Origin of the sequence: Vibrio sp. M260112 (assembly GCF_036533775.1) — a bacterium.
Classification (GTDB): domain Bacteria; phylum Pseudomonadota; class Gammaproteobacteria; order Enterobacterales; family Vibrionaceae; genus Vibrio.
The window spans coordinates 173,015-230,685 of record NZ_JATABH010000001.1 but is presented as its reverse complement, the minus strand read 5'-3'; the positions used below and the strand labels follow the sequence as shown (position 1 = coordinate 230,685).

Genomic DNA, 57,671 nt, shown 5'->3' with positions numbered 1-57,671 from the left:
GCTAATACAGTTTCTCACCGTCAGCTTGAGCGCAGAGACGATAGAAATCGTCATCATCACAAAGATCGCAACCATGATCATTAACTGATATTTAATGGCGATAATAGGACTTGCGCCGCCTAAAATTTGCCCAGTCATCATTCCCGGTAGGGTAACCAAACCTGTCGTAGCCATTGTGGCAATGGTCGGAGCGAGTGAACGACGAATCGCATCACGCACAAAGGGTTGAGTGGCGTAATATGGGGATGCACCTAAAGACAACGCGGCTTCGTATTCACTGCGACGAGTTTCGAGCCCTGAGAAAAAGGTCTGCATAGAGACGATATTACCACTCATAGAGTTACCCAAAAGCATACCTGCAAGGGGAATTAAATATTGAGCATTAAACAGCGGGATGGGTTTGATGACCAATAACGTGATAATTGAAAGTATCGGCAAAAGCCCCACAACCAAACCTGTTGTGATGGGCAGCATGAGCTTAGAGGCGGGCAATTTGGCTTTGCTAATGATGGCACTGGAACCAATGAGCAACATGAGTATCAGCCAAAGTAAATTTACAATTAAGCTATTGATAGTAAATAAGTATTCTAGATAGATGCCGACCAGTATAAGCTGCAATGTCATACGTGCCACACTGATGAAAATATCCTTTCCTAGATCAAGCTGGTAGTAGCGATCGCAAACTAGTGGGACAGCTAGCAAGCTGAAGAATATCGCCAAAACCAGCCAATCTATGTCTATAACACTGTCCATAATTTTCCCTCAATTAGTCCGTCGCTAGTTTATCAGACTACAGAACAACCTCACCTTGTCTTGAATTCGGTAAACATAAGAAAAAGCACTCATTTTAGCTACATCACCGTTACAAATGGGCTAAAATTGGCACGATAGATGTGTGCCTCTAAAGTGGTATATGTTAATAAATGTTATCTAAATGATGCGCATAATAGGATGATTTAACAGTTTGTTTACTATTAACAATTCTTCATATTTAGGCGTATATTGACACATCAGAATGCAATTAAACACAACTCTGGATGAGCTCAAAAAAGTGTTGGATAACAAGGGCAGAACGTCCGGAATTGATTGAACCCTACTTATAGTATGGTCTAACATTTCTGCTTAGAGATAGAAGAAATTTAGCTCAATCATAAGAGCTATCCAAATAACACTAGATACAAAATAGGCAAATGTATGAGTGATGTTAATAAAATCGAGAGTGGTGAAAAACGCTCTTTGGAGTGGAAGTCATTCCTCTTCATCGCGGTCGTTCTCTTCCCTGTGTTGAGTGTGGCATTTGTTGGTGGTTACGGATTCCTTGTATGGGCAATGCAAGTGTTCTTCTTCGGACCTCCAGGTGCACACGGCATGTAAGCCGTGAGCTCATTTCCACATTTTTGAACAGATTTTAAGAGAGCAAACTATGAAATCATTTATCATCAAGCTGTGGCGTACAATGACGCGCCCTGCAGTTCATATCAGCCTTGGTGTGCTGACTATGGGCGGCTTTATTGCTGGTGTTATTTTCTGGGGTGGCTTTAACACAGCACTGGAAGCGACCAACACAGAAGAGTTCTGTATCAGTTGTCACACAATGCGTGACAACGTATACGTTGAGCTACAAGAAACCGTTCACTGGAAAAACAACTCTGGTGTTCGTGCGACATGTCCTGACTGTCACGTACCACATAACTGGACTGACAAAATTGCACGTAAAATGCAGGCATCTAAAGAAGTATTCGCTCAAGTATTTGGTAATTACGATGAACCAGGTGCGTTTGAAGAGCGTCGTATCGAACTTGCTAAACACGAATGGGATCGTTTCTCTGCAAACAAATCTCTAGAGTGTAAAAACTGTCACAACTACGAATCGATGGATTTCGAGCAAATGTCTCCTACTGCTCGCATCCAAATGAAGCAAGCGGCTGAGAAAGATCAAAGCTGTGTTGACTGTCATAAAGGTATTGCACACAAACTTCCAGCTGGCATGGACAGCATCGGCGGTATCGTTGGCGATTTAGAAGCATTGGCATCAAATACCAACTATGGTGTTGGTCAGTCATTAGTGAGTGTTCGTCACTTGCCAGTGTACTTCGATGCTGAAGGTACTCAAGAAGCGGGTCTACTAAACCCTGCATCTACGGTAAAAGTGATTGCAGACAAAGGTGACTTTGCTGAAATCGAAATCGATGGCTGGCGCAAAGCGAAAGGCTTTGGTCGCGTGATTCAAGAAGATTTCGGCAAAAACATTGCGGTGGCTTCACTTCTTAAAGAAGCATCAACTGACAGCAACGTGGTGACAACAGGTGAGAAGCGAGTAGACGAGCTAACGGGTCTTCCTTGGGAGAAAGTGGCTGCGAAAGTATGGATCAAGAAAGAATCTATGCTGAACGATATCACTCCAGTGTGGGAAAAATCGAAGGAAGCGTACAAGACAAACTGTTCAGTCTGTCATACACAGCCAGCTGAAGCGCACTTTGATGCCAACACATGGCCTGGTATGTTCGACGGTATGCTTGCGTTCGTTAACTTGGATACAGATAGCGAAGCACTTATCCTGAAATATCTACAGAAGCACTCTTCAGATTATGCTGAAGGTCACCACTAATAAGCGTCGGATGGAGTAATTTAAATGGCTATTACACGAAGAAGTTTTCTTAAAGGCGTTGCAACGACAAGTGCGGCGTCAGTAATCGGTCCGAGCTTATTAGCGTCTGCTTCTGCAAACGCAGCTGAGACCGTAGGTACTTGGAAAGTAACAGGTTCACACTGGGGCGCGTTCCGCGCCCACATCTACGCGGGTAAAGTTCAAGAGATCAAGCCGCTAGAGTTAGATAAGAACCCAACAGAGATGCTTAACGGTATCAAAGGCATTATCTACAGCCCATCACGTGTGCGTTACCCAATGGTACGTCTAGATTGGTTGAAGAAGCACAAATACAGTGCGGAGACACGCGGTAACAACCGTTTTATCCGAGTGACTTGGGACGAAGCGTTAGACTTGTTCTACCGTGAGCTAGAGCGCGTACAGAAAGACTACGGTCCATGGGCTTTACACGCGGGTCAAACGGGTTGGAACCAAACTGGTTCGTTCAACAACTGTACAGCACACATGCAACGTGCGGTTGGCATGCATGGTAACTTCATCACTAAAGTGGGTGACTACTCTACAGGTGCAGGTCAAACCATTCTGCCATACGTTCTAGGTTCTACCGAGGTATACGCGCAAGGTACATCTTGGTCAGAGATTTTAGATAACTCTGACAACATCATCTTGTGGGCAAATGACCCAGTGAAAAACCTCCAAGTAGGTTGGAACTGTGAGACTCACGAGTCATACAAGTACCTCGCTCAATTGAAAGAAAAAGTCGCTAAAGGTGAGATCAACGTTCTGTCTGTTGACCCAGTTAAGAACAAGACTCAACGTTACCTAGAAAACGACCACCTGTACATCAACCCGATGACAGACGTTGCATTCATGCTGGCTGTAGCGCACGTGCTTTACAACGAAAACCTTTATGACAAGAAGTTCATTGAGACTTACTGTCTAGGTTTCAACGAGTTTATTCAGTACGTTCAGGGTGAGACAAAAGATAAAGTTGTTAAGACGCCTGAATGGGCAGCGGAAATCTGTGGCGTTAAAGCAGACAAGATTCGCGAATTTGCTCGTATGCTGGTTAATGGTCGTACTCAGATCCTTATGGGTTGGTGTATTCAACGTCAACAACACGGTGAGCAGCCATACTGGGCAGCGGCTGTTGTTGCCGCTATGGTCGGTCAAATCGGTCTACCTGGCGGCGGTATCTCTTACGGTCACCACTACTCAAGTATCGGTGTACCTTCGACTGGTTTTGCTGGCCCTGGTGGTTTCCCACGTAACCTTGACCAAGGTATGAAACCGAAATGGGACAACAACGACTTCAATGGTTACAGCCGTACTATTCCGGTTGCGCGTTGGATCGACTGTCTACTAGAACCAGGTAAAGAGATCAATTACAACGGCGGTAAAGTTAAGCTACCAGACTTCAAGATGATGGTGATTTCGGGTAACAACCCTTGGCACCACCACCAAGATCGCAACCGCATGAAGAAAGCATTCAAAAAGCTTCAAACTGTGGTAACGATTGAGTTTGCTTGGACAGCAACGTGTCGTTTCTCAGATATCGTGCTACCTGCTTGTACGCAGTGGGAACGTAACGACATCGACGTGTACGGTTCATACTCAAGCAAAGGTCTGATTGCGATGCACCGCTTAGTGGATCCTCTGTTCCAATCTAAGCCTGACTTCCAAATCATGAGTGAGCTGACTCAACGTTTTGGTCGCCGTGAGGAGTACACTCGTGGCATGAGCGAAATGGAGTGGATTGAGAGCCTTTACAACGATTGTCGTGATGCCAATAAAGGTAAGTTCGAAATGCCAGAATTTGCAGAGTTCTGGGAGAAGAGCGTACTAGACTTTGGTGAAGGTCAGCCTTGGGTTCGTCACGCAGATTTCCGTAAAGATCCGGAGCTCAACCCTCTAGGTACTCCTTCAGGTTTCCTAGAGATTACTTCTCGTAAGATCGGTCGTTACGGTTATGAACATTGTCAAGAGCACCCAATGTGGTTCGAGAAGACAGAGCGTTCTCACGGCGGTCCAGGTTCAGACAAACACCCGTACTGGCTGCAATCGTGTCACCCAGATAAGCGTCTTCACTCTCAGATGTGTGAATCGGAAGAGTTCCGTGCGACTTACGCGGTTCAAGGCCGTGAACCTATCTACATCAATCCTGCCGATGCGAAAGCAAAAGGCATTAAAGATGGCGATTTAGTTCGTGTATTCAACGACCGTGGCCAACTTTTAGCGGGTGCGGTTGTTACAGATAGCTACCCTCGTGGTGTTGTTCGTATCGAAGAAGGTGCTTGGTATGGTCCTCTGAACGAGAAAGAGGGCGCAATCTGTACTTACGGCGATCCAAACACATTGACCATGGACATCGGCTCATCTGAGCTTGCTCAGGCAACATCTGCGAACACATGTATCGTAGACTTTGAGAAGTTCACAGGCAAAGTACCGCCAGTCACCTCATTCGGTGGTCCAATCGAAGTGGCTTAATCGCGTCGAAGAGATAAAAAATACCAGCCAAAAGGCTGGTATTTTTTTGCTCGTTTTTTGACATTTAGCGCTTACTGTTTAGTCCGTAGCGCGTTTTTAGTCTCTGCAATTCTTGTGCGGCTTGTTGGTCGAAGTATTTGTTCAGTACCTCGACAATTTGTTCTGCTTGTGGGTGGCTCTTGCGCACCGCAGCGTACAAGGGCGTCGAGTCGAGGTAGACGTCGCTAAAAGCGAGTTGCCCTCTATCAATCCCCATTTCTTTAATCGTCCATTCTCCTACCACTTCATCGGTAACCAAAGCATCGGCTCTTTCTGTCAGGACAAGGCGAATGCTGTTCGGAAGGTCGATCGATATAACTGGCTTCATTTGGTCATACTCAAGTAGGCTTCCCGCATAGGCGTAGCCGTTAATCAGAGCAACGCGCTTATCTTTAAAGCTCTCTAAGGACTTGAACTTGAAGTTGCTCTTTCGTAACGAAACAACGGCCATTTGGTTATACATGTAAGGTTGCGTAAACAGAAAGGTCTTTTCTCGCTCTTCCGTTTTCCATATTGCGATAATGACGTCGTTTTTGCCTTTGATTGTCTCTTTGAGAATTCTTGCCCAAGGTTTCTCGGTAAATTGGACTGTGTAACCTGAAGAGGTGAGCGCATTAACGACCATGTCATGGGCGATGCCTTTGCCAATGGGAGAATCCATGATAAATGGAGGCCAAGCTGTTTGGGCTGCATGCAAGGTCTCTGCAGCAGTGGAGCTTGCCCATAGACTCAATGTGATGCAAACGGTGATCTTAAGACGGCTTGTAAACAAAAGGGTTACTCTTTATTGACTGTACTTTGAGTTTAGTCGACGCGTGTCAAACGAAAGAGTTTTTCTTGATTGTCTCATTGGCTGAGAAAATGAATTAATTAATTTTGAACTTTACCAACCCATTGGTTTTTTAAATGTTTAGATAAAAACTTACAATTATTGTGATCTTTATCTAAATTTATTGCCATTAATGGCGAAAAGGTGAGCTATTTTTAGCTTTTGTTAGGTTTTTATCGATTGTTTTATTTGTTAATTATCAGCAAGCGGCACGTGACATCACTTTAACTGCGGATCAACCTGTCTATTGGTACGACTACTGGAGCGGAGAGAAGCTGGTGGCAGAGGCAACCCCTGTTATTGAAGTGAGTCTTGAGTCTGGCTTATCAAGCCGAGCGATAATTACCTCGATATAGCACAAAGAGTGCTTTAACATGTGTCACTGAACAAAAAAACATATCGATTAGGTATCAATGTCAGTAATACTTGGTATTGACCCTGGCTCTCGAATCACGGGATACGGGGTCATACGTCAAAATGGTCGTCATCTCCAGTACCTTGGTAGTGGATGTATACGCACCTCAGAAAAAGAGCTCTCTGGGCGATTGAAGCAGATTTACGCCGGAGTTTCAGAAATCATCACTCAGTTTCAACCGGACGTTTTTGCCATAGAACAAGTCTTTATGGCACGAAACGCGGATTCAGCATTAAAGCTTGGTCAAGCTCGTGGTAGCGCTATTGTCGCTGCGGTTAATGCTGAACTGCCCGTTTACGAATACGCGGCAAGATTGATCAAACAAGCGGTGACAGGAACGGGCGGGGCAGACAAAGAGCAGGTTCAGCACATGGTACAACAGATGCTGAAGTTACCTGGTCGTCCGCAAGCTGATGCTGCCGATGCACTGGGTGTGGCAATTTGTCATGCCAATACCAATAAAACCCTGATTGCAATGGCAGGAAAGGCAAGCAGTGCCCGTCGAGGTCGTTATCGATAGACCTACCAATGGTGCCGAGCTCAACATACAGGTCGATGCAGCCCGCACACTGACCTCTCAACTTGATCAAGTTGTCTCAAAAATCTAGTCAATAATGATAAAGAACTGGATGTCTATCCAGTTCTTTATTATCCTGTCGCAAATTCATTTCTAAGAGTATCCACTGTGATTGGACGTCTGCGCGGCATTCTAATTGAAAAACAACCACCTGAATTATTGATTGAAGTTAACGGCATTGGCTACGAAGTTCAGATGCCGATGAGCTGTTTCTATGAGCTACCAAATGTTGGTGAAGAAGCAATCATCTATACTCACTTAGTGGTACGTGAAGATGCGCAGCTACTCTACGGTTTTAATACAGTCAAAGAACGTGCGTTGTTTAGAGAAGTGATTAAAGCAAATGGCGTTGGTCCTAAACTGGGTCTGGGCATATTATCGGGCATGACGGCGAGCCAGTTTGTTGCCAGCGTCGAAAGAGAAGATATCTCGACACTGGTTAAGCTACCAGGGGTGGGTAAAAAGACGGCAGAGCGACTTGTGGTTGAGATGAAAGACCGTCTCAAAAGTTGGAGTGCTGGTGATCTCTTTACACCTTACACTGATGCCGCACCAATTGACTCAGTGCCAGAAGCTGCTCAGTCGAGCGCAGAAGAAGAAGCGATCAGTGCACTGCTCGCGTTGGGTTACAAACCCGTCCAAGCCTCAAAAGTGGTTTCTCAGGTAATGAAACCAGAGATGAGTAGCGAGCAATTGATTCGTGAAGCCCTGAAGTCGATGGTTTAAAAGGTATCAGTCATGATTGAAGCGGATCGCTTAATAGCACCAGACAATACGATCTACAAAGAAGAAGATGTTATCGATCGTGCGATACGCCCTAAGAAGTTAGAGGACTACAAAGGGCAAGATCACGTCCGTAACCAGATGGAAATCTTCATTAAAGCAGCTCAGTTGAGAAATGAAGCACTGGATCATCTGCTGATATTTGGTCCTCCAGGTTTAGGTAAGACGACCTTGGCCAACATTGTCGCGAATGAAATGAACGTAAATATCCGTACAACTTCCGGCCCTGTGTTGGAGAAAGCGGGCGATTTAGCCGCCTTATTGACCAACCTTGAAGAGAACGATGTGCTCTTCATCGATGAAATTCACCGCTTGAGCCCAATGGTTGAAGAGGTGCTCTACCCAGCGATGGAAGACTATCAGTTAGACATCATGATTGGTGAAGGCCCAGCGGCTCGCTCCATTAAAATCGACTTACCACCGTTCACGTTAATCGGTGCGACGACGCGAGCTGGCTCTCTGACCTCTCCTCTGCGAGATCGTTTTGGTATTACGCAGCGTCTCGAGTATTACAAGATCCCAGATCTACAAAACATTGTTCAACGCAGTGCGGATTGTCTCGGTCTTTCGATGGAAGCCGAAGGTGCTCTAGAGGTTGCGCGTCGCGCACGTGGGACACCGCGTATTGCTAACCGCTTGCTTAGACGTGTACGTGACTACGCGGAAGTGAAGGGGGACGGTCACATTTGTGCTGAAGTGGCAGACAAAGCGCTCAACATGCTTGACGTGGATGCTCAAGGATTCGACTACATGGACAGGAAACTGCTATTAGCCATTATGGAAAAATTTGGCGGTGGTCCCGTTGGGCTCGATAACATAGCGGCCGCGATTGGCGAAGAGAAAGACACCATAGAAGATGTTCTTGAACCTTATCTTATTCAACAAGGTTATTTGCAACGAACACCGCGAGGCAGGATTGCCACCGATAGAGCGTATCTTCATTTCGGAATTGAAAAATAAGTTTTCACGGCCAGCAAATTCTTGCTGGCTTTTTATTATTAGTGATCGAAATCACATTAAACCAAATTGCCTACCACTAGATAGGTAATGTAAATGAGTGAGTTGTTAACCACTTGTTTTGCATAAAAGTAATTTACCAGCCATAAGCAACCCTCCTTTAACAAATAAGTTTCAAAATGTTTGATTTAGATCAAAGTGACGCTTTTTTAATCACAAATGCCGTGCAAAAGTTGATGTAAATCAAAGCGAACTCTGTCTATAAACCTTTTGAAACAACCTGTTTTTAGCAGTAATATTAGCCCTAGCTATATTAGCTGATGCTTAACAATTAACTAACCATTACGGTACATTTTTGCAACACATTGCCTATAGCTGGTAACACGAGTTAAGTTCGTTCAACGATTAATAACAATGCATTAATGGAAAGAGTGTCTTCAGCCGACACATAGGAGTAAACATGATTGACGTAGTTGATCTGTCGCGATTGCAATTTGCACTGACAGCGATGTATCACTTCCTCTTCGTACCACTGACTCTAGGTATGGCCTTCCTATTAGCCATCATGGAATCTCTGTACGTAATGACGGACAAGCAAATCTACAAGGACATGACAAAGTTCTGGGGTAAGCTTTTCGGTATTAACTTCGCTCTAGGCGTGGCTACCGGCCTAACCATGGAGTTCCAGTTTGGTACCAACTGGTCTTACTATTCACATTACGTAGGTGATATTTTCGGTGCACCTTTGGCGATCGAAGCACTAGTAGCCTTTTTCCTAGAATCGACATTTGTTGGTCTGTTCTTTTTTGGCTGGGATCGCTTATCAAAACGTCAACACTTAGCCGTAACTTGGCTTGTGGCGCTTGGGTCTAACTTTTCAGCACTTTGGATTCTCGTGGCAAACGGCTGGATGCAAAACCCAGTTGGCGCGGAATTTAACTTCGAAACCATGCGTATGGAGATGGTGAGCTTTGCTGAGGTTGTTCTAAACCCAGTTGCTCAGGTTAAATTCGTTCATACGGTTGCTTCTGGTTACACGACTGGCGCAATGTTTATTCTAGGCATCAGCTCATACTACCTATTAAAAGGTCGTGACATCGCGTTCGCTCGTCGTTCATTTGCTATCGCTGCCTCTTTCGGTATGGCTGCGATCCTATCAGTTATCGTCCTAGGTGATGAATCTGGTTACGAGCTTGGTGAAGTTCAGAAAGTGAAACTTGCTGCGGTAGAAGCAGAGTGGCACACAGAACCTGCTCCAGCAGCATTCACTCTGTTTGGTCTGCCAAATCAAGAGACAATGCACACCGATTACGCCATTAAGATCCCTTACGTGATGGGTATCATTGCGACTCGTTCATTCGACGAGCAAGTAACCGGTCTACGTGATTTACGTGACCAGCACGTTGAGCGTATCCGAACGGGTATGTACGCGTACGAGTTGCTAGAGAAACTGCGTGCTGGCGACAAGACTCCAGAAAACATGGCAGCGTTTGATGAAGTGAAAGGTGACCTTGGTTACGGTCTACTTCTGAAACGTTACACCGACGAAGTTGTTGATGCGACAGAAGAACAAATCCAAGCGGCAGCGGATGATTCTATCCCTAAAGTTTGGCCACTATTCTGGTCATTCCGCATCATGGTCGCGTGTGGCTTCATCATGCTGTTCGTATTCGGCGCGGCGTTTATTCAAACATGTCGTCAGAAGATCGAACAAAAGCCTTGGATTCTTAAAGCGGCACTATTTAGCATCCCACTACCTTGGATTGCTGTAGAAGCAGGGTGGTTCGTTGCTGAGTACGGTCGTCAGCCATGGGCAGTGGGTGAAATCTTACCGACCCACGTAGCCTCTTCTGCGCTCACTGTTGCGGAACTATGGACGTCACTGTTCGCCATTCTGGCGCTCTACACGGTGTTCCTCATCGCTGAAGTTTACCTAATGGTTAAGTTCGCGCGTAAAGGGCCGAGCAGCCTGAAAACAGGCCGCTACCACTTTGAACAAAACGCTAGCTCTGTTGAAGACAAAGTCGGCCGTTCAGTCGAAGTTTAAGTGAGGGATGATTAAATGTTTGATTACGAAATCTTACGCCTTATCTGGTGGATCCTAATTGGTGTCCTAATGGTAGGTTTCGCTGTGACCGATGGTTTTGATATGGGTGTTGCTGCGCTTTCACCTGTTATCGGTAAAAGCGACACTGAGCGTCGTATTATGCTCAACACGATTGCCCCTCACTGGGATGGCAACCAAGTTTGGCTAATCACTGCTGGTGGTGCGCTATTTGCGGCGTGGCCATTAGTGTACGCAACGTCGTTCTCTGGTTTCTACCTAGCAATGTATGTAACTCTGGCTGCGCTTTGGTTACGTCCACTTGCTCTTGATTACCGTTCAAAGATCGAAGAACCAAAATGGCGTAAAGCTTGGGACTACGCACTTTGCTTTAGCGGTACCGTACCACCAATCATCTTTGGTGTGGCATTTGGTAACCTGCTACAGGGTGTACCATTTGAGCTGAACGATCTGCTAATGTCTCAGTACAAAGGGACTTTCTTCGCGCTACTTAACCCATTCGCTCTGCTCTGTGGTGTGTTAAGCCTGATGCTATTTGTCCTGCAAGGTGCAACATGGCTACAGATGAAAACCACTGAAGCGTTACATGAGCGCGCACGTAACGTTGCTCAAATCGCAGGCCTTGTTGCGGTGGCACTATTTGTTGCTGGTGGCTTCTGGGTGCAAAACATCGAAGGTTACGTGTTAACGAGCACAATCGATACGTTTGCAGACTCTAACCCACTAAACAAAGAAGTGGCTCTACAAGCAGGTGCTTGGATGACCAACTTCGAAACTTACCCTGCAATGTGGATTGCGCCAGTTCTTGGTGTATTCATGCCATTGCTCGCGGTAGTAGCATCTCGTTTTGAGCGTGGTGGTTTTGCTTTCCTATTCTCAAGCTTGTCTAACGCAGGTGTCATTCTTACTGCTGGTTTTGCAATGTTCCCATTTGTCATGCCTTCAAGTTTGGTACCAAACCACAGCTTAACCATGTGGGATTCAACGGCGAGTGAGCTCACTCTCGGTCTGATGACAGTGGTTGCGGCGGTAATGGTTCCTGTGATTCTTGGCTACACGACTTGGACTTACTACAAAATGTTCGGTCGTCTAGATAAGAAACATATCGAAGACAACGACGTTTCAGCTTACTAAGGAGCATTGACTATGTGGTATTTTGCATGGATTTTAGGTGTACTACTCGCGTGTGCATTCGGAATCATCAACGCTCTTTGGTTAGAGCACTCAGAAATGATGGACAAAGACAGTGAGTAATCTCGCTGCACAGGTCGCTAAGTTACATGCACCTGTAGATAAGACTCTGTTTAGAGTCTTATCCCTAGTTCTGGGTTTCTATCATGTTGCTATGGTGATGTGGGATCCAGAACTCTATTCCGCCTCAATTGGTGGCTTTAATGCGATTATCTCTCCACTGATGATCTGGGCGATCTGCTCTAGCATGGTGTTTGGGGTAGGATTTAAACCACGCAATTGGTACTGGCAGCTTTTGTTCAGTCCATATTGCTCACTGACGATACTGATTTACTTAACGGTTATTCGTCTGTTGTAGTGAGGTGGGGTTAAACTCCATACATTTTGTATAAAAAAAGCGCGACTCCTTGAAGGGGTTGCGCTTTTTTTTGTTTCAAGCTTTGAAAACACTCAATTACCCTTGCACTGGTAGTGACGACTTGCGTTATAGTATCCCTTTAGCAAAAACCAAGTTGTGGACACAAACGTGCAGGATACCAACACAAAGTTTGAGTGGCCGGTGACGGTTTATTATGAAGATACCGATGCGGGAGGAGTGGTTTACCATTCTAACTATTTAAAGTTTTTCGAACGTGCTCGTACCGAGCTACTTCGCACAATTGGTGTATCGCAACAACTGTTATTGGAACAAAACCTCGGCTTTGTAGTCCGACACATGGACATCGATTTTTTACAAGGTGCTCGTCTTGACGATCACCTGACGGTAACAACTCAAATTGCTGACCTTAAAAAAGCATCCTTAACCTTCTGTCAGGAGATCGTTAATCCTGACGGTAAAACATTGTGTAAGGCAATGGTTAAGGTAGCATGTATCGATAATAAGAAAATGAGGCCAAAAGCTATGCCTCAATCAATAGTTATGGAGTTAACTAATAGTGACCGCTGATATCTCGATGCTTGACCTCTTCTTACAGGCCAGCCTGCTAGTAAAAATGGTTATGCTGATTTTGTTAGGTATGTCGATCGTCTCTTGGGCGATGATCATCAAGCGTAGTAAAGTGCTTTCTCAGGCTTCTAAAGAAGCAGAAACGTTTGAAGACAAATTCTGGTCTGGTACTGATCTTTCGATCTTGTACCAGAACGCCAAGAAGCGTAAGGACGAACTGGGGGGTACAGAAGAGATTTTCTATTCTGGCTTTACCGAGTTTGCTCGTCTACGCAAATCCAATGCAGATTCTCCAGACTTTATTATGGAAGGAACAGGACGTGCAATGCGCGTGGCGGTTTCTCGCGAAGTGGATGAACTTGAGACTAATCTGCCGTTCCTTGCGACGGTAGGCTCAATCAGCCCGTATATCGGTCTTTTTGGTACGGTATGGGGTATCATGCATGCCTTTATTGCGCTAGGTGAAGTGAAGCAAGCCACGCTCGCTATGGTTGCTCCGGGTATCGCAGAAGCACTGGTTGCAACGGCAATGGGTCTATTTGCTGCTATTCCAGCAGTGATGGCGTACAACCGTCTAAGTAACAAAGTCGGTAAGTTAGAACATAATTACGCGACCTTCTCAGAAGAGTTCCACAGCATCCTACACCGTCAGGCTATGGCGGGCAGAGAATCGGGTAAGGAATAACTGCGATGGCTGGTTACCAACCCAAAAAGCGCAAAATGACTGCCGAAATTAACGTGGTGCCGTACATCGATGTGATGTTAGTACTGTTGATTATTTTTATGGTGACGTCACCTTTTGTTACCCAAGGCGTTGATGTTGAATTGCCAAAAACAGCAACAGCACAGCCCGCCTCCGAATTAGCGGGCGATAGTGATGCGAGTTTTATCATTGTCGAAATCGACAGAGAGGGTAACTTGGGCTTGAGCGTGAATGATGAAGAAGTCATGCGTGGTATTTCACTGCAAGATCTTATTGTCCGTGTCAAAGCGGAACTGTCGCTCAAACCCGATTCGCCTGTTGCCGTAGGTGGTGACGCTGCAACGCCATATGCTGACGTTGTTTTGGTACTGGATGAATTAAGCCGTGCTGGTATTCCTAAGGTTGGATTGCTAACGGACATAAAGGAATAGCTTTCGTTGTCCATGAAAGAAACTAAATCTAAACAGAACGACTACAAGAAGCCGATAGCGATATCGGCGGCTTTGCACGCACTCTTAATCGTCGCCTTGATCTGGGGGACTGATTTTACCATGTCGAAACCTGAGCCAACGGGCAATATGGTACAGGCTGTGGTGATTGACCCAAGCCTTGTTAGGCAGCAAGCGCAGCAAATTCGTAGTCAGCGTGAAGAAGCGGCGAAAAAAGAGCAAGACCGTTTGGATAAGCTTCGTCGTGAAAGCGAGCAGTTAGAAAAGAACCGCAAAGCTGAAGAAGAGCGGATCCGTAAGCTAAAAGAGCAGCAAGCGAAAGAAGCGAAAGCCGCTCGTGAGGCTGAAAAACAACGTATTGCTAAAGAGAAAGAGCGCAAAGCGGAAGAGCAACGTGCGCGTGAAGAGAAGCAACGTGTCGCTAAGCTCGAAGAAGAGCGCAAAGCAAAAGAGCAAGCGATCAAAAAAGCGGAACAAGAACGATTAGCCAAAGAAGCGGCGATTGCTAAAGCTGAGCAAGAGCGAATCGAACGTGAAAAAGCGGCCAAAGCGGCTGAAGAGAAAGCACGTCGTGAGCGTGAAGCAGCGGAAAAAGCGGAACAAGATCGCATAGCCAAAGAAAAAGCAGCGAAAGAAGCCGCGGAGAAAGCTCGTCAAGAGAAAGAACGCTTAGAGCGAATTGAACGTGAGCGTAAAGAGCAAGAAGCGGCACTGAACGATATCTTTGCTGGCCTAGAGACGGAGGCTGAAGCCAATACTTCAGCTCGGTCAAGCCACGTTGCAAACGAAGCGCAGCGCTATGGGGCGATCTATAGCCAACTTATTCAGCAAAATCTCCTACTGGAGGACAGCTTTAGGGGAAAGTCTTGTCGAGTTAACTTGCGTCTGATCCCTACTGGAGCAGACGCAATATTAGGTAATTTGTCGGTTTTAGGCGGAGACAGCCGTTTGTGCGCAGCTACGAAGCGCGCGGTGGCACAGGTGAACAGTTTCCCGCTGCCTAAAGACCCTGACATTATCGAAAGAGTTAAGAATATCAATTTAACCGTAGTACCTGAGTAATAAGGAAAAGCTTGTGTTAAAGCGACTAGTATTAGGATGTATGCTCACCGTGATGAGTGCGTTTCAAGTAGCCAATGCGGCACTGGAACTTGTGATTACAGATGGTATCGATTCGGCTCGTCCAATCGCTATTGTGCCGTTTAAATGGGAAGGCAGCACTAAGTTGCCTGAAGATGTCTCTGCGGTGATCGCATCGGATCTTCAACGCAGTGGTAAATTTAGCCCAGTGGCGACCAGCAAAATGCCACAAACACCCTACAGCGATGCCGAAGTAGACTTTAATGCTTGGACTGGTTTAGGCGTGGATGCTTTAGTTACCGGCTCAATCTCGCAAGATGCCAAAGGCGACTATGTGATTAACTACCAACTTGTTGATGTGGTTCGTGGTCAACTGACTCAAGGTCAAAGCAAGGCGCTTAGCGATGATGGTCAGTTGGTGCTATCGAAAGATCATGTACTATTTAACAAGCGAGCGACGGTACCGGGTAAACGCATGAGAGAGTACGCTCACCGTATCTCTGATCTGGTTTATGAGGCACTTACTGGTGAGAAGGGCGCATTCCTGACTCGTATCGCCTATGTGGTGGTGAATGATAAAGATCAGTTCCCGTACCAGTTACGTGTTTCTGACTACGATGGTTACAACGAGCGCCTTGTGCTTCGTTCTAAACAACCTTTGATGTCACCAGCATGGTCACCAGATGGTAAAAAACTGGCTTATGTTAGCTTCCAAAATGGCCAAGCTGAAATCTTCATCATGAACATCTACACAGGTGAGCGTGAGAAAGTTACGTCATACCCTCGTCACAATGGTGCGCCAAGATTCTCTCCGGACGGTTCTCAGCTCGCACTCGTGTTGTCGAAAACAGGCAGCTTGCAGGTTTACACGCTAGACCTGAATACTCGTAAATTGACTCAAATTACCAGCGGTCGAGCGAACAATACTGAACCGTTTTGGCATCCAGATGGTAAATCTCTCATCTTTACTTCGGATCGGGGTGGAAAACCTCAGATTTATCAAGTAGATTTGGCAAGCGGATCAACCAAACGTATTACATGGCAAGGGAGCCAGAATCTAGGTGGTCAAATTACCCCTGATGGTCGCTTCCTGGTAATGGTCAATCGTAGCAACACAGGTTTCAACCTAGCTAAGCTAGATCTTGAAACGGGCGCTATGCAGACGTTGACTAAAACGTTGCTAGATGAGTCTCCAAGCATCGCGCCAAATGGCGGTATGGTGATTTACAGCTCTATCTACAACAAAACCAATGTTCTTTCTATGGTGTCTATTGATGGACGCTTTAAAGCAAGGTTACCGGCAACAAATGGTCGAGTTCGTGCTCCAGCATGGTCACCGTTTTTGTAGCAAGTAAGTATCAATAATAAAGGAAACTATAACAATGCAACTAAACAAAGTTCTTAAAGGGCTTCTAATTGCGCTACCAGTTCTAGCGGTTACAGCATGTAGCTCAAGTGACGATGCGGCAAATGCTTCTGGTTCTACTGAGACAAACCAAACTCAAACTGTAGACAACACAGTTGTTTCACCAATCGACCAAAACGGCCTATTGTCTGAGCAAGAGCTAAAAGAGCAAGCACTACGCGAAACTCAAACTATCTACTTTGCTTTCGACAACGCAACTATCGCTAGTGATTACGAAGAAATGCTAGCAGCACACGCAGCATACCTAAGCAAAAACCCAGCTCTAAAAGTCACTATTGAAGGTCATGCGGATGAGCGTGGTACTCCTGAGTACAACATCGCACTAGGTGAGCGTCGTGCTAACGCAGTTGCTAAATACCTAGAAGCTCTTGGTGTTCAAGCTGACCAAATCTCTATCGTAAGCTACGGTGAAGAGAAACCACTTCTTCTAGGTCAATCAGAAGATGTATACGCTAAGAACCGCCGTGCAGTTCTAGTGTACTAATTGAGGAAAACCTCATGTTCAGTAACCTTAAGCGCATTGTTACGCTAACGTTACTGGCAAGTGCAGCGAGTACTGTTCTCGCTGCACCAGCTCCAGTATCCGACCTAAGCGGTAGCAATTCCGCCACTTCTTCGTCTTCAGTTCGTAGCAACGAAACTGATGTTCAGCGCTTAGAGCGCCTATTGGAAAACCGCAATCGTGTTCAGTTGCAAATGCAGCAACAATTAGACGATATGGCTAATGAAATTAGCGATTTGCGTGGCCAGCTTGAAAAAAGTACCTATGATATGCAGCAGATGTTGCAGCGTCAGCGAGAGTTATTTATTGAACTCGATAAAGTACGAGCTCAAGCGGCAGCCCCAGTAGCTAAGACAGAACAGAAAGATTCAGCGGCTAACACTGGTGGTACATTTAGCTCTGATATCGATGAGCAAACAGCGTATCAAAACGCAGTAGACTTGATTCTTAAGAAACGAGACTATACGGGTGCGATTGCTGCTTTTCAGCAGTTCCAGAAAGACTATCCAGATTCGAGTTTCACGCCAAACTCTCACTATTGGCTTGGCCAACTTTACTTTGCTAAGAAGCAAGATAAAGACGCAGTGAAGAGCTTTGCTGCCGTGGTGACTTACAAAGATTCAAACAAGCGTGCGGATGCACTGGTTAAACTTGGTGAAATCGCCGAGCGTAACAACAATGCTGCCCAAGCGAAAAAGTACTTCCAACAAGTGGTTGACGAGTACCCGAACAGTGCTTCGGCTAAGCTAGCGAACACCCGCTTGAATTAATAATAATTGCCATGAAAAGGAGCGCTCGTCGCTCCTTTTTTCTTTCCTGTCTATCTTATTACTAGGGAAACTGGAATAGACTCGCTTGTTGAGGTTACAATACGCGGATTACCGGAAGTTGCGTAGAGCAAGAGCAATGAGCCACATATTAGATACGATTGAAACAGTTTACCCTTTCCCTCCAAAGCCAGTACCGCTGACATCTGAACAAAAACAAGCGCATGTTGAAAACATCAAAGCGCTGCTTAAAGAAAAAGATGCGGTCCTAATTGCCCACTATTACACTGACCCTGAAATTCAGGCGTTAGCAGAAGAGACGGGTGGTTTTGTTGGCGACTCCCTCGAAATGGCTAAGTTTGGCAACCGCCACCCAGCGAGCACCCTAATCATCGCTGGTGTTCGCTTTATGGGTGAATCTGCCAAGATTCTTACGCCTGAAAAACGTATTTTGATGCCGACCTTAGAAGCCGAGTGTTCACTTGACCTTGGTTGTCCAGCGGATAAGTTTACTGAATTCTGTGATGCACACCCTGACCATACCGTTGTGGTTTACGCCAATACTTCGGCGGCGGTTAAAGCACGTGCTGATTGGGTTGTGACATCAAGTATCGCACTAGAGATTGTTGAGCACTTAGATTCTGAAGACAAGCCAATCATCTGGGGTCCAGACCGCCATTTAGGTTCTTACATCGCGAATAAAACTGGCGCAGACATGTTGCTTTGGCAAGGTGAGTGTGTTGTTCACGACGAGTTTTCCGCCGACGCTTTACGCAAGATGAAAGGTCTTTACCCAGAAGCCGCGATTTTGGTTCACCCTGAGTCTCCGGCAAGCGTTGTTGAACTCGCAGACGCAGTGGGTTCAACCAGTCAGCTAATCAAAGCGGCAAAAGAGTTGCCACAGCAGAAGATGATCGTTGCAACGGACAAAGGTATCTTCTTCAAGATGCAACAGTTGGTTCCTGAGAAAGAACTGATTGAAGCGCCAACAGCAGGGGCGGGCGCGACATGCCGCAGCTGTGCACATTGTCCTTGGATGGCGATGAATGGCCTGAAAGCGATCGAATCGGCGCTACGTGATGGCGGTAAAGAGCATGAAATCTTTGTTGATGAAGAAGTTCGTGTTAAGTCACTGATCCCATTGAACCGTATGCTCGACTTCGCTGAGCAACTGAATATGCAAGTGAAAGGCAACGCGTAAACGTAGAGTGTTGTCACAGATATAAAAACCAGCTTTCGTGGCTGGTTTTTTTATACTTGTGCTTGGGTTTAAATAACCATTCGTGAGTTAGAGGTAAGGAGCACCATGTCTCTTTGGTTAACGTTTAAAAAATGGTTGAATTCCAACCTGTTTAATCTGAGCAATCGCAACCTTGCGCTCTTGGTTGTTGCCTATATTGTTGTTTCTTGGTCGCTACTTAGCCTGAGTGGTGAGCATGCACTCACTTCAGAACCTTCGACCTTTATCTATTTTTTGATGGTGACGGCATCGACGGTGGGTTATGGCGACCATTCACCACAAACCTCGCTCGGTAAGTGGATTGTCGCATTGCTTGTTATTCCGGGTGGATTAACCCTGTTTGCGGCTTTAATTGGACGCTTAGCAGGCGGCGCCGTGGATTACTGGCGTGCAGGTGTATTAGGAAAACGGAGAGTTGGTGTGGAAAATCATATATTGCTTTTAGGATGGAATGGACAACGCACTATTCACCTGATTCGAATGCTGCAACATGAAGAAGAGGGAAAGCGCCCGATTGTGTTGTGTAGTCGTTCGGATATTGAAAACCCACTTCCTGGTGAAATTGGATTCGTCAAAGTGACCAGTTACACCGACACACAAGAGATGGAAAAGGCCGCAATTGATAAGGCTGGCTGTATTGTGGTTGATAATTTGGAAGACGATATTACTCTTTCGGCCGCTCTCTACAGCGCCAATGTCAATCCTAGTGCGCATCTACTCGCCTATTTTAAAGATGAGGCGTTGAGCCGACTGCTAAACCAGCACTGCCCGAATGCTGAGTGTATTCCAGCAGTAGGGGCAGAGATGCTTGCAAAGGCAGCGGTTGACCCAGGTTCGAGTGCGCTTCATCAAGAGCTGTTAGCGTCGACTCGAGGTATGACGCAATATTCCACCGTCTATCCGCAATCTATGTCACCGATTAAGGTCGAACTGGCCTTCGACTATATGAAGCGCCACTTTCACTCAACCTTGATTGCTTTAGATGTAGGAAAAGGAATAGAACTCAATCCGGATCTGGAGCGTGAGATTGTCGCCGGAGCCAAGATTTTTTATATCGCTGACGAGCGAATAGAGAATTTTGAGTGGGAAAAACTCAGCTAGTATCAATGGCCGTTCGGCTTTGCGAGCGGCCATTTTCAATAGTGTTACTCTTGTTCAGCCAGCATTGAGCCGCGCATAGCCAGTCCGCACAGCATGGTTGGAATTGCGTTGAAGATCTCTTCAAACTGTTCTAGACCTTCAATCCCTTGCTCAGACAATGTAGCGATTGAGGTCTCTGGATCGTAAAGCATACTTAGCGATAACAGCACGCCGCCAAGTAAGGCGTTGTCTTCGCTGTCTTCTGGCATAATGGTTTCCCAATCATCACGAGAAAGCTGCCAGCCTTGCAATACGCCTTCACAAAAGTCGCGAGTGGCTTCAGTGACGATATCTTCTTCATCTAGTGCGCAGCCTTCTGGCCACTGCCACTGGTTCGACAGTAGAGCAGGGCGGTATGCATTCCATAACGCTATAATCTGCTCAACATAGCTCTCGAGCTGCTCGCCATCACTAAAAGGCGCCACTTCTTCACCCCCCCATAGGAAAGGTAGCCATTCATGGGGAGTAAGGATATGAGGCGCGGCTGCCATGGCAGTAATAAAACCATGGGTCTTCGCTTCGTTGATGAGCTTACCTTCAAGCTCTGGTAATGCGAGCAGTTGTTGTAGAGTCAATTTAGACACCCTATTAAAATCAGGACATGTGATATGGCAATGGTAACAGCCCAGACTTGGGAGAAAAAGGTTGCTGTCACGATATATTCGCTATAATTTTTTATAAACAGTCAAAATTCAAAGATTTATGGATATACGTTCATCACTGAAACGGAAGAGCATCGTCGCCCTAGCAGTTTACCTCGCTATAGTGATTACCTTAATTGGTACCATTAGCTATTTGGTGGTAGAGCCTCCTACGCGTGAACAACTAGAAATGAATCTCGATTTGCGAACTCAGCTCATCTCGTCGCAGATTGGGGAGCCAATTAACAGTTCTCTGGGGATCTTGCAGGGAATTGTGAGTTTGGGCAGCAACCCCGATGATCAAGAACATAAGGCCGCGATGCTATATAACCTCTTCTCTCTGATTGATGGCGTTACCGTTAGCGGCGGTTTGTGGCCAGTGCCGCCCTCCATTGATCAGGATACGGGGCTTAAAAGCCTTTTCTTTAACCGAGCTAATGATGGGCAGGTGGATCGGATTTTGTCGTGGGATAACCCTGAATCCGGTGGATACGATCAGGAATCGTGGTACGTCTCTGTCGTCGAAAAACCGATTGGTACCGTTTCTTGGTCCCCGGTTTATATTGACCCTTTTACCCATGTTCAGATGATTACCGCTTCTTCGCCTTACTACGTCAATGGTGTCTTTGCTGGCGTGGCGACAGTAGATATCTCACTAGAAACACTCGTTGAATTTGTTCGCTTACATGCTGAGGAGTATGACTTAGGGGTTATCCTGAGGGACGGCTACGGTGACGTGATCATGGAATATAACTTTCAGTTGGCAGATGGTATCTATATTAGCCAGCATCAGTTCGGGGATTTCAACTGGAGCGTCGATGTGGTCAACGCCAAACGCTTAGTGGACGAACAGGTTTATGATGTAGTGTCTAAGGTTGAAGCCGCGATCGTACCGATCATGCTTGTTTGTGTCATGCTAGGTTACTTCCTTATCAACCGTTTTCTCATTGCGCCAATCAGTGTCATCGCCCGCAGTGTTGATATGTCTAAAGAGGGCGGTAGCATCGACATCCGCTACAACAGCAATGATGAGATTAAGTATTTGATCGATTCGTTCAACCAAAAAACGGTCTACTTAGAAGCAGAAAAAATCAAGGCTCAAGCCTCTACAAAAGCGAAAAGTGCTTTTCTTGCGACTCTGTCTCATGAGATTCGAACCCCAATGAATGGGGTGCTGGGCACCGCGCAGATCTTACAGAAGACAGAGCTCAACCAAGAGCAGCGCAAACACCTAAAAACACTCTATGAGTCAGGGGAGCACATGATGACCTTGCTGAATGAGATCCTCGATTTCTCTAAAGTAGAGCAAGGGCACCTTGAGCTTGAGTACCATCCATTCCCGCTGGAATCGATCATCGGCAGCGTAAACAGCGTTTACTACACCTTGTGTGCAGTGAAGGGGCTGCAATTTAAAGTCTATTCTGAAGTTCCAACAACGCGTTGGTATAAAGGTGACAAAGCTCGTTTGCGGCAGATTTTGTTCAACCTGCTCAACAATGCAGTTAAGTTTACCTCACGAGGCTACGTTGAAGTCTATTTCAAAGAAGAACAGCGCAACGCTCGAAATTACTTACTGATCCGAGTGAGAGATACCGGCATAGGCATTAAGAAAGATGCCCAGCAGAAAGTATTTAAGCCGTTTGAACAGGCAGAATCTTCCACCACTAGGCGCTTTGGTGGTACAGGGCTTGGTCTAGCGATCGTAAAACAGCTATGTGAACTTATGGAGGGGGAAGTACGGCTTACCAGTGAGTTAGGGATTGGTTCGAGCTTTGAAGTTTCACTCTGTATTGAGCAGTGCCAGCCAGTGTTCTCTGAGCTGATTGAACATCGCAAGCTGGATTACAACGGCTTAAAAGTGCTGATTGTTGAAGATAATCGAACTAATGCAATTATCCTGAATACCTTTATGACCAACAAAGGGTTTACTTGTGAGTGTGTAGAGAACGGTGAACTGGCGGTACATGCTATTGCAACAGGAAGCTATGACTTGGTGCTTATGGATAACCATATGCCTGTCATGGATGGCGTAGAAGCAACTTCGGCAATCAGAAGCCTAGCGGGCTCTCAGAGTGAGATCTTAATCTTTGGATGTACGGCCGATGTGTTTAAAGACACGCGTGAACGAATGTTTGGCGCAGGAGTGAACTACATTGTTTCTAAACCGATAGACGAAACTGAGTTGGATGATGCCCTGCTAAGCCACTCAGATAAGTTATATCAGTTCAAGTCAGAGCTATTCCGCTGCTCAAAGGAAAATACTGCAATCAAGCTTGAAGAGCCTTTGATGATGTTTTTCATGGCGATTGAAAATCAAGAACTCGCAGAGGCGCAGGAACGTTTAGGCTCAATAAAACAGCAGCTTGAAGGCGTAGCTGTCCCTTTGCTTCAGGAAAATATCGATACCATTTCATCCTGCTTGGCCGCAGGAGAACTCCCCAACCAAGATGACTTAGATGTCCTTGCTGTACAAATGAAAGACTACTGTAACTAAATTACACCAAGTTGAGTGTTTTTTAATCTAGATTTCAATAGGTAGCGAATTTATCTAACTTTATCACCAAAAGTGGTTGTTTATTTACCACTTGAGTTTAACTTCAGCATCCAATTCTGAATAATTAGTGCTCTAATAGCGACATAAACCAGTGTGCTTTCTGGTTGTGGTTGAAAGTTTTATTGTGTCGTTGTTTTTGTAGTAATTTATGTTGAGGTAAGGGTAAAAATGAAAGCTCGTGGGCCTTTTTGCATCCGTAACGCGGCTGCAGATACGTTTGCAATGGTAGTGTTCTGTTTTGTATCTGGAATGATCATTGAGATCTTTGTTTCAGGAATGACTTTTGAGCAATCGCTGGCATCAAGAACGCTTTCTATTCCTGTCAATATCGCCATTGCGTGGCCATATGGTCTTTTCCGCGACTTTATGCTTCGTCAGGGTCGACGCATTTCAGACTCTGGTGTGGCGAAAAACCTAACTGACCTCATCGCTTATGTTCTGTTCCAGTCTCCGGTTTATGCTGCCATCCTGTTCACGGTAGGCGCTTCAACGGATCAAATTATTACGGCTGTAACGTCTAACGCTATTGTCTCTTGTGGCATGGGCGTACTGTACGGTTACTTCCTTGATATGTGCCGCAAGTGGTTTCGAGTACCGGGCTACTATCAACAAGCCTAGTTGGTAAGCCGCAACCGCTTCAGTTGGACTAATCATGAACGAATTAGCTAGTAAGTGAGCAAACAAGCCAACAACAGCGCTTTTTTTCGGGATTGGGCTTGACCTAACTTAATAGAATCATTAAATTAGCGCCTCGTTGGTTAACAAAACCAACCTACAATACGGTGAGTTGTCCGAGTGGCTGAAGGAGCACGCCTGGAAAGTGTGTATACGGCAACGTATCGAGAGTTCGAATCTCTCACTCACCGCCACATTCTTGAAAGAAGACGTCCTAGGACGTCTTTTTTTACGCCTCAAGATCATTGAAATCAATGAGTTATGTCCGAAAGTGTCTAGTGTTGTTCTACACCATCTGCGTTTTAGGTGTAGCTTAGATAGTATACGGATTTTTCCATCTATCTAACTACCTACACTTTGCACCTCGATTTACGCTTAGAGTCTCATTCATTTATAGCGATTTTTTGATGCTTTGTTTTTCATTAAGTTATTGAAAATTTAGTTAAAAAAACCAATGAGTGTAGGTGGTTTTTTGTGCGGCCGTTCGACCAATTAATCCACCTACACTTTCGATTCAGGAGGTGCTCGTGGCGAACTTAAATAAGTTGACAGCAAAGCAAGCTCAAACTTTGTTTCAAGTGGCCCTAGAGTGGCGCGATTTTAAATCGAGCCAGCTTAAAGCAAAAACACTTCACGGCAACTGGCGAAAACTCGAAATTCATGCGCTACCGAAGTTGGGTTCGATTCCGGTTAAGTCGATTCGAGCGCCGTTAACCATTGACGTCTTAAGGGGGTTAGAGAGTCAAGGTAAGCTAGAGACTGTAAAACGAACCGCGCAATTGCTCAATGAGGTGATGAACTTTGCGGTAAACAGCGGTTATATCGAACATAACCCGTTGAGTGGCATTCGAGATGTTTTTAAAAAGCCTATTGTTGAGCACATGAAGGCGCTTAGCCCTGACGAAATATCCGATTTAATGAGAGCGCTCGGTCACGCGAATTTATACATAACAACACGTTATCTTATTGAGTGGCAACTTCACACGATGACCAGACCTTCTGAAGCGGCGGGTGCGCGCTGGGATGAGATCGACTTCAATACTAAAGTATGGATCATTCCAAACACTCGGATGAAAATGAAGCGTGAACATAGAGTGCCGCTTCCTTATAAGCCAAGGCTCCACCTCCGGCGATCAATACCAAGTCCGCATTAATGCTTTCGTCACGCATGGATTGGCGCATGGCTGTAAGAGCAACAGGCGCTACCTTTTTCATGGCAGCATTCAGATAAGGTGAAATATCGACCTTTTCTCCAAATAGCAGCACTTTGACGTTATGAACTGTGATGCTGCGCTTAGGCGTCACTTGATGGGCACCTTTTAAACGCTTCACAAGGTCAGACTTACGTTGTGGTTCATGAAACTGGGAAACCGGTAATCCAGTGACAACCAAATCGATGGACTCAGTTTCAGCCATTAACAAGGCGGCATGAAAAAGCGCCTTATAGGTTTTTGTGGTGGGATATTCCGGGTGAAGCTCTCGTTCCCAGCCTTGAAGGCGTCCAGCAGGAACACCAGCGGCCCAACGCTCATTATCGACAGACACATACAAACAAGTGTCATCATCGCCTCCACCGATACGCTCTGGCATACGTTCAGCAGGACCGGCACCCGCAGGCAGAATAATGGTTTTTGGTTAACTGCCTGATTGGCCAATTGCCAGCTTCAGGTTTGAGTAACCGATATCTACGCCTAGTACAAACATCCTTATCTCCTGTGTACTCAAAGTGCTCTAACGGTTTGCAATCAACCGCACTGGCCATGCTTGGGCTATTCCAAGTACTCTGGCGGTTCACTCAAATGTCATTATCAGGATTCGGTGCACTGGAGGTGGGCAGAAAGGTGACAAATCCTTTCATCTATCTGCCTATTGCATTTTCGCAAAAGTATGAGAATAGGCTCTGTTTGGCGGCGGATGACTGAGCCAAAAAAAATCGAGACGCCAAACGTCGTTTGCATTCTGGCCTGAACTCGCCAAACGGATAGTGGTTTTGGCTTTTGGGGTTAATTGGATGGGGGAATTGGTTTGGTAGAAATCGTCAATGAGCAATGGAAAGCGGAAGTATCAAATTTATTGCAGCTAGAAGCGGACAGGCTAAAAGCGCTGGCACGAGCTGAAGTTGATGACTTTTGGGTTACCCATTACAAGGTTCGTGAAAATGAGCCCTTTAAAGATTGGACCAAGGTACTTTGGGACGGATCGTAGCGGGAGCCATGGTACTGGTGGGTATTGTGGGCGGTATCGCTCGCCAAAGCTTGATGGCTTTTGCCTTGGGCATTGGTGGCGGTATGGGGCTCTACAACACACCAACCGTCGTTGAAAGTGTTATGTCCGCAACCTTACCTGTCGTTGCCAGCACTCAAGAAGTCATTGGCACAACAGTTCCAGCAATCAGCGCCGTTTTACTGGGCACTTAATAATATTGACGGCTTCTCGTGTGATAGGGGAGCCGTCATCTCACTCTGCGGACAATGATTTTTCGATATCGCAGATCCGTGGCATAAGTACTAAAGGGTCAAACGTCGATTCTTTGAAGCCAAATTTCTTATAAAACGTTTGCGCACTGCTATCAATAGCATGGACTAAGATTCCTGCTCCACCGACAGCGTTCATTGCTTGTACTGAGCGAATGATGCAATCTTTTAAAAGACCGGCTGCAATGCCTTGACCTTGATAGACATTATCCACCCCAAGCCTTGCTAGAATCACCATGGGAATGGGATCAGGACTATTTCGTCTTAGTGAACTGAATGCTTGCTCTCTGGAAACTGATCCCATGGCAATGGCATAGTACCCAACCACTTGATGAGTATCAGTGTCATTGACCACATACACTCTCGCAGTTCCCCGTTTTTGACTTTTTAACGCCTGTTTTCTTAACCAGGTATCGAGTTCTTCGATGCCACATTGAAAGGCGTTAATTTGGTGCTCATCAGTGAGTAGAGTGGGTGCACTTATTCCCAAGGCGCTTTCCTTTTAAACAGATCTTTCATGCCTTCAAGAGTCTGTGGCTCTGCACGAAGTTCGTTATCAAACGCTTCAAAAGCCTTTGCTTCAAGAACAAAATCCCGCTGCTCGGCCAGTATGCTATGTGCTTCATTGAGCGCTGCTTGCTGAATGAATACGGTTCTATCGACTTTTTTTAAACTTGCTGCGGCATCGATAATGTCTCTCACCGATGGCAGGACTCGCATGTTGATTGGCGCTGTTTTTGTAGCCATCACATCATCCTCTGTATATCTACTTAATACACAGTTTAAATGGTTTTTGTGTATAGTCAATAGATACACTAGGTGTAGACCTTTTCATTTCAACAATGCCACATTAGCGAATGTGGTTTACGTTATTTGGTATATTAATACCTAAAGTGTTAAAATCCCTGTCACAATAAACCAAGTGGTTTATACTGTTCGTGATATTCATACTTTGGTTTTTAAAATGTCATCTAAAATAAACTGGCTTGTTGCTCATACTTCTCCTGGTGCGCTAGTACTTCAGCAATGGCTGACTGAAAACGGTGTGAGCTACTCCTTGGCTCAAAAGTACGCGCAGAACGGTTGGCTGAAGAAGCTTACTTCTGGTGTGTACTATCGTCCAAATGCGCAGGGCGATATAAAGCCAACTTGGGTTGATGCCATTCAAGCATTAGATGTGCAGTTGGGCGTTTCAGTTCATTTGGCTGGATTGAGCAGCTTAACTCACCAAGGACTGAGTCACTATTTACAGCTGAACAAAGAGCAAGTTTGGATTTGCGTTAAAAACAAGTCGTCCTTACCGAAATGGTTTCGTGAATTCCCTTATCAGAATTGGTTTTACTGTGGAAACCATAAGCTTGAAGTGAATCCCGAGAAAGATTTGAAAAGGATCACGGTTAAAGAGAAAGAACTCACTGTCAGCTGTGCAGAACTTGCTGCCTATGAAGTGGTAGACGCGATTGGGAAGCTGATTTCATTTGAGCATGTCGCAGAATTATTTCAGGGTTTAGTCAATCTTAGCCATAGAAAAGTACAAGATATTCTTGAACGAAGCAGCTCTGTTCAGGCAAACCGAATATTTCTATTTCTGGGGCGATACTACGATCACCAGTGGGTCAATCGTGTAGATGAAACAAGAATTAAATTGGGTGCAGGAAAGCGGCAGGTTGTCGAAAAAGGACGTTTTGATGAGCGATATCAAATCACAGTGCCAGAGATATTAAGCGTCAAAAAAGGTGAACAACATAATGGATAAAGCCCCCTAGTTAGATTGCGATTTCTTCAATCTATCTAACCGAGTCCACATAGAACAACAGCATAGACTTGAGCCTCGATTTACATTAACGAGGACTCCTCATGCGAAAACTATCTCCAATTATTCTGGCGCTTGCGCTGTCTCCATTGGTTCAAGCTGAACCTGTGTCTGAAGTGTCGCCCGTTGGCAAAATTGACGGCATGGTTTCTTTACCTGTCACGGGTATGAAAGCGGTCGATACGCAAACGTGCGGATTTCCTCGATGGGGGCACGGTTCAACCGATAGAAGAATCGACCCAGACTCAGGTACGCAACTTTCAACTGATCGTCACCTGCAAATTGCCTTTGGAAAGTCCTATACCGACGGAGCGTGAATTAAGTCGAGCATCTGCGCTTCGGGCTTCTTTCTCGCAAGCGCTGGCAACAGTTGGTTTTCGCGTTACTGAGATGACTGACCGAAACTGGCTAGGTTTGAACCACCAAGTAATGTGAAAATGCTGTACATCTGGGCAGACCACGATCTCTCTGAGACAGGCCTGAATGCAGCGAATGAACTCAATAAAAAAGCCTGGCAGAAAGGCATTCTGACACAAGTGCTGATCCCTCCGATACCAACGTCACTCGGCGTGAAAAGTTGGGATTGGAATGATGTGCTGAATGTTTACGGTGCTATGGGCTTTCCTAAAGTTCATATCTAATCCAAGGGGCTTCGCCCCCTTTTTTTGCGCCTTGCATATTTGAAAAAACATGGATAATGAAAATAGATTACTAGATGGGTGGTGTTGCAGATATCCCAGCTCTACTTGACACTGAAGCGGTGTTTGCTGTGTGGCTTAACTCCAAACACATAAGTTTGGCATTTCGAAACTACTCAATGTGCTAAAACGGCTCCCACTCGTGATGTTTTTACTATTTAAATGAGAATTATATTCATTTAGTCTTCCGTTGATTTAATTTTTAACAATTAAGATGTAGAGACTCACAATGAATAAAATTGCAGTATTTGCGGCTATAAGCTCGGGAGCCTTTGGGGCCATCCCGGTTCTAGCAGCCGACAACGTGAATGAAACGGTGATAGTACAAGCCACGCGGGTAGAGAAAGACATCAAAGACGTCCCTCAGAGTATCGATGTGTTGACATCAGAAGAGATCAATACACAGCGCCACCGTACTGTCGCTGATGCAATCAAAGCCATCCCCAACATTACGTTGTCTGATATTGCGGGTGACTATAATTATGTTCAGATTCGTGGTTTACCGCGGAATCTCGAGCAGGCCAATGTGCCTATTTATGTCGACGGTGTACCGCAAACCAGTTTGTATGGCCTTAACTTATCTTTGCTTGATGTTGAGTCGATTGAATTTTTGCGAGGTCCTCAAGGCAACATATACGGCAGCAATGCTCGTGACGGCATTATTGTCATTACCACGAAAAAGCCTGCCAATGAGCCGACCGCTAGTGTGAAAGTCGGCTCTGCAAACTATGACGAGAAAAGTGCTCAGTTGCTTGCCTCTAGCGCATTGATTGACGATGTGCTCAGCGCAAAAATTGCGATTAATCATCTGAAAAGGGGAGGTTTTGTTGAAAATACCTATCTAGATAAATCGGTTGACGACAAAACGCAAAACAATCTGGCACTCAGTTTTTATTGGACACCAGATACAGACTGGTCAGCGAGTTTGTACATGGATTATGGTGAAACGGACGGTGGGGCATACCCGTACGTTCCGGGAACATCGCAGCCAAGTCGGGGGGACGATATTCAAACCGCGATGGATGTGGATGGCGTTTTTGAACAGAAATCGAAAGGTGTGGCGCTGAATCTCAGCTGGGACTTCCATCCTGAATGGGCATTTAACTCGGTGACTGGGTATAGGAGCATCAACACCTTTGGCCGTTTTGATGCTGATCTGGCGGTTACACCAGCGGCAATGTCCATGCTTGTCGACACATGGCTTGATGAAGAGGACTATTTCCAAGAGCTGAGACTGACGTCTACGCCGGGTGTTTTGCCAGTGGATTGGATTGTGGGTGCGGCATACTACAGAGTCACAGAAAACAACCGTAACCGCGCGGCGATGACGCTGATGGACATGGACCTTACCAAGGTTGCTGGTGATTATAGTCGAGATACCTATACCGCTTATGTTGATGTTATCTGGCGTTTTTCTCCTACCTGGACTGTCAATGTGGGGGGCCGTTATACCAAAGAGAATTATGAGATTGACTCGGCTTTCTACAACTTGTTTTTAAACCCAGCGCAAACCCAAGGAGATTACTCAACAGATTATGACGAGTTCTTGCCCAAGCTTGCGATTAGCAAAGATTTTGGCCGTGATCATACGCTGTATGCCAGTTATGGTGAGGGTTTATTGAGTGGCGGTGGCAGTTGGATGGCCGAAGAAACCACGGTGTCTGGAGAGCGTTTGGGTTATGGAAAAACGTATGAGCCAGAAACGAGTGAAGTGATCGAGTTTGGTTATAAAAGCTACTGGTTAGATCGTACTGTGATGGCTAACATCAACCTCTTTGAAGCACGCGTTAACAATTACCAATATGCTTACCCAGATGCGGGTGGCAATGCTCGCATCGCATCGATCCAAGAAGTTCGTTCGCGGGGTGTAGAAGGTTCGATCTCGGCCTTGCTGACAGAAGCGTGGCAAGCTGCGTTAAGATTTGGCTTCAATGACGCCAAAATCACTCAAGTTGATGGTTACACAGGCGCGAGCATGGCGCAGGGTAACCGAGTTCCCTATGCGCCGAAGTACGATGTCCATCTAGAAAGCACCTATTTAGCACAGCTAAGCGATGACTGGAGTTTGACACCGAGTATCAGTGTCAGTCACTTTGGCGAAGTGGCACAAGATGGTCAGGGTAAAAGGTTCCAAGACCCCTATTGGGCTGTCAATGCCAATCTGAACTTCATTTATCGCGATGACTATTCCATCCGTGTGTGGGGGGCAAACCTAACCGATGAGCGTTATCAAACCTTTTCCGTCAACTGGGGGGGAGCCGATTACAGTACGTACGGAGAACCACTGCGATTTGGGCTGGATTTAGAAGCCAAATTTTAGTGTCATGCCATTTTCAAGGCAGCACGCGATGTGCTGCCTTGTTCGTATCTAAAGGGAATCATTATGCAAAAGCGCGAGATACATCCACTAACTTGGCTGTTTCGTCAGTGTCAATCTCACCAGTGGATGCTCTGGTTATCGATTGTGCTTGCAGTGATGGCAGCAGTCTTGGCGCTCGGACCTTATTACATGGTCTACTTGATTGTAGACCGACTGCTTCTCGGGGTGGCTGCTCTCGAACTCTGGTCGCTGGCGAGCGTGGCATTCGTCCTCATGTTAGGGCGCTACATCTGTTTGTTGTTATCAGTGTATTTATCTCACCATTGTGCCTTTCATGTGCAGTACGGGATCCGTCAGTCTGCCATTGACAGTCTGTCTAAAACAAAACTGGGTTTCTTTAGTCAAAAAAATAGTGGTGAGCTGAAAAAAAATCTGACGGAAGACATCGACCGCATTGAAGTCTTTGTTGCCCATCAGTTACCTGATTTAGTGTCTTCGTTTGTGCTCCCTTTGGCCACGTTTGCCTTGTTAGTGTTGATTGATGCGAGAATGGCCTTGATTGCGCTAATTCCAATCCCGTTGGCACTGCTATGCCAAGTGGCACTTTTTCGCGGTTATAAGGAAAAAGCTGAGCAATACCACGAGTCGGTGGAAAAACTGAATCGCTCGGTGACCGATTTCGTCAAAGCCATGCCAGTTGTGCGCTTGTTCGGTATCGGAGAGCGATCTTACCGTCAGTTGGAACATAACATCGAAAGCCACAAGCAGTATGTCGAGTCTTGGACGCAAAGTGCGGCTTGGCCGTTCTCCCTATTCAAGACGGTGTTAGGGTCTGGGCTAGTATTTCTTGTGCCTTTTGGGCTCTACTTCTGGTCCCAGGGGGCGCTCAGTGTGTCCGGATTTTTGCTCTGCATCTTGCTTGGTGTGGGAATGCTTGAGCCCTTGTTTAACCTCACTCTGCTTGGTACCTATTTGGGGCAAGTCTTTGAAGGGGTAGCGCGGCTTATGAAGATTGTGGCGTTGCCTAAAAATGAGACCAACCCCAATGAAACCGAGATTCGGGCGTTTGATGTCGAGTTCAAACAGGTGGATTTCGCTTATGAAGGCCACGATAAGCTCGCCGTCAACCACGTCAGTTTTAGTTTGCCCGCAGGCAGTTTGACTGCGATTGTTGGCCCCTCGGGAGCAGGGAAAAGTACGCTTGCCGCTCTGCTTGCCGGGTTTTGGGAGCTCAGCGGTGGTGAGATTTTGATTGGCGGGCAATCCTTATCCACTATGTCGGAAGAACAACGGATGGATGTCATGGCGTTGGTGTATCAAGATACCTTTGTATTCACCCAGTCTGTCAGGAGTAACCTGACAATGGGTAGAAGCTACCCAATGGAGAAGATCATAGCCGCTGCAAAAGCGGCCAACGCCCATGATTTTATCTGTCGATTGCCAGATGGGTACGAGACCGTCATCGGTCAAGAGATCCGTCTCAGTGGCGGAGAAAAGCAGCGATTATCGATTGCTCGCGCCATATTAAAAGATGCGCCAATTGTGGTGTTGGATGAACCGACATCTCACTCAGATGCGACTAACCAAGCTTTGATACAAAGCGCGTTGAGTAACTTGATCGCTGGGAAAACCGTCATCATCATTGCTCACCGTCTAGCGACGATACAAGCGGCAGATCAAATACTCGTGATGGAAAAAGGGGCGCTCATAGAGCAAGGAACGCACCGAGAGTTGATTGAGAGAAAAGGGCTATATGCTGACCTATTGCAGGTCAGTCAGCGGACGCAGACTTGGTCAATAGCCCGGCGCACAGAGCAAAAGGAGATGGATTGTGCTTAAGCAAATTATGCGATTATCAAACGGCTCGAAAGCCACTCTTGGCAAAAATGTGGCAGTGGCGGTGGCGGACGCGCTCACCGCTGCGGTGCCGATGTTTTGCGTTTTTTTTATTTTGGTGGAAATGTTGCAGCCGTCACCTTCTGATTCGCGACTTATCATGTATTGCGGCTTAATCGTTCTTTGCGGGTTGTTACGGCTGATCGCTGTAAGAGCGACTTTTCTTACCCATAGTGCGTTTAGTACTCATGCTGGTTACACGATGCGAACCCATTTGATGAAAAAGCTCACTCGTATCCCGATGGGTACACTGCTTTCATTCGATTTAGGTACGCTGAACAACACCTTACTCAAGGATGTTGAATTTGCAGAGCAGGCACTCTCGCATGTGATCAGCTATGTGCTCGGCATCTGCTGTGTTTTGTTGCTGCTGATGGCTGGATTGTTCGCTGTGGACTGGCGCTTAGCGTTAAGCATGCTGGTTGGTTTTCCCATCGCGGCCGCTCTATTTTTGTGGTTAACCCGCCTTACTCATCGTAGCAAGAGACTGCTATTTCAGGCTGCTGATGCGCTGAGCAATGCAATCTTCGAGTACATCATGGGTATTCGTGTATTACGAGCCTATGGGCAAGCCAATGGAAACCTGTTGTCGCTAAAGGATAAAATGAAGCAGGCGCGTGATGCGAATATCCGATTTGAAATGGGTGCCAGCTTGGCCCCGGCCGCTTTGATCATTTTTTCAGAAGCTGGATTTGCCTGCTTAATACTATTTGGTCTTTATTCGATAGGGACTCAGACACTCTCACTTACGGTATTTTTGTTATTTTTGCTCATCTCAATGCAGTTTTACCGACCATTAACGCAATTGGCGATTTTACTCTCCCAATTACAGTTTTTTAAGGCTTCGATGGCGCGCATCGACGGTGTGTTGCAAGAGCAAGAATTGAGTAGAGAAAAGTGTCTGCTAGCTCCGTTGATTGGACATGACGTTGAGTTTAAGGGGGTGTGTTTTGGTTACCAAGGCAAGCGTTTGTTCAATCATCTCAACATGGTGTTTCCAGAAAAATCGGTTACCGCGATTGTCGGGCCGTCTGGCTCTGGGAAATCATCCCTAATGAGTTTAATCGCACGGTTTTGGGATACGGACGAGGGGACGGTTACAATAGGTGGACGAGATGTTAAGTGCATGGGCCAAGAGGAGATTTCCCAATACGTGAGCATGGTTTTTCAGGACGTCTATCTTTTTGATGACACCATTTATAACAATCTGGCGATGGGTCAAACTATCCCGCTAGAGCACTTGGAAAACGTGTGTCGTCAAGCGCAGTGCTGGGAGTTCATTCAGCGATTGCCAGCCGGTCTCGATACTATGGTGGGCGAAGGCGGAATAAGACTCTCTGGTGGTGAAAAGCAGCGAATTTCGATTGCCCGTGCCTTATTAAAAGACGCACCTATTGTACTGTTGGATGAAGCGACCGCAGCGTTGGATGCGAGTAATGAAGAGCTCATTCATAGTGCGATCGCGGCGCTGGTTAAAGAGAAAACGGTGATAGTCGTTGCGCATAACCTAGCAAGTGTCCTTCATGCAGATAAAATTGTTGTCTTGACACAAGGTGAAATAGAGTCGGTTGGTCGCCATGAGCAGCTCATCAAAACGTCAAACGTATACCAAACGTTATGGAATGATCAGTTGCTATCGCAAGGGTGGCGTGTGTAACTTTATGTTTTAATTAAATTGAACCCGCTAGGCCATATGCTGTATATTCTCAATTGATAATTATTATCAATTGTCGGTTGATGAGTTACACATACGATGAATACAGAGAGATGTCATCATGGCCTATGTAGAAAGTAATCTTGAGTCTGCCTTTAAAATGCTTACGGGTTATGAAGGTGGTGGTGAAAATCGTCTGGCCGAGTATGCCACGACAAAAGTCGAGCTTGATGAAGCGGTTTGTCTTGGACATGGGTATACCGTTGAGCTCGCACCAGGATTCAACATCACTTACAGTGATGTGATTTTCAAACACCCCACAAGCTTTACTGAATCAGCGCAAGACTATTTTGGGGCGTGTCTGGCCATTGAGGGGAAAGTGGAAGTGAAAGTTTCCGGTGAACCAGACTCGATGACCATTAATAAAGATAAAGCGCTGTTTTTTGTCTGTCATCAAGGTGACCTGGAGTTTCGTTACGACACCTCACAAACTAAGTTCATTAACTTTTGTGTGCCCAAGTCAATGATGCAGTCATTGTTTGAGGATGACGCTGTTAGACATTTTGACTTCAATTTCTTTGAGTCCGTCCAGGTGACGAACGATATCGTTAAAAATGTAGATGAGATTTTTCGTTCCAAATTAGGAAAGACTGCGAATAGCCTCTATCTGCAAGGGAAGGTGTTGGAGTTGCTCGCACTGCTTTATCACAATATGCATCAAGATGTGACCTTATGCTGTGGCATGACCTCAAGAGATTTGGATTGTATCCAACTGGCGGCGAGGATCATGGAAGAGCGTATGGAATCGCCACCCTCCCTGATTCAGTTGTCTCGGCAAGTCGGCATTAACGATAATAAGCTCAAGAGAAACTTCAAAATCGTTTTTGGTGAAACTGTGTATGGTTTTTTGTCCAATAAACGGATGATTAAGGCGGGAGAGCTGTTGGCAAACGGAGACCTATCCGTGCAGGAAGTGGCTCATCGAGTGGGCTTTAAGCATGTCGGCCATTTCTCTAAGAAGTTCAAAGAGCAGTATATGTGCAGCCCAAAACAGTATCGACGTAAGTCGGTCCAAGCGGAGTAAATAAATGGCTCAAGCAATGCTTGAGCCATTTATTTAGTGCGCCGAGCATGGTGTCAACCTAGGAGGTGAAAGTCCTCTACGTGCTTTGTCGAGCAGGAAACGTTAGCCTATGCAAGGGTGTCCATCGTGAGGTGGAATCTGAAGGAAGCAAATGGCAAAACATAGCTTTGACGAACAGAAATCTGGTAGTAGGCATAGTCAACTTGGGTAACCTAGCTAGAGATAGAATAGCCCGAAGTCTCGAACAGAAGTGTGATTATGTAAACCAGGCAGAGCTATGGGGAAATGTGTCATCTTACCTCGCGAGGTCTTATCGCCTGTCTCATTAGAGACTAATGCAATAGTGATGTTGTGTGATGGGCATAAGAAGTCAGCAGAGGGCATAGTGCCTATGATTTAGGGGAGGCCTGAACCAAGGTTTTAGATAAACAGGTAACAAATTCTCAGTGTGTACGGAGTATCAGTAAAGAGTAGAACCCCTACAGCTACGTTAGAATTATGTGGAGAAGTCGGAAATGGATCTGCAACTCATGAAGAGAGGCAAGACATAGTGGCGTCGGAGTTAAACAGTGAATCTAAGCCAACGAAAGTTGTTATGCCTTGGAACCGCCGTATGCGACCCACGCTTGTACGGTGGTGTGAGAGGACGGAGGCCGTGAGGCCTCCTCCTACCCGATTGCAGTAGTGAGTTCGGTTCTGACGAGGTTTCTGTTGAGCTGAAGGTAGCTTTGCGTCCCAAGCAGCAGTGCAGCAAACGTCAGCCCACATGTTAGTAAGAGCCAGATATGTTCGATATTGGGTTGCTCAACCAGCCAACCTTTGACGCCGATGAAATAGCTTATGGGAATAATGATAATCCAATACACGAACAACACGGTCACCAAGGGTTTAACGAACTCCTCAAGCCCACGTAAGATGCCGGCACCCACCATTTGTATCGCGTCCACAAGCTGGAACATCGCAATAAAGAGGATGAGGCTTGAGATCAGAGTCACGACTTCAGGATCGTCGCTGAACCACTGTGCGATGTATTGGCCAAAAGCTAAGATCACCACGGTCATGATGGCACCATACAGGGTGGCCATAGTAAGAGCGGCGAGGCCGGCGCGCTTGGATTCTGATGGCAGAGACTTACCACGGTAATTGGACACTTGGATAGTCGCGGCACTGCTGATGGCAACCGGGATCATGAATACAACCATGGCAATGTTGATCGCGACTTGATGCGCTGCTACCACCTTAGTGCCCAGTGCGGACGCGAAGAAGGCTAACGCCGTCAGTGCTAACACTTCGAGGATGAGGGCAATACCAATCGGTAAGCCTTCGATCAATAGTTTTTTCGCTTCAGTGGGGTCGGCTTTGCCTACGGGGGGAGTTAGGGTTTGAAGCGAACGGCGGGACAAGAGGATTAACCCAGCCAGTGCGCAGTACGTAGCGATGGCGGTGGCGATTCCACAGCCTAAGCCTCCCAGTTCGGGAAAGCCCCAATAGCCGTTCACCAACACTAGGTTCAGCCCGCTATTGATCAGCAAAAGTAGTGCGCCCGTTAGAGCGATTGGTTGCATGTTGCCGCGTCCTTCATTGAAAAACCGGTAAAGGACCATGTACGTGAGACCTGGCAACGCAAACGCAACGGCATGAAGATAATTTTGAGTGATTTTGGCTACGTCCTGAGCGGAGATGAGATAGGGAGCCAAGAAGGCGAATACCTGCACCAGACAGAACCCGATTAACGAGAGCACAGCAGCGTTACGTTTTCCGAGAGCGAGCAGTTTCGCACAGGTCTCAGAATCCTGTTGACCACTAGCTGCGGAAAATTTGGGCACCAATACGTACATGATACCCGTGATTAAGATAGCGATCGGAGTCCAAATGTTACTGGCTAAGCCAACGGCGGCAAGATCTCGGTAATGGAATTGGCCAGCCAAGAGTGTGTCGACAAGTCCCAGCGAAGCTTGACAGATTTGGATAAACATTAATGGTAAAGCAAGCTTTATCAAGGGCATATATATGGGGGCGGGGTTCTTCATTTTTTCATCCGTGGTTTAAGTGGTTTCACTAGACTTGGCTATTTTGGCATGTAAACAACATTATTTTTGTCATTATGCGGAGCAAAATATTCACCATACGGATTTGATAGTGATTATCATTACCATTTGTGGAGTATTGGTTTAATCTGACGTTCCTTTATTACAAATTCACCACAGGGACGCGTCACGTGTTAGCAGAACAATCCTATCTCCTTCCAAGCGAACAGGAAGCGCATTATTTCCTCCTGCCAGTTGTGCGCCGAGTGGAAGATAAGTCTGGCTTTACATCTCTACCAATATTGTCTCTGGATTTGCGAGAGCCAGATGATCAGGTTCACCATCTCCTTTCGGTTGGGGCCGAAATGACGGGACAAGGGTATCTAGTTTGTAATGTATTGCTTAAGGCGCAGTGGTATATCGCCTCATTGGAATGGTCGCTAGAGCACCAAGTTGTTCAGCAGTTTCGTTTTGAGTCTGTCGAATCACCATCACGACATATTCGCACAGTGGTCAGTTTTGATGCGCGAGCTGCCGAAGACCTACACGATATGCTTGGCAGCGAATACGATACGTTGGTAATGACGTTCGGCTCTGACGCAACGATTCATTTTTCCCCTGGCTATCACGCGAACGAGATTGAGCTGTTCCTTCAACACTGTCAGAGTACAGCATGGAAAGATGAGACCTGGTTGAGGGGAGCGCCAAATGAGTGGACGTCTGACGATGCCTTATACTTGGCGTTTTATCATCAAGCGCGCAGTCACCCTAACCGCACCGCCATTGTTTCTACTCAGCTGACTTGGACCTACGAGGAGTTGCTTATTCGGGTTGAGGCATTCATGTCGCATTTGGCTTGCCACTGCCATTCCGATCAGCCTATTGCACTGTATTTGGAAAGGGATGTGCATCAAATTGTTGTAACTCTCGCTTGCCATGGGCTCGGATATCCGGTTGTGCCTATTTACTACGACACGCCGCTGGAGCGGGTCGAGACTCAGTTGGCGATTGTGCAGTGCCAGTGTGTGATCACCCGATCTGAAAAAGCTCGCGTACTGAGTTGCGATGCCGAGCTTATCGTTATTGACTCTTTACTAAAGGTGCAGACGCCATCTGTGAAGTTGACAGCAACGCCGCTCACACTTAGCAAACCGAACTATGTGTACTTCACATCGGGGTCTGAAGGTGTGCCGAAAGCGGTCGCTTTGCCGGGACGCGCGATTGCGCGGATTGTTGACCAGCCAAACTTCTTAGGCCCGATGTCAGAGCAAGTTTTTAGCTATATCGCTAACCCAGCGTTTGATGCCTCTGCGTTGGAGCTGTGGGGAGCACTGTATAACGGTGCGACGCTGGCAATATTGGATAAAGACGAAGTGCTAGATGTCCACGTGTTATCGAATACGTTACGAGCGTTTGGTGTCACCACGTCGTTTTTCACTTCCGGGCTGTTTAATCGTATTGCCGATGCGCCCGTTTCGGTGTTCGGCACTCTGTCTTATGTGATGTTTGGTGGTGAAAAAGTATCGATGCCTCATGTGCAAAGGGCATTGGAGCAAGCGCCAACTACGCAGTTTATCCACTGCTATGGGCCGACAGAAAACGGAATATTTACGACCACGCACGTGGTTGAGCCCGCTATCGCGCATCAAAGCAGAGATCTGCCAATAGGTAAACCGGTCAAAGGTACGCAAATCACGCTGCTTGATCACGCGCAGCAACCTGTACCGCAGGGCAAAGTGGGTCAACTGGTGTGCTTTGGTGATGGGCTAGCCACGGAATACGTTGGTGCGAAGGCGCAAACCGAGCAGAAATTTATCGAGTTTAACGGCGAGCGCGGCTATTTGACCGGAGATTACGCGCGCGTATCGGCTGAGCAAGAGATCGAGTTTGTCGGGCGCGTGGACTCACAGATCAAACTCAATGGTTTTCGCATCGAGCTAAGTGAAATCCAGACAGCGTTACGATGCCATGCTCAGGTGGTGTCGGCTTATGTGCGAATGTGTCCGGTCAAACGCCAAATACAGGCGTTTTACACCAGTGTTGATGGTAGTGAAGTCTTGGATGTTATGCACTCTCTGGCTCACATGCCGCACTACATGCAGCCGGCAGTTGTCCTTCCTGTGTTGTCCATCCCGCTGAACCCGAATGGAAAAGTAGATCAGAAAGCGTTGGACGCCCTCATGCAACCAACTCAGACCACGGTATTGGATGCTCCCTGCTCAGAGACGATGAAAACAGTATTAGCAATCTATGAAGCGTTGTTGTGCGCTCCTGTCGAGTGCAGCGACAAATCACTGTTTGAGCTGGGTGGTAACTCTCTGCACTTGATGCAACTTCTTACCCAACTTCGCTCGACGTTTTCTCATCGCCTCGAACTCTCCTTTCTGGTCGAAAATTCTTCACCCAAGGCGATATGTGATTGGGCCGAGCTGCAGCAATGGAATCAAATGCAAGACGAAACGACGCAAGAATGGACGTTTTAACTATGAATCACAACGAGATATTTTCTCTTTTAAAGCAGCTTAAAGAGCAAGGAATCCGACTCAGAGCGATGCATGGCGAGTTAAAAGTATCGAGCGAGAACGGTGCGCTCGATGCTGAAAAGGTGGCGCTGATCAAGTCTCATAAAAACCAATTTCTGGATTACTTCCGTGAGTCAGCTTCTACGAGCGTGATTGACTCGTCAGAAGCGCAGCGCTTTGAGCCATTTGAACTCAATGAGAACCAGCAGGCTTACTGGTTGGGCCGCAGTCAGTCTGTGGAAGGTGGTGGTGTCGCGATCCACCTCTATTTTGAAATAGACGCAACTGGGCTCGATATTGATAGGTTGCAGCTTGCGTGGGACACCATGGTCCAACGCCATGACATGTTGCGTGCGGTGGTGACGCCGGATGGACACCAGAAGGTACTCAATGCGGTGACGGTACAACCGTTCACTGTGGTTGAGGCTGAGGATGGCTTTGACGCGACAGTGGCTAAAACGCGCGAGCGTTTGTCCCATGCTAATTACGACCTTACTTTATGGCCCCAACATCAGTTTGAAGTTGTGGCATCGCACGATAAGAAAACTTTATGTCTGAGCCTCGACTGTTGGTGTATTGACGGATGGAGTTACCAAATCCTATTTCAGGAATGGCTGCAACTGTATCGTAGTGCGCAGCCACTGCCTTCGATCGAGTTAACTTTTCGGGATTACTGCCGCCATGTTGGGGGTACGCTCAGTCAACAGCAGGTTGCGTATATCGACAAACAAGCCCATCAATTGCCGCCAGCGCCGGCCGTTCCAGAGCGGCAGCGCTCGTCCGTGACACCCGTGTTCCAGCGGTATGATCGCTGGTTGTCGAACGAGCAGATATTACAGCTTAAGCGTTGGTGTGCCAGTCAGGGCGTGACGTTAGCTTCCACGTTGCTGACCTTGTATGCAGAGGTTCTTCACCTGTGGTCGAGCAATGACCGTTTTACAGTGAATGTGCCACGATTCAATCGCAATATTGACGACGCTAGAATCCATCAAATCATTGGTGAGTTTGCCACGTTTTCTCTGGTTGGGTTTGATTTTAGTGTCGAGATGGATCGAGCTGACCGCATTAAGCAGGCTCAACGGTCGGTGCTAGAGAGTGTCGAAGCTGGGGTGTCGGGTGTTGATATCCTGCGCAAAAGAAATGCGCTTACGGACAGTGTCCAGACGATGCCTTTTGTGTTTACCAATGCACCAGAGTGGATTACGCCGAGTGGCGAAAAGCAGTCGTTCATAGACACACTCCAGCAATTTGGTCGCTTGGAATACGCGATTTCACAGACACCGCAGGTGAAGATCGATTGTCAGTACCACGAGAGCCGTGATGGTTTATACGTGTTTTGGGATGCCAGAGAATACCAATTCTACCCAGGTCAAGTCGGGCAAATGTTCGCGGTGTTTATCGACAGCATTTTGGGCCTGTTAGGGCACGCTACTCAAGCTCAACTGCCTGAGATTGCGCCTATGGTACTGACCGAAGATCGGGTCTTATTAATTGGAGATGTGTGGACCGACTTTACTCAGACCGTCGCTCGCTACCCGAATCAGATGGCGATCGCGTGTGAACAAGGTGAAACCACATGGTCTGAATTGGCGACGCGCGTCAGTGTACTCGCCAGTCAGATCGCTGAATGCGAGCTTGCCCCTCACCAACCCATTTTGATCATGGCAGAAAAAGGCTGGCAGCAAATGGCGGCGTACTTGGCCATCCACCATCAGGGTCATATCGCTGTGCCAGTGGATGGTTCGAATCCAGTTAGCCGTCTTCAGTTTATCGCTGAAGATACGCAAGCGCCGTTGATTTTATGTTCCACTTTGTATCAGGGACTGGCGGCTCAAATTGGGGTTAGCACGTTAGACATCGCGGGTACGACAACGGATCTAGCAATGCCAGCACGGCAAATGTCGTCAGTCACCATGTTAATTATCTATACATCCGGGTCAACAGGGCAGCCCAAAGGCGTTCAAATTGCCGCAGCAGCGATGCACAACGCGGTGAATGCGACCATTCAACGCTTTCAGTTTGATCAACAAGATGTGTTTTTCGGACTGACCCAACTGCATCATGATATGGCGTGGTTTGATTTGTTGGCGGCGATCAAAACGGGTGGTGCTTTGGTGTACCCAGCGTCGAAGAATTACCGTGATCCGCAGAGCTGGCTCTGTCAGATGACCCATTACGGAGTGACCTGCTGGAACAGCGTCCCTCAGTTGATGCAAATGTTGCTCGCGGCATTAAAACAGACGCCATCCAAGCTCCTCAACGAGGTTCGTGTCGCCTTTTTAGGTGGTGACTGGATCCCGCTATCGACCCATTCTGAGATGCAAGCAATGTTACCAAATGCTCGCTTGGTCTCCGTTGGTGGGCCGACGGAGACGACATTGTGGAATATCATGTATGAGGTGACCACCTTTGATAACACTTGGTCGAGTGTCCCTTATGGTCAACCTATCGCCAATAACCAGTACCGAATCTTAGATCGGCACGGGCGAGATTGCCCGCTTTGGGTGGAAGGTGAACTTTGTTGTAGTGGGGTCGGAGTGACGCCTGGGTACGTGAACCGGCCTGAATTAGAGAACGAAAAGTTCTATGAAGGGACGGATGGTCAGCGTTACTACCGCACGGGTGACATTGGTCGTTATCGTTCAGATGGCAATATCGAATTTATCGGTCGTCAAGACGACCAGATCATGGTGGGTGGTTATCGCATTGAATCTCAAGAGATCCATCGTGCACTGGAAAGTCATCGTGCGATCGAGCAGGCGCAAGTGGTGGTTAAGGGTAATGAGCTACAAGCGTACTTGGTGGCCGAGCCGGGGCAAAACCCGTCGGTAGAGGAGCTAAACGCGTTGCTCGAGGCTCAATTGCCTGCGCAGATGATCCCTTCTTTGTATTTTGTGGTTGAGAGCATTCCACTGACTGCCAATGGCAAGGTTGACAAGTCTGCCTTGAGTTCGATGCACTGCGAGCCATTAACCGCAAAGCGCCAAGTGGAGGCTGACATTACACGACCAGAGCATCGTGTTGTCGCCGTATTGTGGGAAGAAGTGCTAGGTCGAGCGCCGCAAACACCGCACGATGACTTTTTCTTACTTGGCGGTCATTCACTGACTGCGGTTGAATTGTTTGCACTGATGTTCCCGCAAGGTCACAACAAACATTCGGTGGTCAGTTTGTTTGAGCTTCGCACGGTCGAGCAACAAGCCGCGTTGATGTTGGACAATGTTGACGTGGGAGTGTTGGCACTATCGCACAGACCACTCTCTGGCGCGGAACTGTCGCAAGGGCAAAAACGCATTTGCTTTGTAGAACAAATGACCCAGCAGCCGAACCTGTTTAATCTTCCGTTCAGAATTGCGCTTCGGCAGGGCTGCGACATTGATCGACTGCATGCATCGTTAGAACGCACCTTAGTGCAGTTCGATGTCTTTCAGTCGACCTTATTGGAGGGCCATTGGATAAGAACGACAGAGATGCCGCGTGTCAGCGTCCATCGTTTACCTCTCAACGAGTCGATCATTGAAAACTTGAGTCGCGAACAAGCGCGGGAAGGGTTAGATCTTACCTCCGGACACGGCTGGAGGGCAAAGCTTGTCACGCACGAAGACGGACATTATGAATTGCTGTTGACAGTGCACCATGCCCTGTTTGATGGCTGGTCATTGCAGGTCTTACTGAAAGCATGGCAAGACAACTATGGTGAGCAACATGAGCGACAGCCTGACCGCGCGGATTACTTCAATTATTGTCAATGGGAATCGCAAGCAAAGGCTGCGGAACACGAGATCGCTTTTTGGCAACGTCAATTAGAGGGCTATCAGAACTCAGCATTGCTGCCGACTCAGCTTGCGCCTCAGTACAACGATTTTTCTGCCGCGACAGAAGGGCTGGCGCTGGATACCGCGACCGTTCGTGCGATCAGAGTATTTGCTGAGCAGCAGGGCAGCACTGAATTTGCCGTCATGATGTCCACATTTCAACTGTTGATCAGTCGCTATCTGGCTCAGGATGATGTGGTGATAGGAACGCATGTTGCGAATCGACCGACAGCGCAGATCCAAAACATTCCGGGCTTATTCCTCAATAATGTGGCGATCCGTCTGTGTCTCGATGCTGACTGGAGTGTTGAACAGCTCATTGCAAACCAAACCCAAACGCTGCTTGCCGCGTTGAAGCATTCGACATTGCCTTTTGACCGTGTGGTTAGTGAAGTGGACGCGGGTGGTGACGGTCGTCGTCACCCGCTGTATCAGACAAGCTTTGTTCTGGATAACTCGAAATCGTTCGAAGGCGAGTTGGGTTGTGTGATCAAACCGACAGAGCAAGCGGCTTTGTCGACTGAACTGGAGATGAATGTTCAGTTAAACAAGGACAGCGGTCGGATCAACCTAGTGTATCGAACTGGGCTATTTACTGCGTTTAGCATGCGTCAGCTACTGGCTCAATACCAAACATTACTCAATCAAATGCTGGCACAGCCGTCGCGACAGCTCCGTACACTTTGTTACAACGCTGAACCAGAAGAGGCGGTACTCAATGGACCATCGCTGCCGATTCCATCAGAGACTGTTCGAGCGCTTTGGCTAAAGGTCGTGGAGACTAGACCGCACGCGCCAGCTTATATGGATGAAACCGTCACGCTCACTTTTGCCCAACTCGATGAGCGTGCTCATGCTTTGGCTATAGCGCTGTCCTCCATTGGCATTGGTGAACATTCCCGAGTGGGGGTTCATCTCGATCTTGGTGAAGAGTGGTTGGTGTCATTGCTCGCGCTTATCAAACTTTCTGCTTGTTATGTTCCGTTAGCGACCAATTTGCCGAACGGACGACTGCAGCAGATGGTGGCCATTTCGGAATGCGAATTGGTGTTAGGTCAGAGCAATATTGACCTTGGCGTGCCGTACGTTGCCCCAAGCCACGTCAAAGATATCGAGCATTTAGGCGGCGAAGCGCGTCAAATCGACAAGCCATTCCTATACGTGACTTTCACATCTGGCTCGACAGGCACGCCGAAAGCCGTAGCCGCAACAGAGGAGAGTGCTCTGAACCGATTCACCTGGACTTGGCAACAGATGCCTTATGCTGAGCACGAAGTGTGTGCACTCAAAACTTCGATCAGCTTTGTTGACTCCATTGCAGAGGTGTTTACCCCACTGCTGAAAGGTATCCCGCTTGCCCTGATCCCAACTCAGGCTCAGTGTGACCCTGAGGCGTTCGCCCAATGCATCGCCAATCATGGAGTGACGCGCTTAGTCATGGTGCCATCTTTAATGGAAACACTGGTTGAGCACGGACAGAAATATCCCGAGATGGTGTCCCACTATCGCTCGTTGTCGCATGTGGTTCTGAGCGGTGAAACCCTGTCGCTGACGCTTGCTCAACGGGTGAAGAACCTCTGGCCGCATCTACAACTGTGGAACGTGTACGGCAGTGCCGAAGTGGCAGCCGATGTGCTGGCAAAACGTATCGATTTACGCCATCCGCACATTACCTTAGGCCAACCGTTCTTTAACACGCGCATTGAGCTGCGTGATAACTGGGGATGCCTCACCCCGTTAGGGGGAAAAGGCGAACTGATGATCTCGGGGACACAAGTGATCGCTGGCTATCTGGGTGAAACGCCTTTCCCTCGGAATGCTCGCGGAGAGGCCACCTTTGCTAGTAGCGACATGGCCCAGCTTCACAGTGAGAATCCGGCGTTGGAAAGCATCGAAGTGGTGTTTGTCGGACGTCAACAGCAGTTGGTAAAAATTCGTGGCCAAAAAGTGTCACTCGCTGAGATCAGAGAGACGTTGACGGCACACGAAGCCATTACACAACTGGCTGTGGTCATGGTCGATGAACAGCGCATTGGGGTCATGTATACCCCGAACACGGTGTCACCGCAGTCGTTGCAGAATCTGGCTGAAAAATATTTACCTCGATACATGCGCCCGCAGGTTTGGCTCGGTGTGGACAACATGCCATTGCTTGCAACAGGCAAGGTAGATCTCAGAGCCGTGACAGCGGGCCTTCAACAGCAACCGGAAAGTTCGAGCAATGCGCGAGCCTTGACGAAAACAGAGAACGATATTGCTCAGTTGTGGCAGTCATTGACGGGGATATGCCCTCGCGACCCTGACAGTCACTTCTTTGATATGGGTGGTCATTCGCTGTTAGTGAACTCGTTAACGAACGCATTAAACCAAGCCTTCGGGCTGTCATTGCGCTTGGGGCTGGTGTACGACTCACTGATATTGAGCGAAATGGCCGAATTAATTGAGACGCTTGTAACGACCCGCCCCGTCCAATCAAGCATTAAAGAAGCAGGTGTTATCTAATGGGAATCGCGCTAAAGCTACTGCAGTCGATGCGAGCAGACGGCATTTTTCTGCATATTACAAATGATGGAAATTTGGGGTATGAAGCGCAGCGAGCACTGACAAGTGATGAAATTGAGTCACTGAAAAATCATAAACCGGCGCTGATGGCATTACTTAAAGCGTCAGCAACGCCGCATGCGCTCAATGCTCATCCGCAGTGTTCGGTGTCGCAAGAGAATCTGTATTTGCTGTGCCAATCGGCTTCGGTCAACGCCAGTTATAACTTGTGTTTTTCTCTGCGATTTGAGCAAAGACCGGATCTTGAACGTCTCAAAGAGGTGCTCGCACATGTTCAAGTGCAGCAGCCGGCTCTGCGCAGCGGGTTTCAACGCGAAGGTGGTGAAGTTGTGCTGTATCGGTCGGATACGTCGATCGTACCATTTGAGCAACTCGAACTGGATGAACCAGACTATGAAGCTTGGCTTGCTGAGGTAAGTGAGACACCGTTCGATTTGAGCGCGCCACCCTTGTGGCGATTCTGGTGGGTTGAAACAGCGCAGGCTTGCCGCTTGGTCGTATTGGTACATCATATCGTCTGGGACGGTTGGAGCACTGCACGTTTTCGCCGGATGTTGGACCAAGCCTATGGACAGAATTTGGGCGCTGTCAAGACGGAAGAAAATTTGGGTGCCGATCATTTTGCCCAGCATCAGAAAGAAGCCGAGATTCAAGGGGAATGGCAGCAGAGCCTAGAGTACTGGAAAGATCTGCTCGCGTGTGCACCAAAACAAAATGATTGGCTGCGTCGCAAGCAACCAAGCAGCAGTCAGGCGTGCCATGCGGAGTACCAACTGAGCGAGGCCAGTTTGAGTGCAGTGGCGTCGAGTGATCGATTCAACACGCTGCTGTCCGCTTGGTTCTTGGCTCTAGGCCGCCAATATCGCTGTAACCGGATGGTGTTGGGGGTGGCGGTCGCCAATCGTGATTTGCACACAGATCTAGAATCCAGTTTGGGTTATTTCAATAACGTGGTGCCCGTTACCCAGCACCACCTGTTAACCACCTCTGCTAAACAGGTTTTAGGTAATGTGAAAGCACAGTGGCGAGAGAGCATCGTCCATCAGAGTGTTCCATTTGGTCACATCGTCAATGCCGTTATGCCTCATCGTACTGCGCACGATAACCCATTAACACAGGTGGTGATTGGCTATCAGAGTTTCGATTGGGACTCCGAGTATGTTGCGTTGCCTCATAAACTTGAGGTGGTGAAGAACACGCAGGCTAAATTGCCTCTGTCGATCCAAATGGCAGCGTTGAACACCCAACTCACTATCAGTGTAGAGTACGACCCCGCGTGGTATGAAGGACCGGACATCGATGCTTTGCTTGCACAGTTTAATCAGGCGTTTAACGAATTGTCTTCGGCATTTGAACCTCCTCTGACTCAGGCTTGGATCAAAGGTGCTCATTTGCCCCCTGCGGACACACGACCACGAAACCTTGCACATATGCTAAAGAACACGGCGCAAACACACCCAGATAAACCCCTGACGTTTGTCGCGAGTGATGGGAATCGGAGTATCTTGACTTATGAAGCTCTCTATCAGCAAGCTGTGCAGATGGCTGGGCGATTACAGCAGGGCAAACCGTGGTCGCAAGCTGGTCGTCCAGTGATCGTTGTGGCTGCTGATTTAGCTCAGTATGTGGTGAATTTCTGGGCCGTTATATTGGCTGGGGGGCAGCCCGCGACAATCAATGCACCGCAAGTGGCCACGCAGGATGGCTTAACCAAAATTGTTGATGCTTACACTCAACTGAATCACGCAGTGATCGTATGTTGTCCTTCGGGCAAACAGGCGCTCTCAGGGCTAATGCTCAGCGTGAAAGAGGCACAGATTGTAGTGCCAAGTGAGTGTTCAGCTTCCCCCTATCTAGAGGTCACCATTGACTCAGGCAGTCCGGGCATCATTCAACTCTCTTCGGGCTCGACTGGCAAAAGTAAGTGCATTCAACAAAGTCATCAGACGATTGTCGACTACTGTGATTTGATCACCCAAAGTCGTGGTCAACTCGCCTGCGACGTGTCACTCAACTGGATGGGGTTTGATCATGTTGGTGGTTTGCTGTTTACCCATCTGCGTGACACCTATCTTGGCTGCGAACAAGTGCACGTCTCCACGCCGTTTGTGTTGCAGTCTCCGCTGCGTTGGCTGGCGCTGATCGAAGAGTATCAAGTGACGCACAGTTGGTGTCCGAATTTCGCGTACAAGTTAATGACGAGTGAACTGGCCTCCACCACAGAGCACTACGATCTGTCTTCTCTCAAGGAGCTGATCAATGGCGGTGAGATGGTGGTGGCTGACACGGTACGTCGATTTATCGAAACTTTTACCCCTTGGGGCTTACGTCCACATGTTTTAACCCCAGCGTTTGGTATGGCAGAGTCGTGCACCGTTATCTCCATTCACCCTGTGGTTTCCACCAAAGCACTGTCGTTACACAGTTATGCGATAGACAGTATGGATGACTACACCCAGATTGGACACAGTGAATTTGTCTCGTTGGGCCAAGCGGTCGCCAATACGGAAATTCGTATCGTGAACGACAACGATGAAGTACTCAATGAGTACGAGGTCGGCAAGATGCAATTGCGCGGCCCTTCTATCACCATGGGTTATTTAGCGGCTCCCGAGCTCAATGACAAAGCCTTTGTTGGCGATGGGTGGTTTGATACCGGCGATTGTGGCGTCATCGTGGGGGGCGAGCTCTATCTGACGGGGCGGTTGCAAGAAAGGATTGTGCTCAACGGTATGAATTTCTTCAACCATGACATAGAAGCCGTCGTCGGCTCGGTGGAAGGGGTGGATGAAACCTGTGTGGCGGCAGCGGGCTACCAAGATCAGGGCGATGCGGCGGTGGTCTTCTATGTTGCTGCCTCATCCGCGCCTCAGCTGGATATCGATGATCGTATCCGCAGACAACTCGCGGAAACGTTGCAGTTTTATCCGACCCAACTGGTAAGGGTCGAGGTCGCGGACTTTCTTAAAACGACGGCGGGCAAAATTCAGCGTCGCAAAATGGTTGAGCATTGGCTTAGCGACAAAGCCTTAAATGACAACCCTATAGTGATGACGAGGTTACTCTCTGCACCACTTCTTGATACTTCGCTGACATCGGTCACACCTGTCTCGCTGGGCGATTTTATTGCCGGAGGCGCTGCCTCTGAACGCGCTGTGGTGGCGCTATCTGCGCACGACGTGGACGCATTACTGCATCACACGAATGATATTCAGCAAAGACTCGCTCAGCACACCGTTCAGCAACTGGTGCTGATCACTGAAATCGCGAAAGGACCGGAATTAGAACGCTGGGCTCAGGCGTTTGAAGCCTGTGTCACTGGGGTGTCGATACAAGTGGTTACCTGCGTCGGCCCCTCGAAGGCAAATCGAGTGCCGACGGGTAACCGGGCTAAGCGGCTCCACTTTGATGGCATGACCGGGTTTGAAGAGCGTGAGTTTGCCATGCAGTGGCAACGTGGCTCGACGCCCGTCGCGCTCAAAACGGCGTCCTATTCCGTGGTAACTGGCGCTTCAGGTGGCATTGCTCATCACTTGTTGGAAATGCTCATTGAAGCTGGCGAATTTGTCGTTTTACTCTCTCGCTCCAAGCCAAAGTTCACCGAGTGTTTGACGTCAGAGCAGTACTTCTGGATTCCTGTGGATTTCAGCGCACGAGATACGCTTCAAGCGGCATGGTACGAGGCGCGAATTGGTCGACCGTTCCTGAATCAAGCACCTGGGCGAGTGTTTCATCTGGCAGCACAGTTTCATCGTGACTCTCTAGAAAGCTTAACTCCGTCGACGTTGTTTGCGGTGAAAACCGTCAATGAAGGTGGCCTGAAACAGCTAGTGGGTGTCCTGAGTGACGATCACGATGTTGGGGCAACGGAGTGGTTCGTGTTTGGTTCGTTAAATGGGGTCAGAGGTGGACACCAAAGTCTCTCTTACAACATGTCGCAAGCCGCCACTCGCAGCGTTGTGATGCAACTAAGGCAGCAAGGACAACGGGCGTGTTGGTTTGGTTGGAGTGCATGGGAAGGCACTGGGATGTCTGTGGGAGAAGTGGATATTACGGCGTTGAAACGTGCTGGGCTGCAAGCGCTCCAAACCGAGGATTGTCTTCAGGCGATGCCATCGCTTCTGTCGTTACCTGCAGGGGATTACCTGATTGGTGCAGAGCCGATTTGCCCTGTTTTTCCCGTGAACAACCAGTCAACGCCGACTCGTGCTGAAGCGCTTCAAAGCGTGGACGTTGGCCCACTGCGTGTGATCTGGCAGCAGTTACTTGGCTGCGATGCCATCTCCGACCAGCAGAGTTTCTTCGAACTGGGTGGCAGTTCGATTCTGCTCTACAAGCTGCACCATCATATTGAACACGACTTAGGGTACGACAACGTCACGATGGCAGATCTGTTTTCTGCGCCGACATTGCAATCGATGGGTATGATGCTGACTCGCTTTCGCTCAACAGAGGCATCTGCCGAGCAAAACCAAAGCGAGCAGAGCATCAAAACGCCATGCCACGCCTCAGTCAAACAACGCTTTAAGCGAAGAATGAACAAGTAATGGAGCCTACACACATGACTCACTCTGATATAGATACTTTATCTGAATTGGGCGCCATTGCCGTCATTGGCATGTCGGGAGAATTTTCCGGTTGCAGGAACATTGATGAGTTTTGGTCACTCGTTCAATCAGGTCAAAGTGCGGGTCGATATACGGCCCCAGAGGTTGCGACAGAAATGGGCATGCCAAGCAGCAAGACACGAGATGAGCACTATGTGCCATGGTCGATGCCGATTGATGATGTTGATCAGTTTGATGCACGTGCCTTTGAAATGAATGACATGCAGGCGGAGACTATGGATCCCCAATGCCGTCGATTCTTACAAGCGTGCTGGCATGGGATCGAGCATGCCGGCTACAACCCGATGAAACTGAGAACGCTCAACGCAGGCATCATCGCTTGCAGCAACCCCAACCAGTACTTGGGCGAGACGGTCAGCACCCATTTAGATGCCAACCATCACGCGAAAGCGTTGCAGGTATTGACCGGCAATAGTAACGACTTTTTGGCGACTTGGGCGGCTTACAAACTGAACTTAACCGGTCCGGCGCTTACGGTGCAGACGGCGTGTTCAAGTTCATTGGTGGCCATCGCCACTGCTTGTTTGCAGCTTCAGACCTATCAGGCCGACATGATGATTGCGGGTGGCGCAGCGTTGAGTTTTCCGCAAGACCTTGGTTATGTCCGTCAGCCGGGCAGCATTTTGTCACACAATGGCCAGTGTTCACCATTCAGTCTGGACGCATCGGGCACCTTAAATGGACATGCGGTTGCGACCGTTGTTCTCAAGCGTGTGGAAGATGCGGTTGCTGACGGTGACCATATTTGGGCAGTGATCCGCGGTGCTGGGATCAATAACGACGGGCGCGCCAAAATGGACTTTATGGCCCCTGGTGTTGAGGGGCAGTCTGCAGTGATGCAAAAAGCCTTGCAACTGGCAGAGCTCACACCGAACCAAATTCAATATATTGAAACTCATGGCACGGGTACCCAACTCGGCGATGAGATCGAAATACGCGCACTGAGCGACGTGTATGGTGGAAGCACGTCAGCTCAGTATCTAGGGGCGGTAAAAAGCAACATTGGCCATGCGAACGCAGGGGCGGGCATCGCCGGGTTTATCAAAACCGTGTTGTCTCTCTATTACGGAAAAATTGTTCCTAATGCGGGAAATACCACTCCTAACCCGGCCCTGAATCTTGATAAGTGTCACTTTATTCTCCCCAACAAACTCATCAACTGGCCCGAGTGCGAATACCGACGTGCTGCGATCAGTTCGCTGGGGTTTGGTGGCACTAATGCTCATTTGATTGTCGAACAAGCCCCGCCACTGAGCCACGCTGTTGCTCTCTCTGCAACAGAGTCACAAGCGCTGAGTGTGTTGCTCTTAAGTGGCACTAGTGAAGCGTCGTTACAGCGTCAACTGTGCTCATGGCAAGCGTGGCTGAGAGCGCAGACACCGAAGGCGTCTGAGCTGCAAGCGGTGGCTTGGACGTTAGTGAACCATCGTCACCATTTTGAGCATCGTCTCGCGGTTGTTGGTGATTCCTGGCAAGCACTTGATCAGGCCATCAGCGATGGCAGTATCCAACGTGGTGCTAAGCGATTGGTGTTTGCGTTTACCGGACAGGGTGCACAGTGGCAAGGGATGGGGCGCGCGCTTTACCAACAGGATCCTACATTCCAAGCAGTCACAAACCAGTGTGATGTGGTGCTAGAAAGCGAATGGGGCATCGCCCCGGCCTCGGCGGTTTGGCAAGAGGATATGCCATTTGAGTTGGCATTTTCCCACGCTGGTGGGGCGCATTACTATCAATTCTGCTATCAGCTTGCATTGGCGAAATCACTCATGGCGCAAGGGCTCGAATTTGACACCTTGATAGGACACAGTTTGGGCGAGTTTTCCGCAGCGGTGATCAGCGGTGCTCTCACACAGGAACAAGCAGTCTGGTTGGTTTGCCAACGTGGTTTGGCGATTGAGGCTCACTGCACTGACAAAGTGGGGATGCTGGCGGTGAGTTTGGGTCGCGAGGCTTTGCTGCCGCTGTTGCCCGCGGAGATTGACCTCGCGGTGGTCAATGGTGAGCAACAGTGTGTCGTGGCGGGTTCCGATGCGGCACTTCAAGCCTTTGAGGGTGAACTTGCTGGCCTTAACCATCAATCGAAACGGCTCAAGACCACACATGGTTTCCATTCGCGACAAATGTACGCGGCTAAGCAGGCTTTTCGTTTGGCGTGTGAGCAGATTGAATTTCGCCCGATCCAGCGGGATTGGATCAGTGCACTAACGGGCCAAACGCTGACCCACGTCGATGCAGACTATTGGGTAAAACACCTGACTGAGACGGTTCGTTTTGACTTAGTGCTTGACCAACTTCGGGCTCAAGACGTGGCGCTGATCGAATGTGGGGGGCGCAGTGTATTGAGCGTATTAGTTCAGGCGGTGCTCAGTCAATGCTCGGTGACGACAACGTTTTCGTCTAACGAGGAGGCCAAACTGTTGGCGCAGGCCAAGGCGATCGCTTTCTGCTGCGATCGTTTGAACGTTGATGGAACGCGCTCACCCACGGGTCATATTCCGGTGTCTTGTTTTGATACCACTCGATACTGGAGCGAGCAGGCCACCCATCGCATTCGTTGGCGAGGCGAGCAAATGGAACCGGATTTGTCCCCGACACGGGTCGATGAGGACGATGATGAGCTGACATTGTGGCTCAAATCCTTGTGGCAAACCGAACTCGGTGACGGTGTCTCGATACATGAGGGCAGTGACTTTTACGCCCTAGGAGGCAACTCGTTAGCGGCAATTCAAATTTGCGATCAGCTCGAAAAACAACTCGGTCTGTCGTTTCCCATTAGTCACTTTTTAAACCAACGCACATTTGGTCAGTTTATGCAGACCTTACTTACGTTAGCTGAAGAACAACCCGAAGAGATAGAGATCATCCAATGACGCAGGTACCAAACTCTACCAGAGCAAAGCTTCTTGACCGACTGAAACTTCCTAAGACGCAGGGGGAAGTCGTCGCGTTAGACAGTGACGCGCGTTATGAGCCGTTTGCCATGACGGATATGCAGCAAGCGTATTGGTTGGGCAGAAGCCGTCAACTGGACGGTGGTGATGTGGCGATGCATTTGTACTTGGAGTTCCAGAGCGCGTCGTACGATATTGAACGACTCGAATGGGCGCTTAATACCGTGATTGCGCGACATGACATGTTGCACGCCGTAGTTTTGGACTCAGAGAATCAGCAAGTGTTGTCCAGTTTTCCTCAGGTGAACATTGAGCTGTTTGACTTCAACAGTGTGCCCGAGCGTTTGGATACCTTGCGTCAAGAGTTGGCGCATCGTAAGTCAGATCTAACACAGTGGCCGCAAAATCATGTTGTGGTGACGACATTGGCTGACCGCGATTACCGCTTACATCTGAGTTTGGATCTCTGGTGCATTGATGGTCGCAGTTATCAAATCCTACTCAAAGAGTTCGCGTCCTTGTATCAGCACGGCAGCACGGAGGGGCTGAGAAAGTCTACGCTCACGTTCCGCGATTACGTGATCTACCAACAGAAGCAACAGGAAAGTCAGGCAGCGCTTAAAGCGAAAGCTTACTGGGAACCGCGTCTGGATACTTTGCCCGCAGCCCCCTCCTTGCCAATGACGCGACGTGAGCCACAAGGACAAGGGTTCCAGCGCTTTTTAACCACGTTATCGGTTGAACAAACCCTGCAACTGAAAGGCTATGCGCAGCAGCATGGTGTGACATTGAGCAGTGTTCTGATGACCCTTTACAGTCTTGTGCTTGGCAAATGGTCCGGTGAGTCTGCATTCACGCTGAATATTCCTCGATTCAATCGCCCGAGTGTACACCCAGACGTGAACCACGTGATCGGCGAGTTTGCCACCTTTTCGCTATTAGAGGTGGAACTGGACGCCAAGCTGCCTTTCTCCGATCAAGTGAAACGACTGCAACAGCAAATGATGGAAGACATGGAACATGCATCGGTGAGTGGGATGGAACTCTTACGTACTCTGACGAAAAAGCATGGCAGTGTGGCTAACATGCCCGTGGTCTTCACGGCTTCCCCAGAATTAGGTCAGGAGCAAAAGCAGTTTGAAGACGAGATCGCGGTCTTTGGTACGATCCAACATGCGATTTCACAAACACCTCAAGTTGATCTCGATTGCCAGTACTTTATGTTGAAAGACCAACTCAATATCAACTGGGATGCGCTGGTACACAAGTTTGAACCTGGTGTGATTGCAGCCATGTTTGAGGAGTTTGAACGTTTGTTGCAGCTCATCTCCTCGGCAGGAACTGATTGGCAACAAGTGGTCACCGCACGTCTTCCAGATGCGCAACAAGCGATTTGGGACAGGGTGAACGATACCGAGACGCCGTATGAGCTGATCGACTGGCGGGCCGTGCTGGAGCAACATGCACGCACGCAGCCCGAAAATACAGCCCTCATCTACGCAGGGGAGCCCATAACTTGGTCGCAGTTGCATCAACAGATCGCAATCATGGCGGCTAATCTCCAAGCGTATCGTCCGACGTCTGGTGTGGTGGCTTTGTATGTGCCCAAAGGGCCAAAGCAGATTATGGCAGCTTATGCTTGCGTTATCGCGGGTTATGCCTATTTACCTATTGACATCGAAGCCCCTCAGGATCGGGTGTCTGCCATCCTGACAGAGTCAGGAGCCGATCTGCTCATCCAGACCACAGGCGTGAGTGTGGTGGTGGAAACAATACAGCGGGTTGAGATTGACGAGCTGGCGAAGGACAAGGAGAACGTCTTGTTGGCGAGCACGGTGAAGGCTGAGCAGCTGGCTTACGTGATTTACACCTCTGGCTCTACCGGTACACCGAAAGGCGTGGCCATTCAGCATCAAGGGCTGAGTAACTTTGCGCAGTTCAACCGAAGAACGTTCAATCTAAGTCCGAGTGACCGCGTCATGGCGTTGAGTGCCATCCATCATGATATGTCGGTCTTTGATCTATTCAGTGGCTTGCTGGCTGGGGCGGCGCTCGTGGTGCCAGATGAGAGTGCTCGTCGTCTGCCTGAACAGTGGCTTCAATTGGCCATCACAGAGCAAGTGACTGTTTGGAACGGGGTGCCTGCAGCGGCGCAACAACTGATCGCGGTAGCCAATGAGCAGAACGTGACACTGGCGCGCTTGAGGTTAATGATTTTAGGCGGAGACTGGGTCGGGAAGGACACACCAGATCGACTTAAGTCCATCGCCCCGCACTGCCAACTTTATACCGTGGGCGGGCCAACCGAGATTTCCGTTTGGAATATCTGTTCTCGTGTCACGGTACTGGAGGATGATTGGCCATCCTTACCGTATGGCCAACCCGTAGATAACAGTGGCTACCTGATCTTGTCTCACGATGGAGGCCTAGCACCGGTGTGGGTTTCAGGCGAGATGTTGTGTTTCGGAACTGGAGTGTTTGACGGCTATCTGCATCGACCCGATCTTAATGAGGATGCGTTTCTCCATCACCCGAATTACGGGCGCCTCTACCGCACAGGCGATATCGGCAGAATGCGTCCGTGTGGCAACCTCGAGTTCATTGGTCGAACCGATAACCGAGTGAAACTCAATGGTCATCGTATCGAACTCAGTGAAATTGAACTGTTAGCTGCGGACGTTGATGGAGTCGTGCAAAGCGTGGCGTTGGTCGTTGCTTCAGGTCAAGGCGATAAGCTTGCTTTGTGCTACCTCACTGACGGGGTTCCGGACGAGGGACTTGAGGCGCGTTTGAAGCAGCGCTTGGTGAACAAGTTACCTGTGGCATTGATGCCCCAAATCTGGCATGCGGTCGAAGCGTGGCCACTGACGGCCAACAACAAGATCGATCGGCAGAAATTGCGCGACTGGTGCAGCAGCTCTGGTCACGAACAACAAGCCATAGAAGGCGCATTGGCACAACTGATCGCAACGTTGTGGCAATCACTGATTGACTCGCCAGTGCAGCACATGAGCGATAACTTTTTCATGCTTGGGGCTGACTCCATTACGGCCACCCGCCTTGCGAGTCAAATAAAGGAAACAATCGGTGTGGAGATCACTTTGGCTGATGTTTTCCTTTCCCCAACGATTCAACAGCAAACCACCTTGATTGGCGAAAAGCTGGTCCAAGCGGCATATCAAGGAGATGAGTAACCATGTCAACGATAGA

Annotated in this window: 38 protein-coding genes, 1 tRNA gene and 6 pseudogenes (2 of these 45 running past the window's edge); 38 read left to right on the top strand and 7 right to left on the bottom strand. The window is 48.1% G+C overall.

The window, feature by feature from the left end:
* A protein-coding gene (locus tag QTN95_RS00915; RefSeq protein ID WP_331416000.1) for an ABC transporter permease crosses the window boundary here: on the bottom strand, positions 1–753 show its 5' portion. 42 nt of this gene lie to the left of the window's left edge; only the first 753 of its 795 coding nucleotides appear in the window; the start codon lies at positions 751–753; its stop codon lies off the left edge, out of view.
* A 441-nt stretch (positions 754–1,194) separates the two neighbouring features.
* Between QTN95_RS00915 and torE the strand changes: the two genes are divergently transcribed.
* The 3 genes from torE to torA are packed head-to-tail and all read left to right on the top strand — an operon-like array spanning position 1,195 to position 5,095.
* A complete protein-coding gene (gene torE / locus QTN95_RS00910; RefSeq protein WP_004413423.1) occupies positions 1,195–1,374 on the top strand; it encodes a trimethylamine N-oxide reductase system protein TorE in 180 nt (59 codons plus the stop codon).
* A gap of 49 nt (positions 1,375–1,423) precedes the next feature.
* On the top strand, positions 1,424–2,608 hold the full coding sequence (torC, locus tag QTN95_RS00905) for a pentaheme c-type cytochrome TorC (RefSeq protein ID WP_331415999.1): 1,185 nt from the start codon (positions 1,424–1,426) through the stop codon (positions 2,606–2,608).
* Positions 2,609–2,632: 24 nt separating this feature from the next.
* Entirely contained in the window at positions 2,633–5,095 is a 2,463-nt protein-coding gene (gene torA / locus QTN95_RS00900) for a trimethylamine-N-oxide reductase TorA (protein WP_331415998.1), read from the top strand.
* 64 nt (positions 5,096–5,159) lie between these two features.
* Here torA and QTN95_RS00895 read toward each other — a convergent pair whose 3' ends face one another.
* Complete coding sequence (locus QTN95_RS00895; RefSeq protein WP_331416040.1) at positions 5,160–5,867, bottom strand: substrate-binding periplasmic protein; 708 nt, start codon at positions 5,865–5,867, stop codon at positions 5,160–5,162.
* A 509-nt stretch (positions 5,868–6,376) separates the two neighbouring features.
* On the opposite strand from QTN95_RS00895, the gene ruvC reads away from it, so the two are divergent.
* The 16 genes from ruvC (at position 6,377) to QTN95_RS00815 (ending at position 20,165) form a co-directional block, all read left to right on the top strand.
* The gene (gene ruvC / locus QTN95_RS00890) at positions 6,377–6,898 is read left to right on the top strand and encodes a crossover junction endodeoxyribonuclease RuvC (protein ID WP_138972445.1); all 522 of its coding nucleotides are present in this window, start codon (positions 6,377–6,379) and stop codon (positions 6,896–6,898) included.
* Between the two features lie 165 nt (positions 6,899–7,063).
* Complete coding sequence (ruvA, locus tag QTN95_RS00885; protein WP_331415997.1) at positions 7,064–7,681, top strand: Holliday junction branch migration protein RuvA; 618 nt, start codon at positions 7,064–7,066, stop codon at positions 7,679–7,681.
* A gap of 12 nt (positions 7,682–7,693) precedes the next feature.
* Entirely contained in the window at positions 7,694–8,698 is a 1,005-nt protein-coding gene (ruvB, locus tag QTN95_RS00880) for a Holliday junction branch migration DNA helicase RuvB (RefSeq protein WP_331415996.1), read from the top strand.
* Between the two features lie 457 nt (positions 8,699–9,155).
* Positions 9,156–10,742: a cytochrome ubiquinol oxidase subunit I gene (cydA, locus tag QTN95_RS00875; protein ID WP_331415995.1), complete on the top strand. Its 1,587-nt coding sequence runs from the start codon at positions 9,156–9,158 to the stop codon at positions 10,740–10,742.
* Positions 10,743–10,757: 15 nt separating this feature from the next.
* A complete protein-coding gene (cydB, locus tag QTN95_RS00870) occupies positions 10,758–11,894 on the top strand; it encodes a cytochrome d ubiquinol oxidase subunit II (protein ID WP_331415994.1) in 1,137 nt (378 codons plus the stop codon).
* Positions 11,895–11,906: 12 nt separating this feature from the next.
* Entirely contained in the window at positions 11,907–12,014 is a 108-nt protein-coding gene (cydX, locus tag QTN95_RS00865) for a cytochrome bd-I oxidase subunit CydX (protein ID WP_000270284.1), read from the top strand.
* Positions 12,007–12,309 carry a cyd operon protein YbgE gene (ybgE, locus tag QTN95_RS00860; protein ID WP_331415993.1) on the top strand — a complete coding sequence of 101 codons (303 nt, stop codon included), beginning with the start codon at positions 12,007–12,009 and terminating at the stop codon, positions 12,307–12,309. The genes cydX and ybgE overlap by 8 nt, the downstream gene beginning before the upstream one ends.
* Positions 12,310–12,477: 168 nt before the next feature.
* A complete protein-coding gene (gene ybgC, locus QTN95_RS00855) occupies positions 12,478–12,897 on the top strand; it encodes a tol-pal system-associated acyl-CoA thioesterase (protein ID WP_331415992.1) in 420 nt (139 codons plus the stop codon).
* Entirely contained in the window at positions 12,887–13,582 is a 696-nt protein-coding gene (gene tolQ / locus QTN95_RS00850) for a protein TolQ (protein WP_138972451.1), read from the top strand. Before ybgC ends, tolQ begins: the two co-directional genes overlap by 11 nt.
* Before the next feature lie 5 nt (positions 13,583–13,587).
* Complete coding sequence (locus tag QTN95_RS00845) at positions 13,588–14,031, top strand: ExbD/TolR family protein (RefSeq protein ID WP_138972452.1); 444 nt, start codon at positions 13,588–13,590, stop codon at positions 14,029–14,031.
* Positions 14,032–14,043: 12 nt separating this feature from the next.
* Positions 14,044–15,111, top strand: a complete 1,068-nt coding sequence (gene tolA / locus QTN95_RS00840) for a cell envelope integrity protein TolA (RefSeq protein ID WP_331416039.1) — start codon at positions 14,044–14,046, stop codon at positions 15,109–15,111.
* A 52-nt stretch (positions 15,112–15,163) separates the two neighbouring features.
* Positions 15,164–16,477: a Tol-Pal system beta propeller repeat protein TolB gene (tolB, locus tag QTN95_RS00835; protein ID WP_426951262.1), complete on the top strand. Its 1,314-nt coding sequence runs from the start codon at positions 15,164–15,166 to the stop codon at positions 16,475–16,477.
* Positions 16,478–16,511: 34 nt separating this feature from the next.
* Positions 16,512–17,039: a peptidoglycan-associated lipoprotein Pal gene (gene pal, locus QTN95_RS00830; protein ID WP_138972454.1), complete on the top strand. Its 528-nt coding sequence runs from the start codon at positions 16,512–16,514 to the stop codon at positions 17,037–17,039.
* A 14-nt stretch (positions 17,040–17,053) separates the two neighbouring features.
* Complete coding sequence (gene ybgF, locus QTN95_RS00825; RefSeq protein WP_331415990.1) at positions 17,054–17,827, top strand: tol-pal system protein YbgF; 774 nt, start codon at positions 17,054–17,056, stop codon at positions 17,825–17,827.
* A gap of 136 nt (positions 17,828–17,963) precedes the next feature.
* On the top strand, positions 17,964–19,025 hold the full coding sequence (gene nadA, locus QTN95_RS00820; RefSeq protein ID WP_331415989.1) for a quinolinate synthase NadA: 1,062 nt from the start codon (positions 17,964–17,966) through the stop codon (positions 19,023–19,025).
* 105 nt (positions 19,026–19,130) lie between these two features.
* Positions 19,131–20,165, top strand: coding sequence for a potassium channel protein (locus QTN95_RS00815; RefSeq protein ID WP_331415988.1), 1,035 nt, complete (start codon positions 19,131–19,133; stop codon positions 20,163–20,165).
* Between the two features lie 44 nt (positions 20,166–20,209).
* On the opposite strand, the gene QTN95_RS00810 is transcribed toward QTN95_RS00815, so the two are convergent.
* On the bottom strand, positions 20,210–20,779 hold the full coding sequence (locus QTN95_RS00810; RefSeq protein WP_331415987.1) for a UPF0149 family protein: 570 nt from the start codon (positions 20,777–20,779) through the stop codon (positions 20,210–20,212).
* Positions 20,780–20,906: 127 nt separating this feature from the next.
* On the opposite strand from QTN95_RS00810, the gene QTN95_RS00805 reads away from it, so the two are divergent.
* The 4 genes and pseudogenes from QTN95_RS00805 to QTN95_RS00790 all read left to right on the top strand — a co-directional run.
* Positions 20,907–23,339, top strand: coding sequence for a hybrid sensor histidine kinase/response regulator (locus QTN95_RS00805; protein ID WP_331415986.1), 2,433 nt, complete (start codon positions 20,907–20,909; stop codon positions 23,337–23,339).
* Between the two features lie 228 nt (positions 23,340–23,567).
* Positions 23,568–24,017: an L-alanine exporter AlaE gene (locus QTN95_RS00800; RefSeq protein ID WP_331415985.1), complete on the top strand. Its 450-nt coding sequence runs from the start codon at positions 23,568–23,570 to the stop codon at positions 24,015–24,017.
* A gap of 163 nt (positions 24,018–24,180) precedes the next feature.
* Positions 24,181–24,268 (top strand) — tRNA-Ser (locus tag QTN95_RS00795).
* A gap of 348 nt (positions 24,269–24,616) precedes the next feature.
* Positions 24,617–25,177, top strand: a pseudogene (locus QTN95_RS00790) (tyrosine-type recombinase/integrase); the annotation flags it as partial.
* On the opposite strand, the pseudogene QTN95_RS00785 reads toward QTN95_RS00790, so the two are convergent.
* A pseudogene (locus QTN95_RS00785) lies at positions 25,170–25,778 on the bottom strand (ParM/StbA family protein); the annotation flags it as partial. The pseudogenes QTN95_RS00790 and QTN95_RS00785 sit on opposite strands and share 8 nt — an antisense overlap.
* 411 nt (positions 25,779–26,189) lie before the next feature.
* On the opposite strand from QTN95_RS00785, the pseudogene traA reads away from it, so the two are divergent.
* Positions 26,190–26,491 (top strand): annotated as a pseudogene (gene traA, locus QTN95_RS00780) (TraA family conjugative transfer protein); the annotation flags it as partial.
* Between the two features lie 40 nt (positions 26,492–26,531).
* On the opposite strand, the gene QTN95_RS00775 reads toward traA, so the two are convergent.
* Positions 26,532–27,038, bottom strand: coding sequence for a GNAT family N-acetyltransferase (locus QTN95_RS00775; protein ID WP_331415984.1), 507 nt, complete (start codon positions 27,036–27,038; stop codon positions 26,532–26,534).
* Entirely contained in the window at positions 27,029–27,295 is a 267-nt protein-coding gene (locus tag QTN95_RS00770; protein WP_000212004.1) for a type II toxin-antitoxin system TacA family antitoxin, read from the bottom strand. The genes QTN95_RS00775 and QTN95_RS00770 overlap by 10 nt, the downstream gene beginning before the upstream one ends.
* 217 nt (positions 27,296–27,512) lie before the next feature.
* Between QTN95_RS00770 and QTN95_RS00765 the strand changes: the two genes are divergently transcribed.
* From QTN95_RS00765 to QTN95_RS00730, 8 genes and pseudogenes are all read left to right on the top strand, one after another.
* Positions 27,513–28,304 carry a type IV toxin-antitoxin system AbiEi family antitoxin gene (locus QTN95_RS00765; RefSeq protein ID WP_331415983.1) on the top strand — a complete coding sequence of 264 codons (792 nt, stop codon included), beginning with the start codon at positions 27,513–27,515 and terminating at the stop codon, positions 28,302–28,304.
* A 101-nt stretch (positions 28,305–28,405) separates the two neighbouring features.
* A pseudogene (locus QTN95_RS00760) lies at positions 28,406–28,546 on the top strand (DsbC family protein); the annotation flags it as partial.
* Positions 28,533–28,772: pseudogene (locus QTN95_RS00755) on the top strand (TraC family protein); the annotation flags it as partial. The pseudogenes QTN95_RS00760 and QTN95_RS00755, both read left to right, overlap by 14 nt.
* Positions 28,766–29,002: pseudogene (locus QTN95_RS00750) on the top strand (toprim domain-containing protein); the annotation flags it as partial. The pseudogenes QTN95_RS00755 and QTN95_RS00750, both read left to right, overlap by 7 nt.
* Before the next feature lie 286 nt (positions 29,003–29,288).
* Complete coding sequence (locus tag QTN95_RS00745) at positions 29,289–31,379, top strand: TonB-dependent receptor (protein WP_331415982.1); 2,091 nt, start codon at positions 29,289–29,291, stop codon at positions 31,377–31,379.
* 63 nt (positions 31,380–31,442) lie between these two features.
* The gene (locus QTN95_RS00740; protein ID WP_331415981.1) at positions 31,443–33,218 is read left to right on the top strand and encodes an ABC transporter ATP-binding protein; all 1,776 of its coding nucleotides are present in this window, start codon (positions 31,443–31,445) and stop codon (positions 33,216–33,218) included.
* On the top strand, positions 33,211–34,932 hold the full coding sequence (locus tag QTN95_RS00735; RefSeq protein WP_331415980.1) for an ABC transporter ATP-binding protein: 1,722 nt from the start codon (positions 33,211–33,213) through the stop codon (positions 34,930–34,932). Before QTN95_RS00740 ends, QTN95_RS00735 begins: the two co-directional genes overlap by 8 nt.
* A gap of 118 nt (positions 34,933–35,050) precedes the next feature.
* A complete protein-coding gene (locus QTN95_RS00730; RefSeq protein ID WP_331415979.1) occupies positions 35,051–36,013 on the top strand; it encodes a helix-turn-helix domain-containing protein in 963 nt (320 codons plus the stop codon).
* Positions 36,014–36,681: 668 nt separating this feature from the next.
* Here QTN95_RS00730 and QTN95_RS00725 read toward each other — a convergent pair.
* Entirely contained in the window at positions 36,682–38,043 is a 1,362-nt protein-coding gene (locus QTN95_RS00725) for an MATE family efflux transporter (RefSeq protein ID WP_331415978.1), read from the bottom strand.
* Positions 38,044–38,231: 188 nt separating this feature from the next.
* Between QTN95_RS00725 and QTN95_RS00720 the strand changes: the two genes are divergently transcribed.
* The 6 genes in view from QTN95_RS00720 to QTN95_RS00695 are tightly spaced (at most 14 nt apart) and all read left to right on the top strand, a layout consistent with a single transcriptional unit that may run on beyond the window.
* On the top strand, positions 38,232–40,523 hold the full coding sequence (locus tag QTN95_RS00720; protein WP_331415977.1) for a non-ribosomal peptide synthetase: 2,292 nt from the start codon (positions 38,232–38,234) through the stop codon (positions 40,521–40,523).
* Positions 40,511–46,879: an amino acid adenylation domain-containing protein gene (locus QTN95_RS00715; protein WP_331415976.1), complete on the top strand. Its 6,369-nt coding sequence runs from the start codon at positions 40,511–40,513 to the stop codon at positions 46,877–46,879. Before QTN95_RS00720 ends, QTN95_RS00715 begins: the two co-directional genes overlap by 13 nt.
* Positions 46,879–51,486 (top strand): condensation domain-containing protein, encoded by a 4,608-nt coding sequence (locus QTN95_RS00710; protein WP_331415975.1) that lies wholly within the window; start codon positions 46,879–46,881, stop codon positions 51,484–51,486. Before QTN95_RS00715 ends, QTN95_RS00710 begins: the two co-directional genes overlap by 1 nt.
* A gap of 14 nt (positions 51,487–51,500) precedes the next feature.
* Positions 51,501–54,440 (top strand): beta-ketoacyl synthase N-terminal-like domain-containing protein, encoded by a 2,940-nt coding sequence (locus QTN95_RS00705; protein WP_331415974.1) that lies wholly within the window; start codon positions 51,501–51,503, stop codon positions 54,438–54,440.
* Complete coding sequence (locus tag QTN95_RS00700) at positions 54,437–57,655, top strand: non-ribosomal peptide synthetase (RefSeq protein WP_331415973.1); 3,219 nt, start codon at positions 54,437–54,439, stop codon at positions 57,653–57,655. The genes QTN95_RS00705 and QTN95_RS00700 overlap by 4 nt, the downstream gene beginning before the upstream one ends.
* Before the next feature lie 2 nt (positions 57,656–57,657).
* Positions 57,658–57,671, top strand: partial view of a condensation domain-containing protein gene (locus QTN95_RS00695; RefSeq protein ID WP_331415972.1) — the beginning only. It continues 3,220 nt past the right edge of the window; 14 of the gene's 3,234 nt are visible here — the first part of the coding sequence; it begins with the start codon at positions 57,658–57,660; its stop codon lies off the right edge, out of view.

Excerpts from the sequence above, each read along its gene's own strand:
- torE (WP_004413423.1), top strand. The coding sequence starts at position 1,195 with ATGAGTGATGTTAATAAAATCGAGAGTGGTGAAAAACGCTCTTTGGAG.
- torC (WP_331415999.1), top strand. The coding sequence starts at position 1,424 with ATGAAATCATTTATCATCAAGCTGTGGCGTACAATGACGCGCCCTGCA.
- torA (WP_331415998.1), top strand. The coding sequence starts at position 2,633 with ATGGCTATTACACGAAGAAGTTTTCTTAAAGGCGTTGCAACGACAAGT.
- ruvC (WP_138972445.1), top strand. The coding sequence starts at position 6,377 with ATGTCAGTAATACTTGGTATTGACCCTGGCTCTCGAATCACGGGATAC.
- ruvB (WP_331415996.1), top strand. The coding sequence starts at position 7,694 with ATGATTGAAGCGGATCGCTTAATAGCACCAGACAATACGATCTACAAA.
- cydA (WP_331415995.1), top strand. The coding sequence starts at position 9,156 with ATGATTGACGTAGTTGATCTGTCGCGATTGCAATTTGCACTGACAGCG.
- cydB (WP_331415994.1), top strand. The coding sequence starts at position 10,758 with ATGTTTGATTACGAAATCTTACGCCTTATCTGGTGGATCCTAATTGGT.
- cydX (WP_000270284.1), top strand. The coding sequence starts at position 11,907 with ATGTGGTATTTTGCATGGATTTTAGGTGTACTACTCGCGTGTGCATTC.
- QTN95_RS00845 (WP_138972452.1), top strand. The coding sequence starts at position 13,588 with ATGGCTGGTTACCAACCCAAAAAGCGCAAAATGACTGCCGAAATTAAC.
- tolA (WP_331416039.1), top strand. The coding sequence starts at position 14,044 with ATGAAAGAAACTAAATCTAAACAGAACGACTACAAGAAGCCGATAGCG.
- tolB (WP_426951262.1), top strand. The coding sequence starts at position 15,164 with ATGAGTGCGTTTCAAGTAGCCAATGCGGCACTGGAACTTGTGATTACA.
- pal (WP_138972454.1), top strand. The coding sequence starts at position 16,512 with ATGCAACTAAACAAAGTTCTTAAAGGGCTTCTAATTGCGCTACCAGTT.
- ybgF (WP_331415990.1), top strand. The coding sequence starts at position 17,054 with ATGTTCAGTAACCTTAAGCGCATTGTTACGCTAACGTTACTGGCAAGT.
- nadA (WP_331415989.1), top strand. The coding sequence starts at position 17,964 with ATGAGCCACATATTAGATACGATTGAAACAGTTTACCCTTTCCCTCCA.
- QTN95_RS00815 (WP_331415988.1), top strand. The coding sequence starts at position 19,131 with ATGTCTCTTTGGTTAACGTTTAAAAAATGGTTGAATTCCAACCTGTTT.
- QTN95_RS00805 (WP_331415986.1), top strand. The coding sequence starts at position 20,907 with ATGGATATACGTTCATCACTGAAACGGAAGAGCATCGTCGCCCTAGCA.
- QTN95_RS00800 (WP_331415985.1), top strand. The coding sequence starts at position 23,568 with ATGAAAGCTCGTGGGCCTTTTTGCATCCGTAACGCGGCTGCAGATACG.
- QTN95_RS00770 (WP_000212004.1), bottom strand. The coding sequence starts at position 27,295 with ATGGCTACAAAAACAGCGCCAATCAACATGCGAGTCCTGCCATCGGTG.
- QTN95_RS00765 (WP_331415983.1), top strand. The coding sequence starts at position 27,513 with ATGTCATCTAAAATAAACTGGCTTGTTGCTCATACTTCTCCTGGTGCG.
- QTN95_RS00745 (WP_331415982.1), top strand. The coding sequence starts at position 29,289 with ATGAATAAAATTGCAGTATTTGCGGCTATAAGCTCGGGAGCCTTTGGG.
- QTN95_RS00740 (WP_331415981.1), top strand. The coding sequence starts at position 31,443 with ATGCAAAAGCGCGAGATACATCCACTAACTTGGCTGTTTCGTCAGTGT.
- QTN95_RS00730 (WP_331415979.1), top strand. The coding sequence starts at position 35,051 with ATGGCCTATGTAGAAAGTAATCTTGAGTCTGCCTTTAAAATGCTTACG.
- QTN95_RS00725 (WP_331415978.1), bottom strand. The coding sequence starts at position 38,043 with ATGAAGAACCCCGCCCCCATATATATGCCCTTGATAAAGCTTGCTTTA.
- QTN95_RS00715 (WP_331415976.1), top strand. The coding sequence starts at position 40,511 with ATGGACGTTTTAACTATGAATCACAACGAGATATTTTCTCTTTTAAAG.
- QTN95_RS00710 (WP_331415975.1), top strand. The coding sequence starts at position 46,879 with ATGGGAATCGCGCTAAAGCTACTGCAGTCGATGCGAGCAGACGGCATT.
- QTN95_RS00705 (WP_331415974.1), top strand. The coding sequence starts at position 51,501 with ATGACTCACTCTGATATAGATACTTTATCTGAATTGGGCGCCATTGCC.
- QTN95_RS00700 (WP_331415973.1), top strand. The coding sequence starts at position 54,437 with ATGACGCAGGTACCAAACTCTACCAGAGCAAAGCTTCTTGACCGACTG.